At 71.6% G+C, this 50,587-nt stretch carries 46 protein-coding genes; 25 read left to right on the top strand and 21 right to left on the bottom strand.

Annotation, left to right across the window (positions count from 1 at the left end; genetic code table 11):
- Positions 1-239: 239 nt before the first annotated feature.
- Positions 240-1,169, top strand: coding sequence for a LysR family transcriptional regulator (locus VGK78_RS08490; protein WP_331527175.1), 930 nt, complete (start codon positions 240-242; stop codon positions 1,167-1,169).
- 39 nt (positions 1,170-1,208) lie between these two features.
- Here the strand turns inward: VGK78_RS08490 and VGK78_RS08485 are convergent, their stop codons facing one another.
- Positions 1,209-2,726 (bottom strand): MFS transporter, encoded by a 1,518-nt coding sequence (locus VGK78_RS08485; protein ID WP_331527174.1) that lies wholly within the window; start codon positions 2,724-2,726, stop codon positions 1,209-1,211.
- A gap of 247 nt (positions 2,727-2,973) precedes the next feature.
- Entirely contained in the window at positions 2,974-4,398 is a 1,425-nt protein-coding gene (locus tag VGK78_RS08480; protein ID WP_331527173.1) for an MFS transporter, read from the bottom strand.
- A 90-nt stretch (positions 4,399-4,488) separates the two neighbouring features.
- Here VGK78_RS08480 and VGK78_RS08475 point away from each other — a divergent pair, with 90 nt between their 5' ends.
- Positions 4,489-5,184 carry a TetR family transcriptional regulator gene (locus VGK78_RS08475; protein WP_331527172.1) on the top strand — a complete coding sequence of 232 codons (696 nt, stop codon included), beginning with the start codon at positions 4,489-4,491 and terminating at the stop codon, positions 5,182-5,184.
- Positions 5,185-5,253: 69 nt separating this feature from the next.
- Here VGK78_RS08475 and VGK78_RS08470 read toward each other — a convergent pair whose 3' ends face one another.
- On the bottom strand, positions 5,254-6,714 hold the full coding sequence (locus tag VGK78_RS08470; RefSeq protein ID WP_331527171.1) for a cation:proton antiporter: 1,461 nt from the start codon (positions 6,712-6,714) through the stop codon (positions 5,254-5,256).
- 97 nt (positions 6,715-6,811) lie between these two features.
- The gene (locus tag VGK78_RS08465) at positions 6,812-7,132 is read right to left on the bottom strand and encodes a TraR/DksA C4-type zinc finger protein (protein ID WP_331527170.1); all 321 of its coding nucleotides are present in this window, start codon (positions 7,130-7,132) and stop codon (positions 6,812-6,814) included.
- Positions 7,133-7,234: 102 nt separating this feature from the next.
- On the opposite strand from VGK78_RS08465, the gene VGK78_RS08460 reads away from it, so the two are divergent.
- From VGK78_RS08460 to VGK78_RS08440, 5 genes are read left to right on the top strand one after another with little or no spacing between them, the layout of a single operon-like run.
- Positions 7,235-7,618, top strand: a complete 384-nt coding sequence (locus tag VGK78_RS08460; RefSeq protein WP_331527169.1) for a cupin domain-containing protein — start codon at positions 7,235-7,237, stop codon at positions 7,616-7,618.
- Positions 7,584-7,823 (top strand): hypothetical protein, encoded by a 240-nt coding sequence (locus VGK78_RS08455; RefSeq protein WP_331527168.1) that lies wholly within the window; start codon positions 7,584-7,586, stop codon positions 7,821-7,823. Before VGK78_RS08460 ends, VGK78_RS08455 begins: the two co-directional genes overlap by 35 nt.
- A 22-nt stretch (positions 7,824-7,845) precedes the next feature.
- Complete coding sequence (locus VGK78_RS08450) at positions 7,846-8,712, top strand: alpha/beta hydrolase (protein ID WP_331527167.1); 867 nt, start codon at positions 7,846-7,848, stop codon at positions 8,710-8,712.
- A 39-nt stretch (positions 8,713-8,751) separates the two neighbouring features.
- A complete protein-coding gene (locus VGK78_RS08445; protein ID WP_331527166.1) occupies positions 8,752-9,246 on the top strand; it encodes a GNAT family N-acetyltransferase in 495 nt (164 codons plus the stop codon).
- 19 nt (positions 9,247-9,265) lie between these two features.
- Complete coding sequence (locus VGK78_RS08440; RefSeq protein WP_331527165.1) at positions 9,266-9,481, top strand: hypothetical protein; 216 nt, start codon at positions 9,266-9,268, stop codon at positions 9,479-9,481.
- 10 nt (positions 9,482-9,491) lie between these two features.
- Here VGK78_RS08440 and VGK78_RS08435 read toward each other — a convergent pair whose 3' ends face one another.
- The gene (locus VGK78_RS08435) at positions 9,492-10,418 is read right to left on the bottom strand and encodes an aminoglycoside phosphotransferase family protein (protein WP_331527164.1); all 927 of its coding nucleotides are present in this window, start codon (positions 10,416-10,418) and stop codon (positions 9,492-9,494) included.
- A gap of 63 nt (positions 10,419-10,481) precedes the next feature.
- Here VGK78_RS08435 and VGK78_RS08430 point away from each other — a divergent pair, with 63 nt between their 5' ends.
- Both VGK78_RS08430 and VGK78_RS08425 read left to right on the top strand, forming a co-directional pair.
- Positions 10,482-11,549 carry an alpha/beta fold hydrolase gene (locus VGK78_RS08430; protein ID WP_331527163.1) on the top strand — a complete coding sequence of 356 codons (1,068 nt, stop codon included), beginning with the start codon at positions 10,482-10,484 and terminating at the stop codon, positions 11,547-11,549.
- On the top strand, positions 11,542-12,399 hold the full coding sequence (locus VGK78_RS08425; RefSeq protein WP_331527162.1) for an alpha/beta hydrolase: 858 nt from the start codon (positions 11,542-11,544) through the stop codon (positions 12,397-12,399). Before VGK78_RS08430 ends, VGK78_RS08425 begins: the two co-directional genes overlap by 8 nt.
- A 47-nt stretch (positions 12,400-12,446) precedes the next feature.
- On the opposite strand, the gene VGK78_RS08420 is transcribed toward VGK78_RS08425, so the two are convergent.
- The 6 genes from VGK78_RS08420 to VGK78_RS08395 form a co-directional block, all read right to left on the bottom strand.
- On the bottom strand, positions 12,447-13,133 hold the full coding sequence (locus VGK78_RS08420) for a hypothetical protein (RefSeq protein ID WP_331527161.1): 687 nt from the start codon (positions 13,131-13,133) through the stop codon (positions 12,447-12,449).
- Positions 13,134-13,140: 7 nt separating this feature from the next.
- On the bottom strand, positions 13,141-13,545 hold the full coding sequence (locus VGK78_RS08415) for an antitoxin (protein ID WP_331527160.1): 405 nt from the start codon (positions 13,543-13,545) through the stop codon (positions 13,141-13,143).
- A gap of 81 nt (positions 13,546-13,626) precedes the next feature.
- Positions 13,627-15,792, bottom strand: coding sequence for a heavy metal translocating P-type ATPase (locus VGK78_RS08410; RefSeq protein ID WP_331527159.1), 2,166 nt, complete (start codon positions 15,790-15,792; stop codon positions 13,627-13,629).
- A 1-nt stretch (position 15,793) separates the two neighbouring features.
- Positions 15,794-16,006: a heavy-metal-associated domain-containing protein gene (locus VGK78_RS08405; RefSeq protein ID WP_331527158.1), complete on the bottom strand. Its 213-nt coding sequence runs from the start codon at positions 16,004-16,006 to the stop codon at positions 15,794-15,796.
- Entirely contained in the window at positions 16,003-16,287 is a 285-nt protein-coding gene (locus VGK78_RS08400; RefSeq protein WP_331527156.1) for a metal-sensitive transcriptional regulator, read from the bottom strand. Before VGK78_RS08400 ends, VGK78_RS08405 begins: the two co-directional genes overlap by 4 nt.
- A 43-nt stretch (positions 16,288-16,330) precedes the next feature.
- Complete coding sequence (locus VGK78_RS08395; protein WP_331527155.1) at positions 16,331-19,306, bottom strand: PKD domain-containing protein; 2,976 nt, start codon at positions 19,304-19,306, stop codon at positions 16,331-16,333.
- Between the two features lie 160 nt (positions 19,307-19,466).
- Here VGK78_RS08395 and ppc point away from each other — a divergent pair, with 160 nt between their 5' ends.
- The 3 genes from ppc to VGK78_RS08380 all read left to right on the top strand — a co-directional run bounded on the left by ppc (position 19,467) and on the right by VGK78_RS08380 (position 23,665).
- On the top strand, positions 19,467-22,169 hold the full coding sequence (ppc, locus tag VGK78_RS08390) for a phosphoenolpyruvate carboxylase (RefSeq protein WP_331527153.1): 2,703 nt from the start codon (positions 19,467-19,469) through the stop codon (positions 22,167-22,169).
- A 240-nt stretch (positions 22,170-22,409) separates the two neighbouring features.
- The gene (locus tag VGK78_RS08385) at positions 22,410-23,240 is read left to right on the top strand and encodes a PadR family transcriptional regulator (RefSeq protein ID WP_331527151.1); all 831 of its coding nucleotides are present in this window, start codon (positions 22,410-22,412) and stop codon (positions 23,238-23,240) included.
- Positions 23,237-23,665: a DUF1707 domain-containing protein gene (locus VGK78_RS08380; protein ID WP_331527150.1), complete on the top strand. Its 429-nt coding sequence runs from the start codon at positions 23,237-23,239 to the stop codon at positions 23,663-23,665. The genes VGK78_RS08385 and VGK78_RS08380 overlap by 4 nt, the downstream gene beginning before the upstream one ends.
- Before the next feature lie 23 nt (positions 23,666-23,688).
- On the opposite strand, the gene VGK78_RS08375 is transcribed toward VGK78_RS08380, so the two are convergent.
- Positions 23,689-24,600, bottom strand: coding sequence for a GNAT family N-acetyltransferase (locus VGK78_RS08375; RefSeq protein WP_331527149.1), 912 nt, complete (start codon positions 24,598-24,600; stop codon positions 23,689-23,691).
- A 206-nt stretch (positions 24,601-24,806) separates the two neighbouring features.
- The gene (locus VGK78_RS08370) at positions 24,807-25,376 is read right to left on the bottom strand and encodes a YceI family protein (protein WP_331527148.1); all 570 of its coding nucleotides are present in this window, start codon (positions 25,374-25,376) and stop codon (positions 24,807-24,809) included.
- A gap of 170 nt (positions 25,377-25,546) precedes the next feature.
- Here VGK78_RS08370 and VGK78_RS08365 point away from each other — a divergent pair, with 170 nt between their 5' ends.
- Positions 25,547-26,929, top strand: a complete 1,383-nt coding sequence (locus VGK78_RS08365; RefSeq protein ID WP_331527146.1) for a TrpB-like pyridoxal phosphate-dependent enzyme — start codon at positions 25,547-25,549, stop codon at positions 26,927-26,929.
- Here VGK78_RS08365 and VGK78_RS08360 read toward each other — a convergent pair.
- Together VGK78_RS08360 and folE are read right to left on the bottom strand one after the other, a co-directional pair.
- Complete coding sequence (locus tag VGK78_RS08360) at positions 26,919-28,115, bottom strand: NAD(P)/FAD-dependent oxidoreductase (RefSeq protein WP_331527145.1); 1,197 nt, start codon at positions 28,113-28,115, stop codon at positions 26,919-26,921. The genes VGK78_RS08365 and VGK78_RS08360 overlap by 11 nt on opposite strands.
- Positions 28,112-28,753, bottom strand: coding sequence for a GTP cyclohydrolase I (folE, locus tag VGK78_RS08355; protein ID WP_331527144.1), 642 nt, complete (start codon positions 28,751-28,753; stop codon positions 28,112-28,114). The genes VGK78_RS08360 and folE overlap by 4 nt, the downstream gene beginning before the upstream one ends.
- 82 nt (positions 28,754-28,835) lie before the next feature.
- On the opposite strand from folE, the gene VGK78_RS08350 reads away from it, so the two are divergent.
- From VGK78_RS08350 to VGK78_RS08340, 3 genes are read left to right on the top strand one after another with little or no spacing between them, the layout of a single operon-like run.
- On the top strand, positions 28,836-29,510 hold the full coding sequence (locus tag VGK78_RS08350; protein ID WP_331527143.1) for a helix-turn-helix transcriptional regulator: 675 nt from the start codon (positions 28,836-28,838) through the stop codon (positions 29,508-29,510).
- Between the two features lie 21 nt (positions 29,511-29,531).
- The gene (locus tag VGK78_RS08345; protein ID WP_331527142.1) at positions 29,532-31,412 is read left to right on the top strand and encodes a penicillin-binding transpeptidase domain-containing protein; all 1,881 of its coding nucleotides are present in this window, start codon (positions 29,532-29,534) and stop codon (positions 31,410-31,412) included.
- Between the two features lie 40 nt (positions 31,413-31,452).
- Positions 31,453-32,172 (top strand): hypothetical protein, encoded by a 720-nt coding sequence (locus VGK78_RS08340; RefSeq protein ID WP_331527141.1) that lies wholly within the window; start codon positions 31,453-31,455, stop codon positions 32,170-32,172.
- Between the two features lie 97 nt (positions 32,173-32,269).
- On the opposite strand, the gene VGK78_RS08335 is transcribed toward VGK78_RS08340, so the two are convergent.
- Positions 32,270-34,366 (bottom strand): elongation factor G-like protein EF-G2, encoded by a 2,097-nt coding sequence (locus tag VGK78_RS08335; RefSeq protein ID WP_331527140.1) that lies wholly within the window; start codon positions 34,364-34,366, stop codon positions 32,270-32,272.
- A gap of 386 nt (positions 34,367-34,752) precedes the next feature.
- Here VGK78_RS08335 and VGK78_RS08330 point away from each other — a divergent pair, with 386 nt between their 5' ends.
- Positions 34,753-36,210 (top strand): NAD-dependent succinate-semialdehyde dehydrogenase, encoded by a 1,458-nt coding sequence (locus VGK78_RS08330; RefSeq protein WP_331527139.1) that lies wholly within the window; start codon positions 34,753-34,755, stop codon positions 36,208-36,210.
- 59 nt (positions 36,211-36,269) lie between these two features.
- Here the strand turns inward: VGK78_RS08330 and VGK78_RS08325 are convergent, their stop codons facing one another.
- The 3 genes from VGK78_RS08325 to VGK78_RS08315 all read right to left on the bottom strand — a co-directional run bounded on the left by VGK78_RS08325 (position 36,270) and on the right by VGK78_RS08315 (position 39,475).
- On the bottom strand, positions 36,270-37,253 hold the full coding sequence (locus tag VGK78_RS08325) for a helix-turn-helix transcriptional regulator (RefSeq protein ID WP_331527138.1): 984 nt from the start codon (positions 37,251-37,253) through the stop codon (positions 36,270-36,272).
- Between the two features lie 81 nt (positions 37,254-37,334).
- The gene (locus VGK78_RS08320; RefSeq protein WP_331527137.1) at positions 37,335-38,873 is read right to left on the bottom strand and encodes a glycerol-3-phosphate dehydrogenase/oxidase; all 1,539 of its coding nucleotides are present in this window, start codon (positions 38,871-38,873) and stop codon (positions 37,335-37,337) included.
- Positions 38,870-39,475, bottom strand: coding sequence for a helix-turn-helix domain-containing protein (locus tag VGK78_RS08315; protein ID WP_331527136.1), 606 nt, complete (start codon positions 39,473-39,475; stop codon positions 38,870-38,872). The genes VGK78_RS08320 and VGK78_RS08315 overlap by 4 nt, the downstream gene beginning before the upstream one ends.
- Positions 39,476-39,492: 17 nt before the next feature.
- Here VGK78_RS08315 and VGK78_RS08310 point away from each other — a divergent pair, with 17 nt between their 5' ends.
- Complete coding sequence (locus tag VGK78_RS08310; RefSeq protein ID WP_331527135.1) at positions 39,493-41,076, top strand: FAD-binding oxidoreductase; 1,584 nt, start codon at positions 39,493-39,495, stop codon at positions 41,074-41,076.
- Here VGK78_RS08310 and VGK78_RS08305 read toward each other — a convergent pair whose 3' ends face one another.
- Positions 41,077-41,733, bottom strand: coding sequence for a pirin family protein (locus tag VGK78_RS08305; RefSeq protein WP_331527134.1), 657 nt, complete (start codon positions 41,731-41,733; stop codon positions 41,077-41,079).
- Positions 41,734-41,773: 40 nt separating this feature from the next.
- Here VGK78_RS08305 and VGK78_RS08300 point away from each other — a divergent pair, with 40 nt between their 5' ends.
- A complete protein-coding gene (locus VGK78_RS08300; RefSeq protein ID WP_331527133.1) occupies positions 41,774-43,111 on the top strand; it encodes a GH1 family beta-glucosidase in 1,338 nt (445 codons plus the stop codon).
- Between the two features lie 256 nt (positions 43,112-43,367).
- Here the strand turns inward: VGK78_RS08300 and VGK78_RS08295 are convergent, their stop codons facing one another.
- Positions 43,368-44,681: a UDP-glucose/GDP-mannose dehydrogenase family protein gene (locus VGK78_RS08295; RefSeq protein WP_331527132.1), complete on the bottom strand. Its 1,314-nt coding sequence runs from the start codon at positions 44,679-44,681 to the stop codon at positions 43,368-43,370.
- 101 nt (positions 44,682-44,782) lie between these two features.
- On the opposite strand from VGK78_RS08295, the gene VGK78_RS08290 reads away from it, so the two are divergent.
- From VGK78_RS08290 to VGK78_RS08265, 6 genes are all read left to right on the top strand, one after another.
- Positions 44,783-45,241, top strand: coding sequence for a DUF4396 domain-containing protein (locus tag VGK78_RS08290; RefSeq protein WP_331527131.1), 459 nt, complete (start codon positions 44,783-44,785; stop codon positions 45,239-45,241).
- Between the two features lie 26 nt (positions 45,242-45,267).
- Positions 45,268-46,140, top strand: coding sequence for an ABC transporter substrate-binding protein (locus VGK78_RS08285; protein ID WP_331527130.1), 873 nt, complete (start codon positions 45,268-45,270; stop codon positions 46,138-46,140).
- Positions 46,137-47,000 (top strand): amino acid ABC transporter permease, encoded by an 864-nt coding sequence (locus tag VGK78_RS08280; RefSeq protein WP_331527129.1) that lies wholly within the window; start codon positions 46,137-46,139, stop codon positions 46,998-47,000. The genes VGK78_RS08285 and VGK78_RS08280 overlap by 4 nt, the downstream gene beginning before the upstream one ends.
- Entirely contained in the window at positions 46,997-47,746 is a 750-nt protein-coding gene (locus tag VGK78_RS08275) for an amino acid ABC transporter ATP-binding protein (RefSeq protein ID WP_331527128.1), read from the top strand. Before VGK78_RS08280 ends, VGK78_RS08275 begins: the two co-directional genes overlap by 4 nt.
- A gap of 99 nt (positions 47,747-47,845) precedes the next feature.
- On the top strand, positions 47,846-49,006 hold the full coding sequence (locus VGK78_RS08270) for a CaiB/BaiF CoA-transferase family protein (protein WP_331527127.1): 1,161 nt from the start codon (positions 47,846-47,848) through the stop codon (positions 49,004-49,006).
- Positions 49,003-50,493: an NAD(P)/FAD-dependent oxidoreductase gene (locus VGK78_RS08265; protein WP_331527126.1), complete on the top strand. Its 1,491-nt coding sequence runs from the start codon at positions 49,003-49,005 to the stop codon at positions 50,491-50,493. The genes VGK78_RS08270 and VGK78_RS08265 overlap by 4 nt, the downstream gene beginning before the upstream one ends.
- Positions 50,494-50,587 lie beyond the last annotated feature (94 nt).

Below are 50,587 nucleotides of genomic sequence, written 5' to 3'. Positions count from 1 at the left end.
GGCCGCGCCGGTTGATCAGGTAGTCGTCGTAGCCCTGCAGGCCCCGAACGCCGTGCAGGCGGAGCAGCGCGCGCTGCGCCGAGACCTGGTCGTCCCACACGAAGCGCACGAAAGCGCCGACCTTCTTGAACTTGCTGGGGTTCTGGTTGGTGTTCATGCGTCTATGATGGCCGCTGGCACTGTTCAGGACAAGCGAATGTTTCTTACGAACCATGCAGCGATGCTGTATGATCGCAGGCATGATCGACGTCCAGCGTCTCCGCGTTTTCAGGGCGGTCGTGGCCAGCGGTTCGGTGCAGGCCGCGGCCGAGCACCTCGGCTACACCCCGTCCGCCGTCAGCCAGCAGATCTCCGCGCTGCAACGCGAAACCGGCCTCGTCCTGTTCGAGAAGGCCGGCCGTGGGATCTCCCCGACGGCGACCGCCAAGGTCCTCGCCGCAGAGAGCGAGGAGCTGATGGACACGCTCAACCGTCTCGGCGGGGTCGTCGACCACCTGCGCGAGGGTCGCAGCGGAAGCCTGACCATCGGGGCGTTCTCGTCGGCCGCCCAGTTCTGGATGCCGCAGGTCGCCAAGGGACTGCGTCGCGAGTTCCCCGACCTGGTGCTCGACCTCAGCCTCAACGAGCTCGGCCCCGAGCCCGCCAACCCGGCCCGTCGCGACCTCGACCTCACCACCGAGGACGCCGACCTGGACGGCATCGAGCGTCCCGGACACAGCCGGCACGTGCTGGCGGAGGAGACGTACCGCGTGGTCGCGCCCCGCGGCCATGATCTCCTCACCGAGTGGGACCACCAGGTGCCGATGGGTGCCCTGGCCGGCCAGCCCCTGATCGACAACGACTACCACGGCAACACCTGCTCGTTGATCATCCGCAACGCCTGCCGGGCCGCCGGCTTCACCCCCCGCTATGTCGCCCGCACCGAGGACCACCACACCGCGCTGGCCTTCGTCGCCGCCGGCGTCGGTGTGACGCTGGTGCCGAGCCTGGCCGCCCCCGAGTCGATGGCGGGCGTCGACAGCCGCGAGCTGGTCAACCCCAGCCCCCGTCGTCGGATCGTCGTCCACGTCCGCGACGCCGTCGCCGACGCACCGCCGGTCGTGCGCGCCCTCGAGCTCCTCGACACGGCCGTGGCGAAACGCTGCGTCCGGCACGCCGTCACCCGCTGAGCTGTGTCGTCAGGGGTCGTTCACGGGTCGTCTGCGCCTTCAGGCGGCGCACTCCTCCAAGTCCGGAAGGTCCTCGACGGCCGCGGTCGCGCTCTCGCGGGTGGCGCGCGAGGCCAGGACCAGCACCACGGCCATCAGGGCCACGCCCACCAGGCCGGTCACGTGGAAGGCGTCGGTGAAGGAGTCCTTGACCGAGGTGAGCAGGACCGGGTCGTGCCGGCCCTCGCGGATCCCGTCGAGCACGCTCTGCTCGGCCGTCGAGCCCGGCAGGCCGAGCCGCCAGCGGTACACCACGGTGCCGAGGGAGCCGAGCACGGTCAGGCCCATGGCGATGCCGAGCTCGTTGGACAGCTGGGCGAGCGAGGCGCTCGAGGCGGCACGCTCCGGAGGAGCGGCACTCATCACGCCGTCCATCAGCATCGGGAAGGCGGCGCCGATCCCGAAGGTGGCCAGGCTGCTGCCGATCGCGACGACCGGACGCCCGGCCGACGAGGCCGGCGCCACGGCGTACAGGGCGAACCCGACCGCCATCAGCGACATCATCGAGACGACGACGATGCGCTGCGGGAGGCGACGGTTCAGCCACGGCCCGAGGTTGGCGGCCCCGATCATCGAGACCATCATCGGCAACATCCACCAGGCGGCCTGCAGCGGGGAGAGCCCCTGGACCTCCTGCAGGTAGAGGTTGAAGAACAGAGAGGTCCCGCCCATCAGCAGCGCCGTCAGGAACAGGGCCGCGAGGGTACGACGGACGCGGGGCCGGGCCAGGAGCGCCAGGTCGAGGAGCGGGTGGGCCAGGGTTGCCTGCCGGCGGAGGAACAGGGTGCCCAGCACGACGCCGACCACGAGCGTGACCAGGACCGGCGAGTCGAAGCCGGTGGCGACGGCGCGCTTGAGGGCGAACACGAGGCTCAGCACCGAGACGATGGACATGGCCGCGCTGGTGAGGTCGAGGGGCGCGGGAACGTCGGCCTTCGACTCGGGGATCAGCCGAGGCACGACCGCGATCGTCAGCGCCATCACCGGCACACCCATCAGGAAGACCGAGCCCCACCAGAAGTGGGCGAGCAGCAGGCCACCGACGAAGGGCGCGACCGCCATGCCTCCGAGGAAAACGGTCATCATCGCGCCCATCGCCTGGATGCGGGCCTTCTCGTCGGTGAACAGGCCGCCCAGCAGCGCCATCGACGCCGGCAGGATCGCCGACCCGGCCAGCCCCATCACGCCGCGGGCGACGATCACCAGCTCGGGGGTGCTGGAGAAGGCGCCGATGCCCGAGGCGATCGCGAAGATCGCCGCGCAGACGAGGATCATCCGGCGGCGGCCGATCCGGTCGGCGATCGCGCCGGTCGTGAGCATCGCGCCGGCGACCATGAAGTTGTAGCTGTCGGTCATCCAGAGCAGCTCGGTCGCGCTGGCATGCAGGTCGCGGCCCATCGTCGGCAGGGCCACGTTCAGGACGGCGATGTCCACGGCGACCAGCAGGGTCGGGAACGCCAGCGCGGCGAGCGCCAGGAGAGATCGGGTCCTGCTCGTGGGTGTGGTCTCGGTCGTCATGGTGGCTCCTGGGTGAGGGTCGGTTCACCCTTGCGTCGAACCGTTCGACCGGATTTCGACACCCGTCCGCGAAGAAGCCTCGGACCGGGTCGGCCGGGCAAAGAAATCTGCAGATCCCCGGCGGCGCGCGCCGAGGAGGCGCAGCATGGGTCGCAGGGCTGAGACCGGACCTCAGCCGCAGACGGCATCGGGCCCGCCCTGGGGGCGGGCCCGATGTGTGCGGCGGCGCTGTGGATGACCGGCCCGGTCAGCCGGCCAGCACCAGGTCGTCGCGGGTGGCCTCCGCCTGCGCAGTGCGATGCGCACGACGCAACGCCGCGAACGCCGTGACCCCGCCGGCCATCACCAGTGCGCCGGCGAGCAGCAGTCCCGAGCGGTAGCCGTCCAGGAACGCGTCCACCGGTGTGTGGCCCGCGGCCAACGAGGTGCCCTGGCGGCTGGTCAGCACCGCACCGATGACGGTGATACCGAGGAGGCCGGCGACCTCGCGAGAGGCGTTGAAGACCGCCGAGGCGACGCCGGCCTGACTGGTCGGCATCACGCCGAGCACGGTCGCGGTCAGGGGGATCGTCAGCCCGCCCGCCAGGCCGATCACCGCGAAGCTCGGCATCAGCGAGAGGAACGACGCGTCCTTGCCCAGCAGGGAGACCGACCCGATCGCCAGTCCCATGGCCAGCATCCCGAAGCCGCTCGAGCGGTAGGCGCCGAAGCGCGCCGCGACCCGGTCCGACACGACTGCTGAGACCGCCATCAGGACCGCCATCGGGACGAAGGCCGCACCGGCCTTGGTGGGGGAGAAGCCCAGCACGCCCTGGAGGTAGAGCGAGGTGAAGAAGTAGATGCCGAACAGCCCGAACGCCCACAGCATCAGGGCCACGATGCCGCCGGTGAACTCCCGCTGCCGGAACAGGCCGACGTCGACCATCGGCTGCTGCACGCGGCCCTCGATGCCGACGAAGGCCAGGGCCGAGGCGGCAGCGACGCCGAACGAGGCCAGGATCCCTGTCGAGGTCCAACCGCGGCCGTGGCCCTCGATCAGGGCCCAGGTGAGGGCGAAGAGCGTGAGCGTGGAGAGACCCAGTCCCGGCAGGTCGAGGCGGCGAGCCTCCTCCTCGCGCGACTCGGTGACGGCCCACGCCCCGAGTGCCATGGTGGCGATGCCGACCGGCACGTTGATCCAGAAGATCCACTTCCAGGCGACGTGCTGGGTCAGCAGGCCACCGAGGACGGGGCCGACGGCGAGCGCCAGCGCGCCCACGCCACCCCAGACGCCGACCGCGGCGTTCCGCTCGCGGGGATCGGTGAACGTTGCGCTGATGATCGCCAGGGTGGTCGGGGTGACCGCGGCGGCGCCGATGCCCTGGAGCGCGCGCGCCGCGATCAGCGTGGCGGCACCGTCGGCGAACCCGGCGAGCAGCGACGATGCCGTGAAGACCGCCAGGCCGATCAGGAACAGCCGTCGCCGGCCGAACGCATCCGCCAGCCGACCGCCCGCGAGCAGCAGGCCGGCGAAGGTGAGGATGTATCCGCTGACCACCCACTCGATGCCGGCGGTGGACAGGCCCAGCTCGCGCTGGATGTCGGGGATCGCCACGTTGACGATGTTGTTGTCGAGGTAGGTCATGAAGGTGGCCAGCGCCACCGCCACGAGCGCCCATCGGCTGCGGTTCATGTTCCGTCTCCTATACGTCGTACATGTATGTCGTACAGGAAACCTTGTACGGCGTATAGTTGTCAACCCTTATGGTGTATAGTTCAGAGCATGACGCCTCGGACCGCCGCTGCCACAGCGGCCAAGAGCGACCTCAGCCGGGCCGCGATCGTCGAGCGGGCGCTGAGCCTCATGGACGTCGATGGCCCCGACGCGGTCACCATCCGTCGCATCGCGCAGGAGTTCGGGGTGACCCCGATGGCGCTCTACTGGCACGTCGCCAACAAGGACGAGCTGCTCGCGGCAATGGGCGACGCCCTGCTCGCCGACGTGGTGCCACCGCCGGTGACCGGCTCGTGGTCCGTGCAGCTCCGCGGGGTCGTCGAGAACCTGATCGAGAGCCTCTCCCGGCATCCCGCGGCCGCCGATCTCGTGTTCCCGCGGATCCTGGTGACCGAGCCGGGGCTGCAGATCACCGAGTTCACGCTGGCGTTGCTCGAGGACGCCGGCTTCAGCCGCGAGCAGGCCGCAGACCTGGCCAGGATGGGTCTGCAGACCGCGCTGATGCTGGTCACGCAGCGGCCCGGGGCCGAGAGCCAGGCGGCCCGGAAGGAGCGCGATGCTCTGCTCGCCCAGAAGCGGGCCCACGTCGAGAGCCTGCCTTCGGACCGGTACCCGCACGTCCGCGCCGCGGCCGTGCCCCTGACCGACTGCGACGACGAGGCGGCGTACTACTCGTTCGGGGTGGACCTGTACATCGAGGGCGCCGTCGCCCTGATGCGCAAGGTCAAGCGCGCCTCGGCCTGAGCACCTGGAGGGTCGTCCGCCTGAGCGGGGGCCAGGGCCCCACGTGGGGCGGACGACCCGGCGGCCCCTTCAGGAGCCTGGCGCGCGGAACAGCCCGGCCACCAGTGCCGCGTCCGAGGCGATGGCCAGCACCTCGTCCCCGGCGGTGAGCGTGGTCCCGCCCCGCACCTGCACCATCCGACCCGCCCGGCTGACGACGCTGACCCAGACGTCCTCGTCCAGCGGCAGGTCGCGCAACGTGGTGCCGTCCGCCGGCGAGCCCGACTCGACGACGTAGCGGTGCAGGCCTTCGGGCTGGTCGCGGAACCGCATCCCCATCGCCCATGGCTCGGGCTCCACGACCCGCATCGGCACGCGCCAGCGCCGGGCGAGGGTGGGCACCAGTCCGCCCTGGACGACGACCGACAGCAGCACCACGACGAACACGACGGCGTAGATCCTGTCGGCGTCGGGGGCACCCTCCACGACGACATAGGTGCCGAGCAGGATCGGCACGACGCCCTTCAGCCCGGACCAGAGCACGAACGCGCGCTCGCCGCGCCGCAGCCGGACCGGGATCAGGACCAGGCCGACCAGGATCGGACGCACGAGAAGGATCAGCACCGCGGCGATCCCCAGGGCGAGAGCACCGCGACCGTCGTGGAAGGCCGACGACAGGGGGATCGACAGACCGAGCAGGGTGAACGCCACGATCTCGGCCAGGCTGGCGAGGCCGGAGGTGAAGTGCTCGATCTCCCGCTTGTACGGCGCGCGGGTGTCGCCGACCAGGATCCCGGCCAGCAGCACCGCGAGGAAGCCCGACCCGTGCGCGACCGTGGTGACGCCGTACAGGAGGAGGGCGAACGCGATCGTCCGCAACGGGTACAACGCCTCGTTGGGCATCGGCAGGTGCCGCAGCAGCCAGCGCAGGACGCGACCTCCGGCGATGCCGAGCACGATCCCGACCACCATCTGCAGGACGAACTCGCCCGCACCGTGCGCGACCGCTCCGAAGCCACCGCCACTGGATCCGAGGATGGCGATCATCAGCGCGATCCCGACGGGGTCGTTGGCGCCGGCCTCGCCCTCGAGAAGCGTGCCCGAGCGGCCGGTCACCTCGCGCCGGCCGAGGACGGAGAACACGGTCGCGGGGTCGGTGGGGGCGAGCGCCGTGCCGAGCAGCAGGGCCGGTCGCCAGTCGAAGCCGAACCACCAGTGCGCCGCCGCCGCGAGACCGGCGGCGGTCACGAAGGTCCCCGCCACGCCCAGCCAGAGCACCGAGCCCGCCACCGGGCGGAAGCGGGACAGCCCGATGTGCATGCCTCCGTCGAACAGGATCACCACGAGCGCCAGGGTGACGATGCGCTGGTCGACCTCGATCCCCAGTGCCCCCAGGTCGGGGAACAGGTCGGCGGCCACCGAGGCTGCGATCAGGAAGAGGGCCGGGCTCGGTACCTGGGTGATCGCGGTGATCCGGCTGGAGCCGACGGCGAGGAGGAGGGCCACCGACGCGACGGCGATCACCAGCGCGAAAGGGATCACGTCGTGCATCGGAGTCTCCAAGGTCGGTGGACGGGCCGCCGACCAGACTTCCCGGCACTCCTCGCCGACAGCCTAGACGAGGCCGACCGGACGGCCGGATGCCGGACTACGAGTGGACGACGCAGCGGGTCGCCCAGGGCCGCGCCTCCATTCGGCCCTCGGGGATCGGGTTCCCGCACACCTCGCAGATCCCGTACCCGCCGTCCGCGACCCGCTGCCGCGCACGGCGTACTTCGTCGAGCATGGTGAGCAGGTGCTCCTGCGCCGACACCGCGGCCAGCCGGTCGACCGCCATGGACGTGCCCTCGCCGACGCGTTTGCCGAACGAGATCGTCCCGAGCTCACCCGGCGGCTTGGTCAGCTCGGCCAGCTGCGCCTCGAGCTCGGCCTCGCGCTCGGCGAGCAGCCGGTCGGCGTCCTCGTGCATCCGGCCAGGGTAGATACCCCCCGACGTGGTGGCTGTCGCCAGGGGCCCGAGGACGACCATTTCGTCGGGGACTATCGGAGCCGGCGGCACTAGCCTGGCCGGGTGAGCCGAGACCCCGCGCAGCCCTGTTCGCTCGTGGGCGCGGGGCAGCTGACCGCCTCCGACCCGACACCCGGGATGTCCCGGCAGGTGGCGATGCACGGCGCGGGGATGTGGACCGGCACCGTCGACACCGAGCCGCACGCCACGTCCGGATGGCACCACCACGGCGAGTACGAGACCACGCTCTACATCGTCAGCGGCCGCATGCGGATGGAGTCCGGGCCGGGCGGGCAGCACGTGGTCGAGGCCGGGCCGGGCGACTTCCTGCGTGTGCCGGCCGGCGCGATCCACCGCGAGTCCAACCCGTCCGACGAGGCGGGACGGGCCGTGATCGTCCGCTGCGGGACGGGTGAGCCCACGATCAACGTGGACGGGCCGGCATGACGCTGGGCGTCTCGACTTCGTCTACTTCCCGAGCCGCGACGCAGCCGAGAGCCTCCGGGCGCGCGGGGTCGAGGTCGGCGAGCCCTTCGAGTTCCCGTTCGGCGAGGGCGACGAGCCCGACGCTCCCGGACCGCAGCGGATCGCGATCTACGAGCTCACCCGTGCCGACCGAGGAGCCTCCCTCCGAGGCCGCCGCGACTTCTGACCGACGAGAACAGGAGAGTTCCGTGTCCACCATCACCCTGCCCGACGGACGGGCCCTCGAGGTCGAGGTCAACGGCCCCGACACGGGGCCGGTCGTCGTGTTCCACCACGGCACCCCGGGTGCCTCCGAACCCTTGCCCGCGCATGTGCAGGCGGCGGCCGCGCGCGGCCACCGCCTCGTCACGACGTGCCGCCCGGGGTACGGCGCCTCCACGCGTGCGCCCGGTCGCTCCGTCGCCGACGTCGCCGCGGACACCGGCGCGGTGCTCGACCACCTCGGCGTCGACACCTGCCTGACGATGGGCTGGTCCGGCGGTGGTCCGCACGCGCTGGCGTGCGCGGCGCTGTTGCCCGATCGGGTCCGCGGGGTCACGGTCATCGCCGGGGTCGCACCGTACGACGCGGAGGGCGTCGACTGGCTCGCCGGCATGGGCCCGGAGAACCTCGAGGAGTTCGGCCTCGCTCTCGAGGGCGAGGCGAAGCTGCGCCCCTATCTCGAGGAGCAGCAGCCCGCCCTGGCCTCGATCACGCCGGAGGAGGTGGCCGAGGCGCTCGGCGGTCTCGTCCCGCCGGTCGACGTCGCCGCGATCACCGGTGACCTCGCGGAGTGCCTGGCGGCGGAGTTCCGGCACGGGGTCTCGAGCGGCGTCGACGGATGGCTCGACGACGACCTCGCGTTCGTCCGCCCGTGGGGATTCGACCTCGCCGAGCTCCGGGTGCCGACGTACCTCTGGCAGGGCGACCAGGACCTGATGGTCCCGTTCGCGCACGGGGTCTGGCTCGCCGAGCACCTGCCCGGCGTGGTTTCGCACCTCGAGGCCGGTGAGGGACACATCTCGATCGGTGCCGGAGCGGCCGCACGCATCCTGGACGAGCTCGTCGCGAGCTGAGCGGCGTGCTGAACCGGCCGGTCATCCGTCTCACCTGACGTGGACATCCTCGAGGTCGACCCCGAGCTGCGGCTGCGGCCCTTTGCCGGTGACGGCGACGTCGACCTGGCGTGGCCGTGGTACCAGGACCCGGAGACGGTCGCGCTCGTCGACGGACCCGGCAGCCCGACGTACGCGCGTGACCGGGTGGCCGCGATGTACGAGTCGTTGACCGCCCAGGGCGAGGTGTACCTGATCGAACGGCGTACGCCGTCAGGCTGGGAGGCCGGAGGCGACGTGACCCTCGCCCCGGACACGCTGCCGATCGTGCTGGTGCCGGGGTTGCGTGGGCAGGGCATCGGTCGCCGGGTGATGTTGCGGCTGGTCGACCGGGCCCGGGTGCTGGGCTGGAGCGAGCTGAGGGTCCGTGGGGTGACCCCGGGCAACGACGCGTCGCACCGGCTCTTCACGGGCCTCGGCTTCGTCGCCCGTCCCGACGGGCCGCCGGCGTACGTGTTCCGGCTCGCCCCGCTCGGCGGCCGTCCACGCCCGTGAGCCGTGCGATGCTCCCGGCATGCTGCTGCGGGTCGCGATCATCCTGGTCGGTGTCGGGTTCGTCGCCTATCGGGTCGCGTTGGTCCTGGAGATCCGGCGGGCGCACCGGGCCGGCGACCTGGCTCGGGAACGGCGGCTCCGCACGCGTGGCTTCGGCATCTACCGGTGGGTGCTCGCCGCGGTCGTGGTGATCATCGTGCTGCTGACGGCACTGGTGTGGCTCAACTCCCGGTGAGCCCGGAGGTTCAGGGTGCGTCGGCGAGGACCTGACGCACCATGAACATCCGCTGGGCGCAGCGGGTCGGCATCGTGTGCCAGTAGTACGGGAAGACCATCACGCCGAGTGCCAGCGCCCAGCCGCGCGCGACGAGCCATTCGTCGTCCTCGACGCCGACGGCCCGGCGGAACGTCGACCGGGCGGGCGGGTCGAGCAGCTCCCAGGCGACGACCAGGTCGACCGCCGGGTTGCCGACCGACAGACCGCCGAAGTCGAGCACCGCCGCGAGCCGGCCGCCGCGGACCAGGAGGTTCTCTGCGAGGAGGTCCCCGTGGTACCACCGTGGCTCGGACCGCGCATGAGCGGCGGGCAGGGCGAGGCCGGCGTCCCACGCTGTGGTGACCGCGTCGACGTCGAGGTCGAGACCCTCGACCGACCGGGACATCTCGAGCCAGGCGCGCATGTCGCCGTCGAACGCCGCGAGGGGCTCGCCGCGGTACCAGCGGAGGTGTGGGTCGGTCTGCGCCTCGTCGGGTACGTCGACGCCGCGGAGCCCGGTGACGACGGCGGCCAGGTCGCGTGCGAGGTCGTGGCGCGGCGCGTCGTCCGGGGACGGCAGGCTCGGCGGCTCGCCCTCGGCGTACCGGACCAGGGACCACTTCTCGGGGTAGCCGAATCCGGGTTCCCCGACCTCGACGATCTCCGGGACCGGCACCGGCAGGTGCGGCGCGACGTGCGGCAGCCAGCGCTGCTCCTTCTCGATCGTCCCGCTCCCGCCGGGTTGTCGCGGCACCCGGACGAGGAGGTCGTCGCCCAGGCGGAACAGCGCGTTGGTCGATCCGGAGGCCTCCAGGCGGCGCAGCGGCAGCTCGTCGTACGCCGACGAGAGGGTGCCCAGCAGGCGCCGGACCAGCTTCTCGTCGACCTCGAGCTCGTCGTCGTGCAGTCGGGTCACCACCCCACCCCACCCGACCCGGCCCTCGGATGTCGAGCCGCTACCGGTGGTAGACCTGACGCCATGACTCGCCGACCAGATCATTTCGCGGGCTCGATGGTCGACACTGCTCGGCTGCGTCAGCACGTCTGGACCAGCGGCCCCGCCGACGGTAGACCGCTGCTGCTCGTGCACGGCAACATCACGACCGGAGGTTTCTGGCGGTACGTCGCCGAGCGGCTGCCCGCGGACGTGCGGGTGATCGCACCGGACCTGCGCTCGTTCGGTCTCACCGAGCCGAAGCCGGTCGACGCGACCCGCGGGCTGCGCGACATGTCGGACGACGTCCAGGCCCTGCTCGAGGCGCTCGGGCTCTCCGGCCGCGACGACGTCCACGCCGCCGGGTGGTCGATGGGCGGTGGGGTGCTGCAGCAGCACCTGATCGACCACCCTCGCGACCTGGCGAGCCTGACCCTGATGGCGCCGCTCTCGCCGTACGGGTTCGGCGGCTGCCGCGGCGCCGACGGTGAGCCGTGCGTGCCGGACTGGGCCGGCACCGGTGGCGGGACGGCGGCGCCGGACTTCGTGCGCCGGCTCGCGGAGCGCGACGGCAGCAGTGACGAGCCGCTCACTGCGCCGCGCGAGGTGCTGCTGACGTTCTTCGGCCCCGGCCCGAACCGGCCGAACGTCGACGAGGACTTCCTCGTCGCCGAGCTGCTGACCACGACCGTCGACGACGACCACTACCCGGGGGACACGACCCCGTCCGAGCACTGGCCGAACATCGCGCCGGGCACGCGTGGCGTGCTGAACTCGATGTCCGGCAAGTACTACGACACCAGCGGCTTCGGTGACGTCCGCGACGGTCCGCCGATCACCTGGCTCCGCGGCACGGCCGACCAGGTGGTCTCGGACCGCTCGATGTTCGACCTCGCCACCCTCGGTGAGCTCGGAGTCGTCCCCGGGTGGCCCGGCGCGGAGGTGATGCCTTCGCAGCCTATGGAGACGCAGCTGCGCACCGTGCTCGAGAGGTACGCCGGGAACGGCGGTCGCTGGCGCGAGGTGGTGCTCGATGGAGTGGGCCACGGCATCCCGCTGGAGGTTCCCGACGTCGTGGCCGCCGAGATCGAGAGGTCGATGGCGGATGCCTGACCCGCTCGACGTCCCCGTCGCCGGTGGCACGCTGCGCGTCGCTGCCTGGGCCGGGACGGGCGGACCCGTCCTGGCCATCCACGGGATCACGTCGACGTCGCGGTCGTGGCCGTTCCTCGCTGCGGCGCTGGACAACCCGGTCTTCGCGCCGGACCTCCGCGGCCGCGGGCGTTCGAACCAGCTCCCGGGACCAGCCGGCCTCGCCCAGCACGCCGAGGACTGCGCGGCCGTGATCGCGGCGACCGGAGGCGTGCCGCTGGTCGTGGTCGGTCACTCGATGGGTGCCTTCGTCGCGACGGTGCTGGCGGTCCGGCGGCCCGACCTCGTGCGCGGACTGGTGCTCGTCGACGGCGGGCTGCCGTTTCCCGCGGCCGACGCGGCGGCGACCGTCGCCGGTCTGCAGCCGATCAAGCAGCGCCTCGAGACGACGTACACCCGCGAGAGCTACCGCGACTGGTTCCGCAACCACCCGGCGTTCGCCCGCGACTGGACGCCCGAGGCCGAGGAGTACGCCGACTACGACCTGCCCGAGGAACCCGGTCGTCCCTCGGCCGATCCCGAGATGGTCGAGGCCGACCAGTGGGACCTCGTCGACGGCGCGGCGTTCGCCGAGGCCGTGGAGAAGCCGATGCCTCCGCGGGTCTTCCTGCATGCGTCACGAGGCTTCGCCGATGACCCTCCGGGGCTCTACCCGCAGCCGACCGTCGACGAGTACGCCGTGCGCTGGCCGGACCTCGGCATCCGGCACGTGCCGGACGTGAACCACTACACGCTCGTGCTCAGCCGCCGCGGTGCCGACGCCATGGCCCAGGCGGTGCGGGACCTGTCCGCCCACGGGTCGTCCGCCTGAGCGGAACCCCTGGCTGCCGCTGAGGCGGACGACCCGCATGGGCCCGATCAGCGGACGACCGACACCGAGGGTCCGGCCGGAGGAAATTCCTCCAGCGCGTGGTCGGCGATCCGCTTCATCATCCACACGTCGATGCCGCCGCCGACGACGCCACCGGCCAGGGGGATGCCGCGTCCCAGCCGGGCGAACGCCTTCTCACCGAAGCCGCGGAGCAGCCGGAAGCCGATCGCCTTGTTCAGGATCAGCAGGGCAGCCGGCGGCAGCTGCTGCCCCACCAGGCCGACGACCCGGCCGCCGCCGCCGGTCAGTCCGGTCCGGGCCAGCACCTCGTCCGCCTCGGAGCCGATCAGCGTGAGCAGCACCGCGGTCCGCACCTGCGGGTCGTCCACGTCGTACCCGCGCAAGGTCGCGATCGCGGCGACCATCCGGGTCGCGCCTACGTAGAACTCGACGACGTTCGCCGGCAGCGCCACGGGCATCGTCACGAACCCCCCGAGGCTGGTCACGAACCCGCCGACGCCGCCCTTGACGACGTGTGAGCGGATGATCTTCTTCGCCGCGCCCTCGGTCGTGCGCGTGTCGCGGCGCGCCAGGTCGGCGAGCTCGCGCGCGGACCTCAGCGGGCCGACCCCGTCGATGCCCGCGTCGAGCAGCACCTGGACGAGACGGCCGACGACCCCTTCGTCACGGCGGGCCGCGCGCTCCGGGAGGCGCTCGGATCGTCTCAGCGACACGCGCGGCTCACCCGTCGCTCGGCGGGCTCGGGGGCACGTCGGGACCGGGCTCGTCGGGCGGCGTCCCGGGGCGCTGGTCGGCGATCCTCTCGACGCCCCGCTCGAGCGAGCCGCGGACCTGGCTGATCTTGTCCGCGTGCCGGCCGTCGGTCCGGCGGTCGACGGCGGTGGCGGCCTTGTCGATCAGCCGCTCGATGTCGCCCCGGTGCTCGTGGGCGAGGTCACCGGCCTTGGCGACGCCCTGGCGGACGGCGTGCTCCAGCGTGCCGGCGAGCTCGCTGAGATGGCGCTCGACCTCGAGCTCGTCCATCTTGGCCCGGATGGTCTCGCCGATCGGCGGCCTCCCGGACGAGCCGGAAGACTGGTGGTCGGACGGCTGGTCGGACGGCTGGTGTGACGACTGGTCGGACATGGCACCTCCCTGCGGTGGAAGTCCCATCCTGCCCGCACGCGCCCGATCTCCCAACCGGGACGGGTTGGGATCCGACCCGAGCTAGCCGAACGAGCGCAGCCGCAGGCTGTTGCCGACCACGAACAGCGACGAGCACGCCATCGCGGCCCCGGCCACCATCGGGTTGAGCAGCCCGGCTGCGGCCAGCGGGATGGCCGCGACGTTGTAGGCGAAGGCCCAGAACAGGTTGCCACGGATCGTCGCGAGGGTACGTCGTGCCAGCCGGATCGCGGTCACGGCGCCGCCGAGGTCGCCTCCGACCAGCGTGAGGTCGCTGGCGGAGATGGCCACGTCGGTCCCGGTGCCCATGGCGAGCCCGAGGTCGGCCTTCGCGAGGGCGGCCGCGTCGTTGACTCCGTCCCCGGCCATCGCCACGACCCGACCCTCGGCCTGGAGCACCGTCACGGTCTCGACCTTCTGGTCGGGCAGCACCCCGGCGACCACGGTGTCGATGCCGACCTCGCCGGCCACGCGACGGGCTGCGGCCTCGTGGTCGCCGGTGAGCAGGACGGTGCGGAGCCCGAGCCGCTGCAGGTCGCGGACGGCCTCGGCCGACGTCGGCTTCACGGTGTCGGACACCACGATGACGCCGCGCGCCTCGCCGTCCCATCCCACCACCACGGGGGTGCCGTCCCCCGCGGCAGCGACCGAACGGCGTACCCCCTCGGGAAGGGTGGCGAAGAGCTCCGGCCGTCCGACCAGCACCTCGTGGCCCTCGACGACGCCACGTGCCCCGAGGCCCGGCAGGTTCTCGAAGCGCGTCACGTCGGGCAGGTCGGGTCGGTAGTCCCCCGCGTTCTGGTCGTCGTGTCTCGGGGAGAGGCAGCCATTTCGTCGGGGACCATCGGCGATGGCGCGGGCGACCGGGTGCTCGGAGGCCGACTCGAGCGCGGCCGCCATCCGCAGCACCTCGCCGTCCTCCGGCTCAACCCGCACCACGGACATCTGCCCGGTCGTCACCGTGCCCGTCTTGTCGAGCACGATCGTGTCGACGCGACGCGTGGACTCGAGTACCTGGGGCCCGCGGATCATGATGCCGAGCTGGGCCCCGCGACCCGTCCCGACCATCAGCGCGGTGGGGGTCGCCAGGCCCAGGGCGCAGGGACAGGCGATCACGAGCACCGCCACCGCTGCCGTGAACGCCGAGGTCGCTCCCGCGCCGGTGACCAGCCAGCCGACCAGCGTCAGCAGCGCGAGCGCCAGCACGACGGGGACGAACACCGCCGACACCCGGTCGGCCAGCCGCTCCACCGGCGCCTTGCCGCGCTGGGCCTCGTCGACGAGCCGCGCGATCTGGGCCAGCTGGGTGTCGGCGCCGACCCGGGTGGCGCGCACGACCAACCGACCCGACGTGTTGAGCGCGGAACCGACGACCTCGTCGCCCGGCGCGACGTCGACCGGCAGCGGCTCGCCGGTCAGCAGGGACCGGTCGACCGCGGAGGCGCCGTCCTCGACGATGCCGTCGGTCGCGATCTTCTCGCCGGGGCGTACGACGAAGCGATCACCGACCGCGAGCTCCTCGACGGGCAGCGACACCTCCCGCCCGTCTCGCAGCACCGAGACCTGCTTGGCGCCCAGCTCCATCAGCGCGCGCAGGGCCTCGCCGGCCCGCCGCTTGCTGCGCGCCTCGGCGTACCGCCCGAACAGCAGGAACGTCGTCACCACCGCCGCGACCTCGAGGTACAGGTGACCCTCGCCCCGCACCAGCGCGACCGCCGACCAGACCCACGCCGCCGTCGTGCCGAGTGAGACCAGCGTGTCCATGGTGCTCGCCCCGTGCCGGGCGTTGACCGCGGCGGCCCGGTGGAACGGCCATCCCGCCCACCAGACGACGACGCCCGAGAGCACGGCCGCCGCCCACTCCCAGCCGGCGAACCGGAGTGCCGGCACCATCGTCCAGGCGAGCACCGGCAGCGTGAGCACGCCGGCGACCAGCAGCCGGGTCGGGCGCGGTGCCGAGGTCTCGGGCTCGGCGGAGGGCAGGAAGGCGTCGTACCCCGCCCGGCGCACGGCGTCGATGAGGTCGTCGGTCTCGACGCCGCCGGCGTAGGAGACATGTGCGCGCTCGGTCGCATAGCTGACCGACGCAGTGACCCCGTCGAGCTTGTTGAGCTTGCGCTCGATCCGGTGCGCGCAGGAGGCACAGGTCATCCCCGCGATGTCGAGATCGACGTCGCGGAGCCCGGTGGTGACGGTGGAGGAGCCCATCTCAGGCGAGCCGGTAGCCGGCTTCCTCGACCGCACGGCGTACGTCGTCGTCGCTCAGCGGCTCCGCGGAGTCGACGGTCAGCCCGCCGGTGGCGAGCACGACGTCGACCGACTGCACGCCGGGCAGCTCGGAGACCTCCTCGGTGACCGAGGCGACGCAGTGGTCGCAGGTCATCCCGGAGACGGTCCAGGTCTGGGTGACGGTCTCGCTCATGACCGCACCAGCCGTGCGATCGCGGCCGAGGCCTCCGTCAGCTTCTCGTCGGCGCCGTCTCCGGTGGTGACCGCGTCGCGGACGCAGTGCGCGAGGTGGTCGTCGAGCAGGTTGAGCGCGACCGCCTGCAGCGCCTTGGTCATCGCCGAGACCTGGGTCAGGATGTCGATGCAGTACTGCTCCTGCTCGACCATCCGCTGCAGGCCGCGGGCCTGACCCTCGATGCGACGCAGCCGCTTGAGGACGTCGTCCTTGTCCTGGAGGTAGCCGGGGTGGTTCATGTCGCCACCATACCCCATCGGGGTATAGATGGTGGGTTCGACCTCAGCGGCGTACCCGCACCCACCTCACCGCCCGGTCGACCAGTCCGAGGTCGCTGCGCACCCACAGCACGATCCGCATCCGGCCGGGTCTGTGGAAGCGGCAGCTCCGGGTCGCCGACCTCTGCCACTTCGTCCTCGTGTGACTGCCGCACTTGAACCGGTACGACACGACCTTCGAGAACTCGGTGCCCGTCGACCGGGAGGCGTCGAGGCGCAGCAGCCGCCCCACGTGGATGATCCGACGGGAGAGATGGAGCCGTGCGGTCGGCGGTTCGCCGGCGACGACGGTGACCGACACCTGGGCGGTGTCGGTGCGCCCCAGGCTGTTGGTCACCACGACCGTCGCCGTGCCCGACCCGGTGTCCCGGAACGCACACGTGGCGGTGGGCGACTTCTGCGCCGGCATCGCGGTCTGGTTCCCACAGCGGAACTGGTACGACGTGATGGTCGCGAACCGACCGGCCGTCGACGCACTCGCGTCGAGCTGCACCGGTGCGCCCTGCGGCACGCTGGTCACGTCCGCCGCCACGACCGCCGTCGGCGGGTCACCCGCCGTGACCGCGATGTCCACGCTCGCGGTGTCGGTCCTCCCGAAGCTGTTCGTCACGACGACACTGACCGTCTTGGTGCCGACGTCGGTGAACGTGCACGTGGCGGTGCCCGACTGCTGCGCGGGCATCGCGGGCTGGTCGCCGCACCGGAACTGGTACGACGTGATCGTCGCGAAGCGACCCGCTGTCGAGTCACCGGCATCGATCTGCACCGGCGCGCCCTGCGGCACGCTGCTCTGGTCCGCGGCCAACGCGGCCGTGGGTGGGTCACCGACGACCACGGGGACGTCCACGCTCGCGGTGTCGGTCATCCCGAAGCTGTTCGTCACGACGACGCTCACCGTCTTGGTGCCGACGGTGGCGAACGTGCACGAGGCGATGGGTGACTGCTGTGCCGGCATCGCCGGCTGGTCACCGCAGCGGAACTGGTACGACGTGATCGTGGCCCAGGCGCCTGGCTGCGACGAACCGGCGTCGACCTGCACGGGCTCGTTCTGTGAGGCACTGGCCGGGTCCGCCACCACGCCAGCGGTCGGCGCGACCGGTGCCGCGTCGACGGTCACCGTCTTGCTCGCCGTGTCGGTGTGGCCGGCCCGGTCGGTCACCGTCACCGCCGGGTGGTGGTCGCCAGGTGCCTGGTAGACGCAGGTCTTGGTCGCACTCGTGCCCGTGGTCGCGGTCTGTCCGGCGTCGCAGACGAACGAGTACTGCACGATCCCGTGGTCGTCGGTCGAGCCGGACGCGTCCAGCACGGTGTCCTGCCCGGTCAACGGCTGCGCCGGCGTGACGGTCAGTGCCGCGACGGGTGGCGCGTCGGGGGGCAACGTGGTGCGCTCCCAGGCGCCCAGGTCGGCGTACGTCACCGGACCGGACCCTGTGTCGGCGACGTCCGGCTGGTCGACCGGTGACGCACCAGCCTGGTCCTTGCCCGCCCAGCCGGGGACCGAGGAGTCCGCGGCGTCGAGCGCCGGCGAGGCCGGCCCGAGCTGGAGGTTGCGGCTGCCGAGGCCGACGAAACCCGGGTCGGCTGCGAGACCGTGCTGCTCCTGCGACGTGGCGGTGCGCAGGGCGGCCAGGCTTCCGTACAGGACGCCGTTCCACTCGTACAGCGCAGTCGTGCCGTCCGACTGGAAGACGAGGTCGTGGTCGATGGTCGTGCCCGTGGTCGAGCCGGCCTCCACGCGGATGTTGCCCTTGCTGCGGGTGGTGTTCACCGCGTTGTCGACGGCGATGTTGTCGCGCAGCACGGTGCCGGTGGACGAGCCCTCGACGTTGAGGCCCGAGGCCAGGTTGCCGACGGCTGTGTTGGACACGACGGTCGCGTTGGGGGACGCCGAGATGTCGACGCCGTGGTCGCCGTTGTCGTAGCTGACGTTGCGGCGTACCACGGCCCCGGTCGACCCTGTGTAGATCTCGATGCCCGAGTCGTCGTTGTCGTGGGCCACGTTGCGCTCGACGACCGCGTTGAGCGAGCCGGCACTCACGTCGATACCCGTCGCCTTGCGGACGCCGGGGGTGAGGTTGTCGGTCGCGAGGTTGCCGAAGACGTGGGCAGCGGACCCGCCCTGCACGCTGATGCCGTGGTAGCCGTTCGCGGTGGCCGTGGAGGAGCTCACCGAGCTGGACGTGGTGCCGTTCAGGCGGATGCCGATGGATGCGTTGTTGCTGACGTCGGCCCCGGTGATCGTGTCGTTGGTGCCGTTGGTGTCGGAGATGCCGTAGGTGCGGGACCCCTGCACGGTCACGTTCGTGACCGTGCAGCCGGTGCAGGCCTCGAGCTGGACGCCCGCGACCCCGGTCGCACTCACCGTGAAGCCTTGGACGGTGACGCTGCTGACGGGGTTGCGGACGAGGAAGCCGTAGGAGCGGACCGCGCTCAGCGCGTCGCTGGGCGCCGGTGCGGGTCCGCCGAGGTCGACGTACAACGTCCGGGTGGTTGTCACGTAGAACCAGGAGTTCGCCGTCGTCTGGTCGGCGGCCGGTGCCTTGGTCAGCGCGCTGTCTGCGGCGAAGACCTGGGCGGGCAGCGCGGTGGCCCCGAGCTGGGTCGTCCAGGCGTTCCCGGTGACGGGTGCCGTCCACGTCGCGGACGAGAGGTCGTCGGCGCCCACGACCTCGACCGAGGAGCTCGCCGCCTGGAACGTCACCCCGCCCGGAGCGGTGACCTGCTCGTGGTAGGTCCCGCTGCCGACGCTCACGGTGTCGCCGGCCGTGCTCTTCTTGGTCGCCGCAGTGATCGTGCAGAACGGTGCGCTCGCGGTCCCCGCACCGGAGTCGGAACAGCTCGGGTTCTGCTGGGCCACGACGTAGACGGTGGTCGCATGCGCGGCCCCGGCCGGGATCGTGGCCATGGCTGCGACGAGGGCGATGCCCGAGGCAGTGGTCAGCGTGCGGGTCCAGAAGCGGGTCGGCGACGTCACGATCATGAGATCCCCCATCTCGGTGACAGGTCCCCAAGGTAAAGCGATCCTTCGGGCCTTCTCGTGGCCCAAATGAGTGAGTAGGACTACGCCGATCGAGGGAGGGGAACGTTCAGCGGATGAGCCGCGACGGCGGCCGGCGACCGGTCCGGGGGACCATGGGGGCATGGCCGAGGTCCGGAGCACGCCGCACGCCCCGCCCGACCGTGCCCTGCGCCGCGACATCCGTCTGGTGACCTCGATCCTGGGCGACACGCTGGCGCGCACCGAGGGCGCCGAGCTGCTCGAGCTGGTCGAGCGCGTGCGGGCCCATGCCAAGCAGGGCCGTCTGGACGAGCTCCCCGACTTCGACCTGGCGACGGTGACCCGTCTGGTGCGCGCGTTCACGGCGTACTTCCACCTCGCGAACATCACCGAGCAGGTCCATCGAGGCCGCACGCTGACCCGGGTCCGCGAGCAGGAGGGCGGCTGGGTCGAGCAGGCCGTCGCGCGCATCGCCGCGGCGGACGTCGAGCCCGGCGAGGTGGCGGAGCTGCTGAGCCACGTGGGCGTGCGCCCGGTGTTCACCGCGCACCCGACCGAGGTCGCCCGTCGCTCCACCATCGACGAGCTCCGACGGGTGGCCGCGCTGCTCGAGGAGCCCGACGCCCCCCGCCGGACCCGCCGTCTCGAGGAGGCGGTCGAGCTGCTCTGGCTCACCGACGAGATCCGCGTCGAGCCGCCCGAGCCGACCGACGAGGCCAGGAACGTCGTCTACTACCTCGAGGGGCTGTCCGGAGGTGCGCTTCCCGACGTGCTGGAGGAGCTGCGCGACCGGCTGGCGACGATCGGTGTCGACCTCCCGCCGGACGTGCGGCCGCTTCGCTTCGGCAGCTGGGTGGGCGGCGACCGCGACGGCAACCCCCATGTCACCCCGGGCACCACGCGCGAGGTGCTCACCCTGCAGGCGGTGCACGGCATCCGGCTCCTGCGAGGTCTGGTCGACCGGCTGCGGCGCGACCTCTCGGTGAGCAACCGGGTGGGAGCCGTCAGCGGCGAGCTCGGCGAACGGCTCGAGCACCTGCTGCCGCTGCTCCCGGAGGTCGAGCCGCGTTACCGGCGGCTCAACGCCGAGGAGCCGTACCGGCTCTTCCTCACCTGCGTCCACGTGCGGCTCGGGCTCACCGAGCAACGGCTGCTGCGCGGTGACCGGCACAGCGACGGGCGCGACTACGCCGACGACTCCGAGCTCCTCGACGATCTGCTCCTGCTGCACGCGTCCGTGCTCGAGCACCAGGGTGCCGTCGTGGCCGGGGGCGAGGTCGAGCGGCTGGTGCGGACCGTCGCCGCGACCGGGCTGACCCTCGCCACGCTCGACGTCCGCGAGCACTCCGAGAAGCACCACCAGGCGGTCGGTCAGCTGCTCGACCGCCTCGGCGAGCTGGGCACGCCGTACGCCGAGCTGGACGCGGACACCCGCACCAAGGTGCTCTCCGAGGAGCTGGCGAGCCGCCGGCCGCTGGCGCAGCACCCGTTGCCGCTGGACGACGAGGCTGCGGTGACCGCGGAGACGTTCCGGGCGATCCGGTGGGCGCTCGACGAGCTCGGTCCTCGTGCGGTCGAGAGCTACATCGTCTCGATGACCCACGACGCGGACGACGTGTTCGCGGCCGTCGTGCTGGCCCGCGAGGCCGGGCTGGTGGACCTCGGGTCCGACATCGCGCGGATCGGCTTCGTGCCGTTGCTCGAGACCGTCGAGGAGCTCGAGAGGGCGGAGTTCGTCCTCGACGCGCTGTTCGGCGACCCGTCGTACCGGAAGCTCCTGCGGCTGCGCGGCGACGTGCAGGAGCTGATGCTCGGCTACTCCGACTCGAACAAGGCCGGCGGGATCACGACGTCGCAGTGGCAGATCCAGCGGGCGCAGCGGCGGGCTCGCGACGTAGCCCGGCGGTACGGCGTGCGGCTGCGGTTCTTCCACGGGCGCGGCGGCTCGGTCGGTCGTGGAGGCGGTCCGACGTACGACGCGATCATGGCGCTGCCGTCGGGGACGGTCGACGGCGAGGTCAAGATCACCGAGCAGGGAGAGGTGATCAGCGACAAGTACGCCCTGCCCGCGCTCGCCCGGGAGAACCTCGAGCTCGCCGTGGCGGCGACCCTCGAGGCCAGCGTGCTGCACCGCACCGACCGGCGTACTCCCGACCAGGCCACGCGCTGGGACGCGACCATGGACCGCATCGCCGACGCCGCGCACGCCCGGTATCGCGAGCTGGTCGACGAGCCGGGTCTGGCGGAGTACTTCCTCACCTCAACCCCGGTCGACCTGCTCGGCGCGCTGCACATCGGGTCGCGGCCGGCGCGCCGCCCCGGCGCCGATGCGGGCATCGACGACCTCCGCGCGATCCCATGGGTGTTCGGCTGGACCCAGTCGCGGCAGATCGTGCCCGGCTGGTTCGGGGTGGGCACCGGGCTCGCGGCAGCCTGTGACGACGGCAACCTCGACGCGCTGCGGGAGATGTACGCCGAGTGGCTCTTCTTCCGCACCTTCCTCGGCAACGTGTCGATGACGCTGGTCAAGACCGACCTCGAGGTCGCCGAGCGGTACGTCGCGCTGGCGCCGGAGCCGCTGCGCCCCCTGCTCGATGCGATCCGCGCCGAGTACGACCTCACCGTCGAGCGCCTGCTCGCGGTGACCGGTGACGAGGCGCTGCTCGACCGGGAGGCGACGCTGCGCACGACGCTGGAGATCCGGGAGAAGTACCTGGAGCCGCTCCACCACCTGCAGCTCGAGCTGCTCGGTCGCTACCGCCGCGGCGAGGACGACCCGGCCTTGGAGCGTGCGCTGCTGCTGACGATCAACGGGATCGCCGCCGGGATGCGGAACACCGGCTGAGGGCTCGGGCTTCGGGCTTGGGGGCCTCGGGATGAGACACAAACTGGCCTACAGACCGACGCTGGCCGCGAGCGCTGAGCCGGTTTGTGGGCCAGTTTGATCTGAAGGGCCGACGGGCGGTCGCGGGATCCCTTGTGCGACGAGACCCGCACGCGTACTGTCGCGATATATCGCGAACGGTCGGCGTACTGACGCTGAACGATCGCGACGATCCACGACAGCACACGAGGGAGCGATGAGATGGGCCGTGACCGGGCCGAGTGGGGCCGCGAGTTCGAGTCGATGTTCCAGCAGCACGGGCGCGGCCACGGTGGCTGGAGCGGCGGCCACGGGGGCCGGCGTGGCGGCGAGTGGAGCGGGCCGTGGGGCAGCTGGCAGTGGGGTCCTCCGAACCGTCGGTCGGGGCCTCCGCCGTGGCTGGCCGGGCTGTTCGGCCTGGCCACCCAGGAGCAGGTCCGTGGCCCGCGGGTACGCCGCGGCGACGTGCGGGTGGCGATCCTCGCGGTGCTCGCGGACGGACCGTTGAACGGCTACCAGGTGATCCAGGAGATCGCCGACCGGACCGGCGGTGCCTGGCGGCCGAGCCCCGGCTCCGTCTACCCGACGATCTCGCAGCTCGAGGACGAGGGGCTGTTGGAGGGCGACGACGAACGAGGCCGGCGTACCGTCCGGCTGAGCGAGTCGGGCCGCACGTACCTCGCCGAGCACGAGGACGAGATCGAGCAGGTCTGGGCGCCGTTCGCGCGTGAACGCGACGAGCGCGACCAGTTACACGAGCGTGACGGCGACGACGGCGTCGACTTCGCCAGCCTCAAGCCCGAGCTCGGCCGGGTGATGAACGCCGTGTGGCAGATCATCACCACCGGCACCGACGAGCAGCGCCGTGCCGCCATCGGCGTCCTGGTCGATGCCCGACGCGGGCTCTACCGGATCCTGGCAGACCACCCCGGCGACCTCGAGGACAACGGGGTGGACACGGCCGAGGACACCGCCGAGGACACGGCCGAGGACACCGTGGACGACCTGGGCGACCGACCGAGCGACCGCCGTGACCGTGAGGAGGAGTGGTGAACGACCGACTGCGCATCGGGGACGCCGAGCGCGAGGCCGCGGCCCGCGAGCTGGGGGAGCACTTCGCGATGGGGCGCATCACCGCCGACGAGTACACCGAGCGCCTGGAGCAGATCTGGTCCGCCCGCACGGCGGCCGACCTGGCACCGGCGTTCCGCGACCTCCCCCGACCCCGCGTGGCGCAGCAACCCCGCGTGGCGAGCACGTCGCCGGCGGCCCGGCGCGAGCGCGGGTGGCGGCCGGAGCTGCCGCACATCCCGTTCCCGTTCAAGCTCCTGGTGGCGATCGTGGTGATCTGGTGGGGCTTCCACCACCCGCTGTTCTTGCTGATCGCGGCCGTCGTGTACGTCGTCTTCGTCCGCCGCTTCACCCACCGGCGTCGGTGGCACGGCCGCTCCGGTCCGTGGAGCCACAGCTGGCGCTGACGCCGGAGGACGAACCCAGGCCGTCAGACGCCGATGGCCCGGTTCACCCAGACGTCGCCGACCTCCATGCCGACCTTCTGGTAGAGGCTGAGGGCGCCGGTGCGCGAGTCGGTCGACAGTGAGGAACGGGTGGCGCCGTGCTCCCGGCCGCGCGCGAACGCGTCGACGAGCAACGCCTGCGCGAGGCCCCGGTGCCGCTGGTCCTTCCGTACGGCGAGCCGCTCGATATAGGCCTCGTCCGCGTCCTCGCCGGCCATGATCACCAGGGCGCATCCCACGATCGTGTCCTCGGGATCGGTGACCACGCGGAGGTGCCAGGGCTCGAAGCCCGGGCGGCCGATGACCGAGGCGTGGAAGTCGTCGTACGACTCCCGCTCCCGGACGGACCACTCCAGGAACGCGTCCTCGATGACGTCCTGGACGGCCGGGTACTCCTCCGGCCGGGCCTCGCGGATCGCATAGCCCTCGGGCAGGTCGCGGTGAGCGATCTCCGTGCCGGCGGGCAGGTCCAGCACCCAGCTGGTCCAGCGGACGCGGTACCCGAGCTTGTCGAGCAGCCGGTCGCCGGCCGAGCCCTCGGGCACCGGGCTGCCGTAGCCGGTGCCGCCGAGGTCCTCGACGGCCTTGCGCATCCAGCCGGCGATGGCCGTCCCGATACCGCGACGGCGGTACGTCGGGTGGACGGCGGCGTCGCCACGGTCGTGGCCGGTGACCTCGCCGTACCCCACCAGCATGTCGCCGTCGAAGACGCCGATCGTGTGCGTGGCGACGTCCCAGCTCGGCCGCGACCAGTCGCTCACGATGTCGGCAGGCTCGATCTCGACCTTCCCGATGTCGTGCTGCTCCTGGGCAGCGGCCAGGTCGTACACGGCTCGGGCGTCGTCCATGGTCAGCACCCGGAAGGTCAGCCCGTCGGGCAGGTCAAGCGCGCTCATGAGGCGGTATCAGACCATCCCCCCGCCCCCGGTGCACGTTCATTTAGCGCTGACCCGGCTCTTAGCTGCAGAGAATTGCGCCGACCCGGCTCTTGGCGTCACCACGGGGGTGGTGAACAAGAGCCGGGTCGGCGCTGTCAGCGGTGACGAAGAGCCGGGTCAGCGTTCCTGGACGTGGACAGGAGCCGGGTCAGCGTCAGCCCGGGTCACTTCTGGATGGCGGAGATGTCGAACTCGAGCTTGATCTTGTCCGACACCAGGAAGCCGCCGGTCTCGAGAGCGGCGTTCCAGGTGAGGCCCCAGTCCTTGCGGGAGATGGTGGTCCGGCCCTCGAAGCCGATCCGCACGTTGCCGAACGGGTCGCGGGCGGAGCCGGTGGACTCGAAGTCGATCGTGACCGGCTTGGTGATGCCCTTGATGGTCAGGTCGCCGGTGACGGTCCAGTCGTCGCCGTCACGCTCCACGTCGGTGGAGGTGAAGGTGATCTCGGGGTGCTGCTCGATCTCGAAGAAGTCGGCCGAGCGCAGGTGCGCGTCGCGGTCGGCGACGCCGGTGTCGATGCTGTCGGTCTTGATCGTCACGTCGACCTTGCTGTTGGCCGGGGTCGCGGTGTCGACGTGAGCCGTGCCCTCGAACTCCTTGAAGGCGCCGCGAACGGTGGTGACCATCGCGTGCCGGGCGCTGAAGCCGAGACGGGAGTGGGTGACGTCGAGGGTGTAGTCACCCGCGATGTCGTCGATGACGGTGGTGGCGGGGTCGAACGGGGTGTTCGTCATGGTGAGAGGCCCTCCTGGGGGATTGAAGTTTCAACCACTTGACCCGTACAACGCCCTCGGGCGACAGACATTCCCCGGCCCGACGTTGCCCAGGTCACATCCCGGCCACGGCCGGCATCGCGTCGTACGCCGGGGCTGACAACCGCCGTGGGACAGTGCCACGCTGAGCCATGACCCCGTCGCCGCAGACCAAGATCCTCCTGCCCGAGAGCGACCAGCCGACCCGCTGGTACAACATCCTGCACGACCTCCCGACGCCCCCGCCCGCCGTCCTGCATCCGGGCACCGGCGACCCGGTCGGGCCCGACGACCTCGCGCCGCTCTTCCCGATGGACCTGATCCTGCAGGAGGTGGCGCAGGAGCAGTACGTCGAGATCCCCGGCGAGGTGCTCGACGTCTACCGGCTCTGGCGTCCCTCGCCACTGTTCCGGGCGCACCGGCTGGAGAAGGCGCTCGGCACGCCGGCCCGGATCTACTACAAGTACGAGGGCGTGAGCCCGGCCGGCTCGCACAAGCCGAACACCGCGGTGCCGCAGGCGTTCTACAACGCCAAGGCCGGGATCAAGAAGCTGACCACCGAGACCGGGGCCGGCCAGTGGGGCACCGCGCTCGCCTTCGCCTGCTCGCAATACGAGCTCGAGTGCGAGGTCTGGCAGGTGCGCGCGTCGTACGACCAGAAGCCCTACCGGCGCACGATGATCGAGACCTTCGGCGGCACCGTGCATCCCAGCCCGAGCGACCTCACCAAGGCCGGGCGCACGATCCTGGACCAGGACCCCGACTCGACGGGCAGCCTCGGCATCGCCATCAGTGAGGCGGTAGAGGTCGCCGCCCAGGACCCCCACACCAACTACGCGTTGGGCAGTGTCTTGAACCACGTGCTGCTGCACCAGACCGTGATCGGCGAGGAGGCGCTGCTGCAGCTGGCGCTGGTGGGCGAGAAGCCCGACCTGCTGGTGGGCTGCACCGGTGGCGGCTCGAACTTCGGCGGCCTCGCGTTCCCGTTCCTGCGCGAGAAGTGGGCCGGGGCCATGTCACCGACCGTCCGCGCCGTCGAGCCGGCGTCGTGCCCGTCCTTGACCCAGGGCACCTACGCCTACGACTTCGGAGACACCCTCGGGATGACCCCGCTGATGAAGATGCACACGCTCGGCCACGACTTCGTTCCCGACCCGATCCACGCCGGCGGGCTGCGCTACCACGGGATGAGCCCCTTGATCTCGCACCTGTACGAGAACGGTGAGCTCGAGGCCGTCGCCAAGAAGCAGTCGGAGTGCTTCGCGGCCGGCGTGCTCTTCGCCCGCACCGAGGGCATCGTGCCGGCACCGGAGCCGACGCACGCGCTCGCGGCCATGGTCGAGGAGGCGTTGGCGTGCAAGGAGTCGGGCGAGGAGAAGGTGATCCTCACGGCGCTCTGCGGGCACGGCCACCTCGACCTCGCGGCGTACGACGCGTACCTGCGCGGCGATCTCGTCGACCACAGCTGGGACGACACCGAGCTGCAGCAGGCCGTGGCCGGCGCCCTGGCCAAGCTGCCGGCCGTCAGCTCCTGAGGGCCGCGTCGTCGACCTCCGTGCCGACCAGCTCGCGCACCCGGTCGATGGCGTCCCAGTCGTTGACGTGCATGCCGGCGACGACCCGGTCGCCGCGCAGCCACCAGACGCGGAACGTCCTGCCCTCGACCGGGCCCTCGGTGTCGCCGGTGATGACGACCCGCTCGAAGCCGCCGGGGCCGGGGTGGCCGACGTACTCGAGGCCGAGCGCGTACTGGTCGGTGAAGAAGTAGGGCAGGTGGTCGGCGACGGCCTTGCCGCCGAGCAGGTTGGTGGCCGCGACCGTGCCGTGCTTGATGGCGGTGTCCCAGTGCTCGACGCGCAGGCGGTGACCGAGGACCGGGTGGTCGACGTTCGCGACGTCACCCGCGGCGAGCACGTCCGGCGCCGACGTGCGCAGCCCCGAGTCGACCAGGATGCCGTTGTCGACGGCGATCCCGGCGTCGGCCGCGAGGTCGGTGACGGGAGCCACGCCGACGCCGACGACGAGGCGGTCGAAGGTGAGCGTCTCGCCGTCGGCTGTGGTGACCGTCGCCCCGCCCTCACCCCGGCTGATGCCCTCGATGCGTACGCCGGTGCGGACGTCGGCGCCCTTCTCGCGGTGGAGCTGGGCGAACAGTGCGCCGACCTCGGGTCCGACGACGTTGAGCAGCGGCTGCTCCAGTGCCTCGAGTACGACGACCTCGGCGTCCGCCTGGCGCGCGGCGCTGGCCACCTCGAGGCCGATCCAGCCGCCTCCGATGATGCCGATCCGGGCGCCGGGCTGGAGCTGCTCCTTCAGGGCGGTCGAGTCCTCGAGGGTGCGCAGGTAGTGGACCGGGGCGCCCGAGTCGTCGGCCAGCGCGAGCCGCTTGGGCGTCGCGCCCGTCGCCAGCAGCAGCCCGGACCAGGCCACCTCCTGGCCGCCGGCGGTGAGGGTGTGGGCGTCGGGGTCGACCGACTCGACGGTGACGCCGGTGCGCAGGTCGACGTCGTGCGCGGCGTACCAGTCGTGGTCGTTGACCAGCGCCTTCTCGGCGGGGTCGTTGCCGAGCAGGTAGCCCTTGGAGAGGGGCGGCCGCTCGTACGGCGCGTGGTCCTCCGCCGCGATCACGACCAGGTCTCCGTCGTACCCCTGGGTGCGGAGCTCGCGCACGGCGGTGCCGGTGGCGAGGCCGCCGCCGACGAGGACGATCGGGGCGCTCATCGGGCACCTGCCCGGTCGCGGGTGAGGGAGAGGAACTCTGCGCGGGTCTTCGGATCGTCGCGCAGCCGGCCGTGCAGGGCGGCGGTAACCGTCCGGGCGCCATCGGCGCGAGCGCCGCGCAGGCTCATGCAGGTGTGCTCCGCTTCGATCACGACGCCGGCCCCCAGTGGCTCCAGCCGGTCCATGAGGTGCTCGGCGATCTCGACGGTCAGCCGCTCCTGGGTCTGGGCGCGGCGGGCGAAGAACTCCACGGTGCGGGCGAACTTCGACAGCCCGAGGATGCGGTCGCCGGGGAGGTAGCCGACGTGCGCGACGCCGGTGAACGGCAGCAGGTGGTGCTCACACAGCGAGCTGACCGGGATGTCGGAGACCACGACCAGCTCGTCGTACCCGGCGGCGTTGCTGAACGTCGTGCTGTCGAACTCCGGCGGCGTCAGCATCTCGGCGTACGCGTGGACCAAACGCCGCGGCGTCTCGAACATGTCCTCGGAGTCGATCGGCAGACCGAGTGCCGCGAGCATGTCGGCGGCGGCCTTCTCGGCCTTCACCAGGTCGACTGGCGCGGGTTCGTGGGTGATCCGCGGGCGCCACCGCGCCCCGACCTGTCCGTCGATCTGCACGGCGACCGCCTCGACCATGGGACTCTCCTTCTGGACCGAACTCTCTAAGAGTGAGTAATATGTCTGTTAGAAGTGCGGCTCGTCAAGAGGAGGTATTGGCATGGGAGACGCGTTCTCCGCGATCGGCGCCCTCGCCGACCCCCTGCGCCGCCGACTCTATGAGTACGTCGCCGGCCGCGACGACGGCGTCGGCCGCGAGGAGGTGGCGCGCGAGGTCGGCGTCCCGCCCCACACCGCACGCTTCCACCTCGACAAGCTGGTCGAGGAGGGCCTGCTGACCGTCGAGCATCGTCGGCTCAGCGGCCGCACGGGTCCCGGCGCCGGCCGGCCCGCCAAGGTCTACCGGCGTGCCGCCGGTGAGCTCGCGGTCTCGCTGCCCGAGCGCGGGTACGACCTGGTCGGCCGGGTGTTCGCGGCCGCGGTCGAGCGGTCGTTGGAGGGAGCCCCGTTGCCCGAGACGCTGGCCGAGGAGGCCCGGCAGGCGGGACGCCGCGACGGCACGGCGTACGAGGGGAAGGGCGGTGAGCTCGCCCGTTCCGCCGATGTCCTGGCCGACCGCGGCTACGAGCCGACGCGCGTGGGGGACGGGCTGGTGCTGCGCAACTGCCCGTTCGACGCGCTGGCGCGCGAGCACACGGCGCTGGTGTGCGGGGTGAACCACGACTACGTGGGTGGTGTGCTCGACGGACTCGGCTGCGACCACACGTCGGCCAGGCTCGACCCGGGCCCCGACCGGTGCTGCGTGCGGGTCGAGGAGAGGCCGGGTCGCGCGTGACCTCCTGACAGGATGGCCGGCATGGGGACCCGCCGGCTGTTGCTCGTCGTACTCGCGATCGTGCCGCTCGCCCTGGCCGGCTGTGGTGGCGGCGACGACGGCCCCTCCCCGGACCCGACTGCGGCCGCGCTGGCCGCGGGACTGGCTTCGGGAGACCTGTCCGACGTGACCTTCGTCGACGCCTCGGCCGGTGACGTGCAGCGGGAGTACCACCGGGCGGTGGCGGCCCTGGGAGGGGTGAAGCCGGAGGTCCAGGTCGGCTCCGTGGACACGAGCGGCGACGGTACGGCGACAGCCACCCTGCGCTGGAGCTGGCCGCTCGGCGAGGGCTGGAGCTACACCAGCAAGGCCGAGCTGCGGGCGGCCGGATCGACCTGGAAGGTCGACTGGGCGACCGACGTCGTGGAGCCGTCCCTGAAGGACGGGATGACCCTCGAGGCGACGACGATCGGGGCCAAGCGTGCCGACATCCTCGGTCCGCACGGCGTCGCGCTCGTGACCGAGCGGCCGGTGGTGAGGTTCGGGGTCGACCGGATCAAGGTGCCGGCGTCGCAGGCTCCCGAGTCGGCACGGCGGCTCGCGGAGCTGGTCGGGATCGACGTCGCGCCGTACGTCAAGCAGGTCAGGGCGGCCGGGCCCAAGGCCTTCGTGCAGGCGATCGCCTTCCGGAAGGACGAGGTGCCGGCGGCGGTGACCGCGCAGTACGTCCACATCAAGGGAGTGGACGCGATCGCCGACCAGATCCCGCTGGGGATCACCAAGGAGTTCGCGGCGCCGATCCTCGGCACGGTCGGCCCCGTGACCGCCGAGATCATCAAGGACAACCCGGGCGTCTACCGGGTGGGCGACCTGGCCGGGCTGTCCGGCCTCGAGGCGAGGTACGACGACCAGCTGCGCGGCAGGCCCGGCGTCCTCGTCTCGACAGCGTCGAAGCACGGCGGGGGTCAGCAGCTCTTCAAGTCACCCGCCGTCGACGGGACGCCGCTCCGGCTCACCCTCGACCCGCGGCTGCAGCTGCTCGCCGAGCACGTCTTGAGCACGGTCGGCCCGGCCAGTGCGATCGTGGCCATCCGGCCGTCGACCGGGGCGATCCTGGTGGCCGCCAACGGTCCGGGGAACAACGGCTACAACGACGCGACGTACGGACGGTTCGCGCCGGGATCGACGTTCAAGACCGTGGACTCGCTGGCGCTTCTCCGGAAGGGCGTCACGCCGTCGTCGCCGGTCGAGTGCCCGACGAGCGTCAACGTCGACGGCAAGGTGTTCACCAACGACAGCGACTACCCGCCGAGTGCCAACGGCCGGATCGACCTGGCGACGGCGATCGCGAACTCCTGCAACACCGCGTACATCAACGAGCGCACGAAGCTCGGCCCGCACGACCTCGTCGACGCGGCGGCCACGCTCGGGATGGGGGTCGACCACGACCTCGGCTTCCCGGCGTACTTCGGGAACGTCGTGCCACCTACCTCGGAGACGACGAAGGCGGCCGACATGATCGGCCAGGGCCAGGTGCTCGCCTCACCGATGACGATGGCGACCGTGATGGCGTCGGTCGTCGCCGGCCACACGGTCGTGCCCCAGCTGGTCACGTCGGTGAAGCCGGCGCCCACGCACCCGACCCCGCTCACCGCCGTCCAGGACGCGACCCTGAAGCAGCTCCTCCGGGGCGTCGTGCTGCGCGGCACGGGGCTCGGGCTGAGGGACGTGCCCGGGCCTCCGGTGATCGCGAAGACCGGGACGGCGGAGTTCGACCGCGACGGCCGGCGGCTCACCCACGCCTGGATGATCGCCGGGCAGGGCGACCTCGCGGTCTGCGCCTTCGTCGACGTCGGCCACACCGGAGCGGGCACCGCCGGGCCGTTGCTCGAGCAGTTCCTGCGCGGCGCCCGCCAGCGCTGAACCGCTGGCGCGACCCGTGTCGCGGGCGCACCATCGACGCATGAGGCGGAGGCCCTGGCACCTCTTGGTGATCCTCGTTCTTCTTCTGCTCCCGGGCTGCGGTGGCGGCTCTCACTCGGGCGCCACAGTGGTGATGAAGACCGACGACGTGAAGGCGGCGTACGACGCGTCGGTGGCCGGCCTGGATCGGCAGTACTTCGACGACATGTCGATGACCACGCCGACCGAGATGCGGCAGGTGCTGCTGGTCCCGCTGGGCGTCGATGGCCAGGGTCTGGCGGAGTGGGAAGCAGACCTGGCGACGGGCGCCACGGCCGCCAGGCTCACGCCTCCTGGGCGGCTGTCACGCGTCGACGTGTTCGAGCACTCGGCCGGTCACGACGTACCCGCGGAGGAGGAGTACGGCTACGGCATCCAGGGGAGTCCCGTCTCGACGACGCACGGCTCAGACATCGAGATCGTGGCCGGTGTCGAGGGCGTGCTGCGCCTGTTCCACCTGACGCCGACCACGGTGCGGCTGCTGCATCCGCTCGGTCCCGCCCTGGTCGTGGAGGCGAGCACGGACGATCCCGCCTCGATCGAGGGCAGGATGGGTGAGCTCGAGAGTGCACTCGACTCAGGACATTCGGGGCTGGAGGGCATGTACCTCGCGGTGGACGGACCCGACGGACCGCTCTTCCGCGGCGAGTCCGCTCATCGGATCGCCGAGGGCGGCCAGTGGTTCGCCCGGGGCTTCGACAGTGGCATCCCACACGGCTGACCCCGGCCGTCGCCCTGGTGTCGTCACGGGCCGGGTCGGCGTCTGAGGGGGTGGCGTAGAGCCGGGTCAGCGTTCTCACGCGTGGCCAAGAGCCGGGTCAGCGCTCCCGGGGGGTGATGTTGCGGGCGACGTCCTCGGGCATGGGTTCGTAGTGGCCGAAGGAGCGGGTGAAGGAGCCTGCGCCGTGGGTGGAGGAGCGCAGGTCCACGGCGTACCTGACGAGCTCGGTCTGCGGCACCTCGGCGTTGATCACGGTCCGGTCGTCGCCCACCTTGTCGGTGCCGAGGAGCCGCGCGCGCCGCGACGACAGGTCGCTCATCGTCGCGCCGACGTGCTCGTCGGGGACGACGACGGCCACCACGTCGTACGGCTCGAGCATGGTGACCGTCGTGGCCGTGGCGGCCTCGCGCAGCGCCAGGCCGCCGGCCATCTGGAAGGCCATGTCCGAGGAGTCGACGCTGTGCGCCTTGCCGTCGGTGAGCGTGACCCGCAGGTCGACCATCGGGTAGCCCGCCCGGACGCCCTTCTCCATCTGCGCGCGCACGCCCTTCTCGACCGACGGGATGAACTGCCGGGGCACTGCACCCCCGACGACCTTGTCGACGAACTCGAACCCGCCGCCCTCCGGCAGCGGCTCGACCTCGATGTGGCACACGGCGTACTGGCCGTGCCCGCCGGACTGCTTGACGTGCCGGCCCAGACCCTTGCCGGCACCGCCGAACGTCTCGCGCAGGGACACCAGGAACGGCTCGGTCTCGACGTGCACGGCGTACCGATCGGCGAGGCGGGCGACGAGTACGTCGGCGTGCGCCTCGCCCATGCACCAGAGCACCAGCTGGTGGGTCTCCGCGTTGTTCTCGACCCGGAGGCTCGGGTCCTCGGCGGCCAGCCGGCCCAGCGCCTGGGACAGCTTGTCCTCGTCGGCCTTGCTCTTGGCGACGATCGCGACCGGCAGCAGCGGCTCGGGCATCGACCACGGCTTGAGCACCCGGGGCTCGTCGATCGACGACAGGGTGTCGCCGGTCTCCGCGCGGGTCAGCTTGCCGATCGCGCAGAGGTCCCCGGCGACGACGGCGGTCGCCGGCACGTGGGTGCCGCCGAACGGGTAGGACAGCGAGCCGACCTTCTCGTCCTCGTCGTGGTCCTCGTGGGTGGAGTCGGAGAAGAACGACGTGAAGTGTCCCGAGACGTGGACCGGATCGTCCGCGGTGAGGGTGCCGGAGAAGACGCGGACCAGGCTGACCCGCCCGACGTACGGGTCGCTGGCGGTCTTGACGACCTCGGCGACCAGGACGCCCTTCGGGTCGCCCTCGATGGGCTCGGCCTCCTTGCCGGCCGGGGTGAACACGTCGGGCGAGGGGTGCTCCAGCGGCGACGGGAACCCGTCGACGGCCAGGTCGAGCAGCTCCGAGCAGCCCACGCCGGTCATCGAGCACACGGGTACGACGGGGTGGAAGCTGCCGCGCGCCACCGCCTTCTCGAGGTCCTCGGTGAGGGTCTCGTGCGAGATCTCCTCGCCGCCGAGGTAGCGGTCCATCAGAGTCTCGTCCTCTGACTCCTCGATGATCCCCTCGATCAGCGCGCCGCGGAGGTCCTCGTGCGCACCGTCGTCGGTCATCAGGTCGACCAGCCCGGTCACCTCGCCGGCCTCGTCGCGCACCGGCACGTACAACGGCAGCACCTTGTCGCCGAACGCAGCCTGAGCCGACTTCAGTACGCCGTCGTGGTCGGCCCGGGACTGGTTCAGCTTGGTGATCACGACGGCCCGCGGCATCCCGACCTCGGCGCACTCGCGCCACAGCGCCGCGGTCGCGTCGTCGACGGCGTCGCTGGCGGCGATCACGAAGAGGGCGCAGTCGGCGGCCCGCAGCCCCGCGCGCACCTCGCCCACGAAGTCGGCGTACCCCGGGGTGTCGACGAAGTTGATCTTGGTCCCGCGGTGGACGACCGGCGCGATGGCCAGCGAGATGGATCGTTCGTGGGACTTCTCCGAGTCCTCGAAGTCGCAGACGGTGGAGCCCTCCTGGATGGTGCCCGCGCGCGGGATCGCACCTGCTGAGGCGAGCAGCGTCTCGACCAGGGTGGTCTTCCCCGATCCGCCCGGTCCGATCAGCACCACGTTGCGGATCCGGTCGGGGCTGCTCGCCCCGAGATCTTGACCCGCTGGTCTACGCCCGCCCGCCTTGTCCGCCATGTCAGCCTCCAGGTCTCGACCGGGTCGACGGACCAGACTGGTGGCGCTGACCGCCGAGCCGAAAAACGATGGAGTCCAAACAACTCCTCTGCGGGCCCGAGTTCAAGGGGCAGACGGCGCGAACGACTCCGGCGGCGGGGTCCGATGCCAGCAGGCAGATCGCGTGGAAAGCACCGGTTGACCGGGGTTTCTCTGGTCCCGACGAGCTGGTGGCGCGAGCGCCACGAGGTCGTCGGGAAAAGGGGCGAGCCCCTCGCAGCATGGGGTCAGCGAGGGGCTCGATATCGTCCGGGTGCATGCCCCCAGGCCGACGTTCACAGGGTGTCAGAGTCGCGACGGGCGCGTGCACACTTTCCGCAAACTTGCCCCGGTGACAGGCTGAAACCATGACTGGACTAGACCTCTTGGCGAAGACCGGCTCGCGCGGCCTGTTCATCGGCGGTCAGTGGCGCGAGTCGGCCACGGGTGCGAGGTTCGAGGTGCGCGACCCGGCCGACGAGTCGGTGATCACCGACGTGGCCGACGGCGACACCCACGACGCGATGGCCGCCCTCGACGCCGCGGTCACGGCGCAGGCCGGCTGGGCCGACACCCCACCGCGCGAACGCGGCGAGATCCTGCGCCGGGCGTTCGAGGCGATCATGGACCAGGCCGACGACTTCGCCGAGCTGATCAGCCTCGAGATGGGCAAGACCCTCGCCGAGGCCAAGGGTGAGGTCGGCTACGGCGCGGAGTTCTTCCGCTGGTTCGCCGAGGAGGCGGTGCGCATCCACGGTCGTTGGATGCAGGCGCCTGCGGGCGGCTCACGGCTGCTGACGATCCGCAAACCGGTGGGCCCGTGCCTGTTCATCACCCCCTGGAACTTCCCCCTGGCGATGGGCACCCGGAAGATCGGCCCGGCGGTCGCCGCCGGCTGCACGATGGTGGTCAAGCCGGCCGAGCTGACGCCGTTGACCATGCTGGCGCTCGCCGACGTCCTCACCGAGGCCGGACTTCCCGGCGGCGTCCTGAACGTCGTCACCACGTCCGACTCGAAGTCGCTCAGCGCGACCTTGATGGCCGACGACCGGCTGCGGAAGGTGAGTTTCACCGGCTCGACCCCGGTCGGGAAGGTGCTGGTCCGGCAGTCCGCCGACGAGCTCCAGCGCGTCTCCATGGAGCTCGGCGGCAACGCGCCCTTCATCGTCTTCGAGGACGCCGACGTCGCCGCTGCAGTCGACGGCGCGATGATCGCGAAGATGCGGAACATGGGCGAGGCCTGCACGGCCGCCAACCGGTTCCTCGTGCACGAGTCGGTCGCTCGCGAGTTCGCCGACCTGCTCGCGCAGCGGATGGGCTCGCTGACGACCGGCCGTGGCCAGACCCCGGGCACCGACGTGGGTCCGCTGATCAACGCCGACGCGGTCGAGTCGGTCGGAAAGCTGGTCTCCGATGCGGTGCAGGATGGTGCCGAGCTGGTCACCGGGGGTGAGGCGCCCGAGGGCCCGGGTCATTTCTACGCGCCCACCGTCCTGCTCGGCGTGTCGGCCGAGGCGCGGATCGTGAACGAGGAGATCTTCGGGCCCGTAGCGCCGATCACCACCTTCACCTCCGACGACGAGGCGATCGCGATGGCGAACGCGACGGAGTACGGCCTCTCGTCGTACGTCTACACCCGCGACCTGGCGCGGACGGTCAAGGTCGCCGAGGCGCTGCAGTTCGGGATGGTCGGCGTGAACACCGGTCTGGTGTCGAACCCGGCCGCTCCGTTCGGGGGCGTGAAGGCCAGCGGTTTCGGTCGTGAGGGCGGCTTCGAGGGCATCGAGGAGTACCTCGACACCACGTACGTCGCCATCCCGGTCTGACCCGAGCTCCCTCGACACCGGACAAGTCCCACGTCGGCGCGGGAGAAGCCCCCCTCCGGTCAGCGGGGCTGGCGGGGCTGGGCGAGCGCGTCGGCGAGCTCGGTGCGCGAGGTGATCGACAGCTTGCGCAGGATGTGGGAGACGTGCCACTCGACGGACTTCACGCTGACGCCGAGCTCCTCGGCGATCTCCCGGTTGCGCTTGCCGGTCACGACCAGCTGCGCGACGCGTCGTTCGGCGGCGCTCAGCTCGGCCAGCCGACCGGGCAGCTCACCGTCCGGTGCCTCGCCGAGACGCTCCAGCAACCAGCGGATGCGACCCAGCAGCGGACCGAGGTCCTGCTGACGTGCGTACTTCTCCGCCGTGCGCAGCAGGTCCACCGCTCGCCCGGACTCGTCGGGCCGGAGCAGCAGCAGCCAGCCCGCGAGATCGGTGCGGATCTGCGCGTCGAGACGCGCCGCAGTCGTGCCGTGCAGGACCTCGAGCGCCTCGTCGAGCAGCGCGATCCGGTCGCTCGTCGGGGCGATCGCGGCCTGGGTGCGCAACGCGTGGGCGACGGCGTACGGCATGTCCAGCGTGCGCGCGTCGGCGAGCTCAGCCTCGATCAGCTCGGTGGCCGCTGCGATCTCACCCCGGCCACCGACCACCCGGGCCAACCCGCTGCGCCAGGGCACCCAGGGATGCCCGGCCACGGACTGGAGCTCCTCGCCGGCGCGCTCGTAGTACGACACGGCCTGGTCGGCCTGGCCGCGAGCCGCCGCGAACTCACCCAGCCCGTACGACGCCGCCGCGCCGACCAGACCGCGGATGCGCATCAGGTTCGTCAGCTCGCGGGCGTACGTCGCGGCGCCGCGAAGGTCGCCCATCGCCAGCTTGGCCTGGAGCCCGGTGACGGCCACCGAGACGTGACCGAAGTCGTCGAGGTCCTCGCGGTGGCGGGCCCGGTCGACCGCGTCGAGGGCATCAGCGATCCTGCCCTGCGACAGCGCGTCGCGGGCATGGTGCACAACACGGGCGGAGTCGTCCGTCGCAGAATCGAACATGCTTGAGTCCGCCCCCCTGGGCTCGAGCATGTATAGAAGGTAGGGCCTCCCGGGACGGTTGTGGAGGGTGATAGGTCCGATTTAACGAACCGTTGCCTGCGCGAGTGACAACGCACGCCGGGCAGCTGGTTCGGCCGCTGTCCTGTCCTCGAGCACCAGGCCGATCCGGGTACGCCGGTCGAGCAGGTCGTCGACGTCGTGCGCGCCCTCGTGGGTGACTCCGAAGACCAGCTCCGCGAGCGTGATCGGGACGGCGGCGGCCACCGGCGCGAGCAGCTCTTCGTCGGGGAGCCCGGAGGTCTGTCGGGCGTTCTCGAGCACAAGGGCGGCGTCGGTGCCGAACCGACGCACCAGCCGCGGTGCGGGCGACCCCGCCGCCACGTGCGCGAGCTCGGACCGCCGCGCGGCTCCGGCGAGGGGGAGCTGCGCGGTGATGCAGCGACGCGCGTCGAGACCCGCACGCGCGGTCGCGGTGTCGACGGCGTCCTGTGCCATCCGGCGGTACGTCGTGAGCTTGCCGCCGACCACGGTCACCACGCCGTCGGCCGAGGTCAGGACCGCATGTCGCCGCGACAGGTCGGCGGTGCGGCCGTCGGCCCGCAGGAGGGGGCGCAGTCCGGCGTACGACCCGACGACGTCGGCGCGGGTGATCGGCCGGGCGAGGGCGGCCGACGTGGTGGCGACCAGGAAGTCGAGCTCCTCCTCGCTGGGCACCGGTACGTCAGGAGGCTCGCCTTCGACGGGCACGTCGGTCAGACCGACGTACACGGGCCCGTCCTGCTGGGGCACCACGTTGAGGAACCGGTTGCGCTCGCCGGGGACGGGCAGGGTCAGCGCGACCTGGAGACCCGGCAAGGCCGACCGGCGGAGCACCAGGTGGGTACCCCGGCTGGGCCGGAGGTCGACGTGGTCGACCAGCCCGCCGGCCCAGACTCCGGCGGCGTTGACCACCGCCCGGGCGGACACCTGGTGATCGGTCCCGGTCAGCTCGTCCCGCAGCACGGCTCCTCTGCCCTCGACCTCGACCGCGCGGGCGTGCGTGCGCACCTCGGCGCCGAGCGCCGCGGCGGTGCGGGCGACCGTGACCACCAGGCGCGCGTCGTCCTCGAGCTGGCCGTCCCAGGAGAGGATGCCGCCACGCAGGCCGTCACCGAGGACCGGTGCGAGGTGGCGGCTCTCCGTCGCGGAGACCCGGCGCGGTCGCGGCAGGGTCTCGGAGGACGTGCGGGCGGCGACCCGAAGCAGGTCGCCGGCGCGGATGCCCGTACTCAGGAACGCGGCCCGGCGACGGCTCGTCGACGCGTCGAGCGGAAGCAGCATCGGCAGCGCGTGCGTCAGGTGAGGGGCGGTGACCTCCATCAGGATCCCGCGCTCGACGGCACTCTCGTACGCCACGCCGACCTGGCCGTTGGCGAGGTAGCGCAGGCCGCCGTGGACCAGCTTGCTCGACCAGCGCGACGTACCGAAGGCGAGGTCGTGGGCGTCCACCGCCAGCACGGACAGCCCTCGGGAGACGGCGTCGAGGGCGCATCCGACCCCCGTGATGCCGAGCCCGACGACGAGCACGTCGACCTCCGACTGCGCCTGCGCCAGTCCCGCGCGGATGCGCAGCTCGGTCACGGGTGGGCCACCATGCTCCGGACCAGGTGCCCGAGCTCCCGGTCGAGGTCGTCCTCGCCGACCGCGTCGTCGACCATCGTGTGGGCGCTCAGCACGAAGCCGTGGGAGGCGAGCAGCAGGGCACGAGCCATCGCCACGGGGTCGCCGTCGCGTACGCTGCCGTCGCCCTGGCCCTCGCGGATCCGTCCGGCGGTGAGCTCGGCGATGGCCTCCTGGCTGCGGCCGCGCCGGGTCAGCAGGTAGGGGAGCAGGAGCTCGGGGTCGAGCTCGACGATCCGGACGAACAGCTCGTTGTCGCGGAGCGCCGCGGTCGTCGCGACCACCTCGGCCACGATCCGGTCCGCGGCCGTGGCGCCCGGGCCCAGCTGGGCGTCGGCCTCCGCCACCACCCGGGTGACGACCTCGCCCCACTCGCGGGTCATCAGGTCGCCGAGCACCGCGGGCATGTCGGGCCAGGCGCGGTAGATCGTCATCCGGCTGACCCCCGCTCGCCGTGCCACCTCGGTGAGCGTCGTACGCCGCCAGCCGACGTCGAGGATGCAGGCCCGGGCGGCGTCGAGGTAGGCGGACTGCGGATCGCCCATGTGACGACGTGACGTCATATGTCACACTGTAACGTATGCCGATCGAGATGCACCCGACCCGGTGGGGCGACCCGGCCCGCGCCTCCGCGCTTCCCGAGGCCACGCGCGGCCTGGTCGAGCTGGTCTTCCCGGTGATCGACCGGACCGTCGGCGACGACGAGGCGGTGGCGATACCGACGTCCCGGCTTCCCGACGAGGTCGTCGCGGAGCTCTACGGGATCGTGGGTGCCCGGCACGTGCTGACCGACGACGCCTCGCGGCGGCTCCGCACCCGTGGCAAGTCCACGCCGGACCTGCTCCGCGCCCGGGCCGGTGACCTCTCCGACGCGCCCGACGCCGTCGTCCGGCCGGGGAGCCACGACGAGGTGCAGGCCCTGCTCGGCGTCGCGGCCCGGCACAGGGTCGCCGTGGTCCCCTTCGGCGGCGGCACCTCGGTGGTCGGCGGGCTCGTCGCCCGCCGGGATGGGTACGCCGGGGTGATCTGCCTCGACCTGCTGCGGATGGACAGGCTGCTCGACGTCGACCCGGTGTCGATGACCGCGACCCTGGAGCCGGGGGTGCGCGGACCGCAGGCCGAGGCCCTGCTCGCCGAGCACGGACTCACGCTCGGCCACTTCCCCCAGTCCTTCGAGCACGCCTCGATCGGTGGGTTCGCCGCCACCCGTTCGAGCGGCCAGTCGTCGGCCGGCTACGGCCGGTTCGACGCGATGGTCGTCGGCCTCGTGGTCGCGACGCCCGCGGGAACGGTCCGGCTGGGGCATGCGCCGGCCAGCGCCGCGGGGCCCGACCTGCGCCAGGTCTTCCTCGGGTCGGAGGGGGCGTACGGCGTGATCACCGCGGTCGCCGTCCGGGTCCGTGCGCTGCCAGGAGAGCGGCGCTACGAGGGGTGGCACTGGCCGTCGTTCGACGCCGGGGTGGAGGCGATGCGGACGCTTGCCCAGTCGCAGCTGCTGCCGTCGGTGCTGCGCCTCTCCGACGAGAACGAGACGGCCCTCGACCTGGCACATCCGGACTCGATCGGCAGCGCCGGCGACGGGCCGAGCGGCGGCTGCCTGATGATCGTCGGCCACGAGGGGACAGCCGCCACGGTGTCTGCCCGGCGGACCGCGGTCTCGGCCGTGCTGGCCGGCCTGGGAGGGACGTCGGTCGGGGAGGAGCCGGGCAGGAGGTGGGCCGCCGGCCGGTTCGACGCGCCGTACCTCCGCGACTCGATGCTCGACCTCGGCGTGCTGGTCGAGACGCTGGAGACCGCGGCGCACTGGTCCCGGCTGCGGAGCACCTACGACGTGGTGTCGGCCGCCTTGAAGGCGTCGCTGGGCGAGCCGGCGATGGTGCTGTGCCACGTGTCGCACGTCTACGAGACCGGCGCCTCGCTGTACTTCACCGTCGCCGCGCCCGAGGGTGACGACCCGCTCGGACGCTGGACGGCCGCGAAGCGTGCCGCGACGCAGGCGATCGTCGGTGTCGACGCCACCATCACCCATCACCATGCGGTGGGCACCGACCACCGGCCGTGGCTGGAGGACGAGATCGGCGCCCTGGGCGTGGAGGTGCTGCGCGCCGTCAAGCACGCGGTCGACCCGCAGGGCATCCTCAACCCCGGCGTGCTGGTCCCCTGATCAGCCGTCCCGGGCGAAGGACCACACCAGCAGCTGGGTGGGCACGGCCGCGGTCAGGGTGATCTCGTGCTCCCCGGTGATCTCGAACGCGTCGCCGGCGGACAGTGGCTCGGCAAGGCTCGAGCGGGCCAGCGCGCCGGTCACCACGAACACGTGCCGCAGGAGTGCCTCGGGCACCGTGACGGTCGCGCCCGCGGGCAGGGCGCCGATCCGAAGAGCGGCGCCGGCGACGCCGAGGTCCGACTCGTCGGCCGCCACGACGAGGTCGTCGCCGCTCAGGTCGGGTGTCGTCGTACGGCGCGTCACCTCGCCGCCGGCGACGTCCGGACGCAGCCACGCCTGCATGAAGCGGGTGGCTCCGCCGGCCGCCCTCTCGCTGTGGGCGAGCCCGCTGCCGGCCCGGGTGATCGCGAGCTCGCCCGCCGGCTGGACCGTGCCCCCGTTCGCGTCCTCGTGCGCCAGCGCCCCCGAGACGACCCAGGTGACCAGGACGATGTCGGCGTGCTCGTGGGGGTCGTATCCCGCCCCGGCGGCGAGGAGATCGTCGTTCAGGGCGACCAATGGTCCGAACGAGACGCGCTCGGGATCGTAGGACGATCCGAACGAGAACGAGTGACGCGTCTGACGTCCCGGCTCGCGGGTCAGGAACCGATCCATTCCTCTTCGAACCACTACGGTCACGGACACAATGATCCCCGTGGCTCACCCTCTGCTCCCGCCGGGCTTCCGCTTCGGCGCCAGCACCGCGTCGTACCAGATCGAGGGGGCTGCCACGGAGGACGGCAAGGGCCCGAGCATCTGGGACACGTTCAGCCACCTGCCCGGCAAGATCGCGGACGGGTCCACCGGCGACGTGGCGTGCGACCACTACCACCGCCTCGACGAGGACCTCGACCTCATGCAGCGGCTCGGGCTGGGCGGCTACCGCTTCTCGATCTCCTGGCCGCGGGTCATGCCGAGCGGCTCCGGTCATCCGAACGGCCCCGGCCTCGACTTCTACGAGCGTCTCGTCGACGGGCTCCTCGAGCGCGACATCCAGCCGATGGCGACGCTCTACCACTGGGACCTGCCGCAGGAGCTCGAGGACGCCGGCGGCTGGCTCAACCGCGACACCGTCGAGCGGTTCGCGGAGTACGCCGCGCTGGTCGGCGAGCGACTGTCGGACCGCGTGGAGCACTGGATCCCGGTCAACGAGCCGAACGTCGTGACGATGATGGGCTACGGCAACGGCATCCATGCGCCGGGCAAGGCGCTGATGTTCGACGCGCTGCCGGTGGCCCACCACCTGCTGCTCGCCCACGGACGCGCCGCCATCGCGCTGCGTGCGGTGGGTGCCTCGAGCATCGGCTGCGCCAACAACCACGCACCGATGTGGCCGGCCAGCGAGGACGAGGCCGACGTCGGCGCCTCCAAGCTGTTCGACGCGCTGTGGAACGGGATGTTCTCCGAGCCCATGCTCTTCGGTCGCTACCCGATCGACCTCGCGCCGTTGGTCCGGCGAGTGATCAAGGCCGGCGACATGGCCACGATCCGACAGCCCTTGGACTTCTACGGCGTCAACTATTACAACCCGATGCGCATCGCCGCCGCCGACGAGGACGCGCCGATGCCGTTCGAACCTCTGGAGATCGTCGGCTACCCGACCACCGACTTCGGCTGGCCGGTGGTCCCCGACGCGCTCCGCGAGTGGCTGATCACGCTGCGCGCCCGCTACCGAGCGGCACTGCCGCCGATCATCATCACCGAGTCGGGTTGCTCGTACGGCGCGGCGCCCGGCCCGGACGGTGTCGTCGACGACCAGGCGCGCATCGACTACCTCGACGCCCACCTGCGCGCCGTCGCCGTCGCCGTCCGGGCCGGGGTCGACGTCCGCGGCTACTACACCTGGTCGCTGATGGACAACTTCGAGTGGGCCGAGGGGTACACCCAGCGGTTCGGGTTGGTGTACGTCGACTACGACACGCAGGCGCGCATCCCGAAGAAGTCGTTCGACTGGTACGCCGAGACGATCAAGGCCCAGCCTCCGGACAACTGAAGCGAGCAGCCGCGCGTGAGGAACGAACGCGCGGCGTGGGTGAGCGCAGGTTGCCCTTCGAGACGCCTCGTCGCTCGGCTCCTCAGGAACCGCGGGCCCCCGGCTGGGCCTGCCAAGCCGTGCAAGGCGAGTCGAAGCCAGGGACAGGCCGAGCCGACAAACTGGCCCACAGACGACAGATCTCCGGTCGTCCGGGCGTCGTTTGTGGGCCAGTTTGTCTTCCGCCTCCGGCCGAGCCCTCCCAGCCGGCCCAGTCCTAGCGGCGGCCGAGTGCCCGCGCCGCCCAGCCCGCGGAGCGCCAGGTGTCGAGGTCCAGGACGTTGCGCCCGTCGAAGATCCGTGGTCGGGCCACGACTCCGTCGAGGTCGGCCGGGCCGATCTCGCGGAACTCCGGCCACTCGGTCAGGTGGAGCACCAGGTCCGCGTCGCGGCACGCCTCGACCGCGGAGTCGGCGTACGACAGCGTGGGGAAGCCCTGTCGGGCGCTGGCGTTGGCCCGGGGGTCGTAGACCCGGACCTCGGCGCCGCGCAGGTGGAGCTGGCCGCTCACCCACAGCGCCGGGGAGTCGCGGACGTCGTCGCTGTCCGGCTTGAACGCCGCGCCCCAGACCGCGATGCGGGTGCCGCGGAGGTCGCCGCCGACCATCGCGGTGGCGATGTGGACGACGCGTTCGCGCTGACGCTGGTTCACGTCGTCGATGTGGCGCAGGAAGGTCATCGCGTCCTCCACGCCGAGCTCGCCGGCGCGGTGGACGAAGGCCCGGATGTCCTTGGGGAGGCAGCCGCCGCCGAAGCCGATGCCGGCGTTGAGGAAGCGGCGGCCGATGCGGGCGTCGTACCCGATGGAGTCGGCCAGGTCGACCACGTCGGCACCGGTGGCCTCACAGACCTCGGCCATCGCGTTGATGAACGAGATCTTGGTGGCCAGGAACGCGTTCGCGGCGACCTTCACCAGCTCGGCCGTCGCGTAGTCGGTGACCACCATCGGCGTGCCGTCCTCGAGCACCGGTGCGTAGAAGTCACGGAGGAGCTTCTCGGCCCGGCCGTCCTGGATGCCGACCACGATCCGGTCGGGGTGCTGGGTGTCGTGGACCGCGAACCCCTCGCGCAGGAACTCCGGGTTCCACGCGAGCAGCGCATCCGAGCCGGCCGGTGCGTGCGCGGCGAGGACGCGGGCCATCCGCTCGGCCGTCCCGACCGGGACGGTCGACTTGCCCACGACCAGGGCCGGACGATCCAGGTACGGCGCCAGGCCCGCGATCGCGCTCTCCACCTGGCTCACGTCGGCGGCCAGGCTCTCGGCCTGCTGCGGTGTTCCCACGCAGACGAAGTGCAGGTCTCCGAACGCCGCGACCTCGGCGTAGGAGTCGGTGAAGCGCACCCGTCCCGCCTCGACGTTGCGCTCGAGCATCTCGGCCAGGTGCGGCTCGTAGATCATGACCCGGCCCTGCGACAGCGCCTCGCGCTTGACCGGGTCGATCTCCATGCCCAGCACCTCGTGACCGAGGTCGGCCATCGCGGCGGCATGGGTGGCCCCGAGGTACCCACATCCGATGACGGTGATCCGCATGGGCGAAGTCTAGAGAGCGCCCCGGTCAGCGAAACGCGGTCGCGACAAGCGTCCAACGCGGGCACTTGCGGCATATACCCCTAGGGGGTATAACTGTCGCCATGACCGAGAGCTGGCGGATGGCGATCACGGCGACCCGGCACTGCCTCACCGGCTGTGCCATCGGAGAGATCACCGGCATGGTGCTGAGCACCTGGTGGGGCTGGGGCAACACCGCGAACATCGTGCTGTCGATCTCCCTGGCGTTCCTCTTCGGCTACCTGCTCACCTACACCGGCGTGCGCCGGATGGGCGCGGACAACCGCACCGCCGTCCAGGCGGCCCTCGCCAGCGACACCGTCTCGATCCTCACCATGGAGATCGTCGACACGCTCATCCTGCTGGTGGTGCCCGGAGCGATGGACGCCACTCTCACCACCACGCTCTTCTGGTGGTCGTTGGCCGTGGCGCTCGCCGTGGCCTTCGTCGCCGCGGTGCCCGTCAACCACTGGCTGATGGAGCGCGGAAAGGGGCACGCGGTCGTGCACAAGTTCCACCAGGAGCACGCTCACCATCACTAGGGCCGCGACTGGCTAGCATTCCCGCCATGCGTACGCCCCGAACGGCTGCCGTCCTCGTGCCACTGATGCTCCTCGCGCTCGGGTGCGCGCCGCAGAACAGCTCGACGGCCACCGACACCAGTGCCAGCTCCGGCGCCAACCAGACCCCGGCCGACTGCGCCCAGGGCAAGACCATGAAGGACGGCGTCCTCACCGTCGGAACCGACTCCCCCGCCTACGACCCGTGGTTCAGCCACAACGACCCGACCAACGGCAAGGGATTCGAGTCCGCCGTCGCCTACGCGGTGGCCAAGCAGCTCGGCTTCGACCACAGCCAGGTGACGTGGACCAAGGTTCCCTTCAACACGTCGTACGCCCCCGGGCCCAAGCACTTCGACTTCGACATCAACCAGATCTCGATCACCCCGGCACGAGCGAAGGTCGTCGACTTCTCCGACGGCTACTACAACGCCGCGCAGGCGGTCATCGCCGTCCAAGGCAGCCCCGCTGCCGACGCGTCGAGCCTGGCGGACCTGAAGCAGTACAAGATCGGTGCGCAGACCGGTACGACGTCTCTCACCGCGATCCGCGACGAGATCCAGCCGACGAGCGACGCTGTGGTCTTCAAGAACACCAACGACGCCAAGACCGCGCTCGCCAACGGCCAGGTCGACGCCATCGTCACCGACCTGCCGACCGCGTTCTATCTGGCCGCCGTCGAGATCCAGCACGGCACGATCGTCGGCCAGTTCCAGCCCAGTGCGGGCCAGCAGGAGCAGTTCGGCATGCTGTTCGAGAAGGGCAACCCGCTGGTCGCCTGCGTGAACCGGGGCCTCGCCGCGTTGAAGTCCTCGGGGCAGCTCGCGGCGATCGAGAAGAAGTGGCTCTCGGACACGGTCGACGTCCCCGTCCTGCAGTGACGACCTCCGCGGGCACCTGGGAACCCAGCCCCCGCGAGCGCGAGCGACGGGCGCTGCGTCGGGAGCGCTCACGCCGGGACGTGCTGGTCGCCACGGTGGCCGCGGTGGTGCTGCTCGGCGGCCTCCTGGCGGCACTGCTGCTGTCGCCGGGCTGGCCGACCGTGCGGTCGTCGTTCCTCAGCTGGCCGGACGCGAAGGCCGCGTTCCCGTCGGTGATCAAGGGCTTCTTGAAGTACAACGTGGTCGGCTTCCTGATCGCCGAGCCGGTGATCCTGCTGATCGGCGCGTCCGTGGCGGTGGTCCGCAGCAGCACGTCGGCCGCGATGTTCTCGGTGCGGGTGCTGGCGGTCGTCTACACCGACGTGTTCCGGGGGCTTCCCACCTTCTTGGTGGTGATCGTGTTCGGTCTCGCGATCCCCGGGCTGCGGCTGCAGGGCGTCACGACCAACACCTTCTGGCTGGGCCTCGCCGCTCTGTGCCTGTGCTACGGCGCCTACGTTGCGGAGGTCTTCCGCGCCGGGATCGAGTCGATCCACCCGTCCCAGGTGGCGAGCGCCGACACCCTCGGCCTGACCCGCTGGCAGGCCATGTGGTACGTCGTGCTGCCGCAGGCCACCCGCCGGGTCACCCCTCCTCTGCTGAACGACTTCATCTCCCTGCAGAAGGACACCGCGCTGCTCTCGGCGATCTTCGTGTTCGACGGGCTGTTCGCGGCCCAAGACTATGCGGCCTACCACTTCAACTACACGCCGATCACGGTCGTCGGCGTGCTCTACCTGCTCCTCACCATCCCGCTGACCCGGTTCACGGACGTCATGCTGCGGCGGGCGCTGCGACGTCAGTTCGCAGGAGCGCGATGAACGCGCAGTCCGACGGGTGCCTGCTCCAGGTGACCGACCTTCGCAAGACGTACGGCGACAAGGTGGTGCTCGCCGACGTCGACCTGAGCGTGCGGGCGCACGACGTGATCTGCCTGATCGGCTCGTCCGGCTCCGGCAAGTCCACCCTGCTGCGCTGCGTGAACCTCCTGGAGGACATCGACGACGGCGTGATCGTGTTCGAGGGGTCGGAGATCTCTGACCCGCGCGTCGACCGTCGGGCCGTCCGTAGCCGGATGGGGATGGTCTTCCAGTCCTACAACCTGTTCCCGCACCTGACCGTGCTCGACAACTGCACGCTCGCGACGCGGCGCGTGCACGGCGTACCCAAGAACGAGGCCGAGCAGCGGGCGCACGACCTGCTGTCCCGTTTCGGGCTTGCGGATCAAGCCGAGAAGCATCCCGACCGGATGTCGGGCGGGCAGCAGCAGCGCGCCGCGCTGGTGCGGGCGCTGTGCACCCGGCCTACGCTGCTGCTCCTCGACGAGATCACGGCCGCGCTCGACCCGGAGCTGGTGGGGGAGGTGCTGACGATCGTCCGGGAGCTGGCGGAACAGGGCACCACGATGATCCTGGCCACCCACGAGATGGCGTTCGCCCGCGACATCGCGACCACCGTCTGCTTCCTCGACGAGGGCCGGATCCTCGAGCAGGGACCGCCGGCCGAGATCTTCAGAAACCCCCGCGAGGACCGGACCCGCCGCTTCCTCGCCCGCGTCCTCGGATAGTACGGATCACGCGGCCGACCACGGCGCCGTCCGGACCGGCCGGGTGATCCGTACTATCCGTCGGGGCCTGGGCACGGGACGGGTTGAGAGGATCAGCACATGACCGTCGAGCTCGGCCAGGGCACCGGACCGCTGCGCGGCGTGAAGGTCGTGGAGCTGGCCGGGATCGGGCCGGGTCCGCACGCCTGCATGATCCTGGCCGATCTGGGTGCCGACGTGATCCGGGTCGACCGTCCGGGTGGCCAGCCGCTCACCGGGGGCGGGCACGACCTGCTCAACCGCGGGCGACCCAGCGTCGCGCTCGACCTCAAGCACCCCGACGGCGTCGCGACCGTGCTCGACCTCGTCGAGACCGCCGACGTGCTGGTCGAGGGGCTTCGTCCCGGTACGACGGAGCGGCTCGGCCTCGGCCCCGACGACTGCCTGGCCCGCAACCCGCGTCTGGTCTACGGCCGGATGACCGGCTGGGGCCAGACCGGGCCGCTGGCGCGGACGGCCGGCCACGACCTCGGCTACATCGCCATCACCGGCGCGCTCTTCGGGCTCGGCCAGGACAAGCGCCGGCCGCACTTCCCGGCCAACCTGGTCGGCGACTTCGGCGGCGGCTCGACGTACCTCGTGATCGGGATCCTCGCGGCCCTGCTCGAGTCCCACGCCTCCGGCGAGGGACAGGTGGTCGACGCCGCGATCGTCGACGGCACCGCTCACCTCAACACGATGGCCACGGCCTTCCTGGCAGGCGGGCTGCTCCGGGAGGAGCGGGCGAGCAACCTCCTCGACGGCGGCGCACCGTTCTACGACCTCTACGAGACCGCCGACGGGAGACATCTCGCGGTCGGCGCCCTCGAGCCGCAGTTCTACGACGCGCTGGTGGCAGGCCTCGGGATCGCCGAGGCCGCCCCCGACCGTGACGACCCCGCGAACCACCCCGAGCTGCGCCGGCTGATCGCCGATGCCGTGCGGAGCCGCACCCAGGCCGAGTGGGTGCAGGTGTTCGACGGCACCGACGCCTGCGTCGCCCCCGTGCTGCCGATGACGGAGGCGTTCCACCACCCGCACCTGGCGGCGCGCGAGACCTTCGTGGAGCGGGACGGCGCCACCCAGCCCGCACCGGCGCCTCGCTTCTCGCGCACCCCGTCCACGCTGACGACACCGCCACCGGCGAAGGCCGGGCAGGACACGCGCGAAGCACTGATGGCGTGGGGCATCGCCGACGTGGACACCCTGATCGCCTCGGGGGCGGCGGTGCAGGCGCGGTGACCGACCACGTCGACGTCCTCATCATCGGCGCCGGCCTCTCCGGCATCGGCGCGGCGGCGCACCTGACCCGCGAGCTCCCGCGCACGTCGTACGTCGTGCTCGAGGCGCGGGAGGTCAGCGGCGGCACCTGGGACCTGTTCCGCTATCCCGGCGTCCGCTCCGACTCGGACATGTTCACGATGGGTTACCGCTTCCGGCCGTGGCGGCACGAGGAGGCGCTGGGGTCGGGGGAGCGGATCCTCGAGTACCTGCGCGACACCGCCCGGGAGTACGACGTCGAGCGGCGCATCCGCTACTCCCACCGCGTGATCCGGGTGTCGTGGGACTCCGACACCTCGCTGTGGACCGTCGAGGCCGACCACCACGGCGAGGCGGTGACCTACACCGCCGGTCTGGTCTGGTCGTGTCGCGGCTACTACGACTACGAGCGCGGCCACGAGCCGGAGTTCGCCGGAGCGGAGGAGTTCGCGGGCGAGATCGTGCATCCGCAGCACTGGCCGGACGACCTGGACTGGACCGGCCGCGACGTCGTGGTCATCGGCAGCGGCGCGACGGCGGTGACGCTGGTGCCGGCGATGGCCGAGGATGCCGCGCACGTGACGATGCTGCAGCGATCGCCGTCGTACATCCTGAGCCTGCCGCGACGCGACCCCTTCGCGGTGCGTGCCCGCCGCTGGCTGCCGGCCGGGCTGGCGCATCGGGTCGTCCGCTGGAAGAGCATCCTCGTCACGGCGGTGTTCTACCGGCTCTCGCGACGCCGTCCCGAGACCGTCCGGCGGATGGTGCGCAAGCAGAACGTCGCACTGCTCCCGGAGGGGTACGACGTCGAGACCCACTTCACACCGCGTTACGACCCGTGGGACCAGCGGATGTGCTTCGTACCGAACGCCGACCTCTTCACGTCCCTACGCAGCGGCGACGCCGAAGTGGTGACCTCGACGATCGAGCGTTTCGACGCCGACGGAGTCGTGCTGACCGGCGGTCGGCACCTGCACGCCGACGTGATCGTGACCGCGACCGGGCTGACGCTCTCGCCGTTCGGCGGGATCGAGCTGGAGGTGGACGGCGAGAAGGTCGACCCGGCCTCGCTGATGACCTACCGGGCGCTGATGCTCGGCGGCGTCCCGAACTTCGTGTTCACCATCGGCTACACGAACGCCTCGTGGACGCTCAAGGTGGGCCTCGTCTGCGAGTACCTCGTGCGGCTGCTCGAGCACATGGGTCGGCACGGCTACGCCGTGGTCGAGCCGCGGCTGCCGGAAGGCGGGATGGCGACCCGTCCCCTGCTCGACTTCGGCGCCGGGTACGTCCGGCGTGCCCTCGACCGGTTGCCCAAGCAGGGCCCGCGGGTGCCGTGGGTGACCTCGACCGCCTACGGGGACGACGTGCGCCTGCTGCGCCGCGGGCCCGTCGCGGATCGGCACCTCGTGTTCACGGCACGAGCGCCGCGGGCACCGGTCGCCGCGGAGGCGGCGGCCGGCCGCTGAGGAGGTGCCCGAGCCGCCGGCTTCTCGGCGGGTTGGAGCTCGCCGAGTCTTGGTGGAGTGTCCGCTCCGAAGTCGCTGGGGTGCTGCTGGGTCC

The organism is Nocardioides sp., assembly GCF_036503465.1.
GTDB lineage: Bacteria > Actinomycetota > Actinomycetes > Propionibacteriales > Nocardioidaceae > Nocardioides.
This window is presented reverse-complemented; position numbering and strand designations above follow the sequence as displayed.

Bases quoted from the DNA above. Each gene is read 5' to 3' on its own strand.
- VGK78_RS08465 (WP_331527170.1), bottom strand. From the start codon at position 7,132: ATGCACGAGGACGCCGACCGGCTGCTCGCCGAGCGCGAGGCCGAGCTC.
- VGK78_RS08365 (WP_331527146.1), top strand. From the start codon at position 25,547: ATGACCCCGTCGCCGCAGACCAAGATCCTCCTGCCCGAGAGCGACCAG.
- VGK78_RS08400 (WP_331527156.1), bottom strand. From the start codon at position 16,287: ATGAACCACCCCGGCTACCTCCAGGACAAGGACGACGTCCTCAAGCGG.
- VGK78_RS08285 (WP_331527130.1), top strand. From the start codon at position 45,268: ATGCGTACGCCCCGAACGGCTGCCGTCCTCGTGCCACTGATGCTCCTC.
- VGK78_RS08335 (WP_331527140.1), bottom strand. From the start codon at position 34,366: ATGGCGGACAAGGCGGGCGGGCGTAGACCAGCGGGTCAAGATCTCGGG.
- VGK78_RS08340 (WP_331527141.1), top strand. From the start codon at position 31,453: ATGAGGCGGAGGCCCTGGCACCTCTTGGTGATCCTCGTTCTTCTTCTG.
- VGK78_RS08270 (WP_331527127.1), top strand. From the start codon at position 47,846: ATGACCGTCGAGCTCGGCCAGGGCACCGGACCGCTGCGCGGCGTGAAG.
- VGK78_RS08330 (WP_331527139.1), top strand. From the start codon at position 34,753: ATGACTGGACTAGACCTCTTGGCGAAGACCGGCTCGCGCGGCCTGTTC.
- VGK78_RS08440 (WP_331527165.1), top strand. From the start codon at position 9,266: ATGCTGCTGCGGGTCGCGATCATCCTGGTCGGTGTCGGGTTCGTCGCC.
- VGK78_RS08485 (WP_331527174.1), bottom strand. From the start codon at position 2,726: ATGACGACCGAGACCACACCCACGAGCAGGACCCGATCTCTCCTGGCG.
- VGK78_RS08345 (WP_331527142.1), top strand. From the start codon at position 29,532: ATGGGGACCCGCCGGCTGTTGCTCGTCGTACTCGCGATCGTGCCGCTC.
- VGK78_RS08325 (WP_331527138.1), bottom strand. From the start codon at position 37,253: ATGTTCGATTCTGCGACGGACGACTCCGCCCGTGTTGTGCACCATGCC.
- VGK78_RS08275 (WP_331527128.1), top strand. From the start codon at position 46,997: ATGAACGCGCAGTCCGACGGGTGCCTGCTCCAGGTGACCGACCTTCGC.
- VGK78_RS08350 (WP_331527143.1), top strand. From the start codon at position 28,836: ATGGGAGACGCGTTCTCCGCGATCGGCGCCCTCGCCGACCCCCTGCGC.
- VGK78_RS08305 (WP_331527134.1), bottom strand. From the start codon at position 41,733: ATGGATCGGTTCCTGACCCGCGAGCCGGGACGTCAGACGCGTCACTCG.
- VGK78_RS08310 (WP_331527135.1), top strand. From the start codon at position 39,493: ATGCCGATCGAGATGCACCCGACCCGGTGGGGCGACCCGGCCCGCGCC.
- VGK78_RS08430 (WP_331527163.1), top strand. From the start codon at position 10,482: ATGACTCGCCGACCAGATCATTTCGCGGGCTCGATGGTCGACACTGCT.
- VGK78_RS08415 (WP_331527160.1), bottom strand. From the start codon at position 13,545: ATGTCCGACCAGTCGTCACACCAGCCGTCCGACCAGCCGTCCGACCAC.
- VGK78_RS08475 (WP_331527172.1), top strand. From the start codon at position 4,489: ATGACGCCTCGGACCGCCGCTGCCACAGCGGCCAAGAGCGACCTCAGC.
- VGK78_RS08425 (WP_331527162.1), top strand. From the start codon at position 11,542: ATGCCTGACCCGCTCGACGTCCCCGTCGCCGGTGGCACGCTGCGCGTC.
- VGK78_RS08490 (WP_331527175.1), top strand. From the start codon at position 240: ATGATCGACGTCCAGCGTCTCCGCGTTTTCAGGGCGGTCGTGGCCAGC.
- VGK78_RS08395 (WP_331527155.1), bottom strand. From the start codon at position 19,306: ATGATCGTGACGTCGCCGACCCGCTTCTGGACCCGCACGCTGACCACT.
- VGK78_RS08360 (WP_331527145.1), bottom strand. From the start codon at position 28,115: ATGAGCGCCCCGATCGTCCTCGTCGGCGGCGGCCTCGCCACCGGCACC.
- VGK78_RS08480 (WP_331527173.1), bottom strand. From the start codon at position 4,398: ATGAACCGCAGCCGATGGGCGCTCGTGGCGGTGGCGCTGGCCACCTTC.
- ppc (WP_331527153.1), top strand. From the start codon at position 19,467: ATGGCCGAGGTCCGGAGCACGCCGCACGCCCCGCCCGACCGTGCCCTG.
- VGK78_RS08290 (WP_331527131.1), top strand. From the start codon at position 44,783: ATGACCGAGAGCTGGCGGATGGCGATCACGGCGACCCGGCACTGCCTC.
- VGK78_RS08385 (WP_331527151.1), top strand. From the start codon at position 22,410: ATGGGCCGTGACCGGGCCGAGTGGGGCCGCGAGTTCGAGTCGATGTTC.
- VGK78_RS08315 (WP_331527136.1), bottom strand. From the start codon at position 39,475: ATGACGTCACGTCGTCACATGGGCGATCCGCAGTCCGCCTACCTCGAC.
- VGK78_RS08295 (WP_331527132.1), bottom strand. From the start codon at position 44,681: ATGCGGATCACCGTCATCGGATGTGGGTACCTCGGGGCCACCCATGCC.
- VGK78_RS08405 (WP_331527158.1), bottom strand. From the start codon at position 16,006: ATGAGCGAGACCGTCACCCAGACCTGGACCGTCTCCGGGATGACCTGC.
- VGK78_RS08375 (WP_331527149.1), bottom strand. From the start codon at position 24,600: ATGAGCGCGCTTGACCTGCCCGACGGGCTGACCTTCCGGGTGCTGACC.
- VGK78_RS08470 (WP_331527171.1), bottom strand. From the start codon at position 6,714: ATGCACGACGTGATCCCTTTCGCGCTGGTGATCGCCGTCGCGTCGGTG.
- VGK78_RS08410 (WP_331527159.1), bottom strand. From the start codon at position 15,792: ATGGGCTCCTCCACCGTCACCACCGGGCTCCGCGACGTCGATCTCGAC.
- VGK78_RS08370 (WP_331527148.1), bottom strand. From the start codon at position 25,376: ATGACGAACACCCCGTTCGACCCCGCCACCACCGTCATCGACGACATC.
- folE (WP_331527144.1), bottom strand. From the start codon at position 28,753: ATGGTCGAGGCGGTCGCCGTGCAGATCGACGGACAGGTCGGGGCGCGG.